Source organism: Halofilum ochraceum (genome assembly GCF_001614315.2).
Taxonomy (GTDB): Bacteria; Pseudomonadota; Gammaproteobacteria; order XJ16; family Halofilaceae; genus Halofilum; species Halofilum ochraceum.
Map to the genome: position 1 here is coordinate 1 of NZ_LVEG02000009.1, position 54,876 is coordinate 54,876.

The 54,876-nt window shown below is 65.9% G+C and carries 57 protein-coding genes and 2 tRNA genes (1 of these 59 only partly in view); 20 read left to right on the top strand and 39 right to left on the bottom strand.

The annotated features are described in order from the left end of the window. Positions 1–155: 155 nt before the first annotated feature. The 4 genes from A0W70_RS10685 to A0W70_RS10700 all read right to left on the bottom strand — a co-directional run bounded on the left by A0W70_RS10685 (position 156) and on the right by A0W70_RS10700 (position 4,336). Positions 156–1,163 (bottom strand): porin, encoded by a 1,008-nt coding sequence (locus tag A0W70_RS10685; RefSeq protein ID WP_070989140.1) that lies wholly within the window; start codon positions 1,161–1,163, stop codon positions 156–158. Positions 1,164–1,566: 403 nt separating this feature from the next. Further along, on the bottom strand, positions 1,567–2,670 hold the full coding sequence (locus A0W70_RS10690) for a porin (RefSeq protein ID WP_083330948.1): 1,104 nt from the start codon (positions 2,668–2,670) through the stop codon (positions 1,567–1,569). 45 nt (positions 2,671–2,715) lie between these two features. Continuing rightward, positions 2,716–3,537 carry a molybdate ABC transporter substrate-binding protein gene (locus A0W70_RS10695; RefSeq protein WP_070989142.1) on the bottom strand — a complete coding sequence of 274 codons (822 nt, stop codon included), beginning with the start codon at positions 3,535–3,537 and terminating at the stop codon, positions 2,716–2,718. A 1-nt stretch (position 3,538) separates the two neighbouring features. After that, entirely contained in the window at positions 3,539–4,336 is a 798-nt protein-coding gene (locus A0W70_RS10700; RefSeq protein WP_245675865.1) for an ABC transporter substrate-binding protein, read from the bottom strand. A 366-nt stretch (positions 4,337–4,702) separates the two neighbouring features. Between A0W70_RS10700 and A0W70_RS10705 the strand changes: the two genes are divergently transcribed. The 4 genes from A0W70_RS10705 to A0W70_RS10720 all read left to right on the top strand — a co-directional run bounded on the left by A0W70_RS10705 (position 4,703) and on the right by A0W70_RS10720 (position 7,181). Then, entirely contained in the window at positions 4,703–5,293 is a 591-nt protein-coding gene (locus A0W70_RS10705) for an HNH endonuclease (protein ID WP_070989209.1), read from the top strand. A gap of 16 nt (positions 5,294–5,309) precedes the next feature. Next, the gene (locus tag A0W70_RS10710) at positions 5,310–6,041 is read left to right on the top strand and encodes a Crp/Fnr family transcriptional regulator (RefSeq protein WP_070989144.1); all 732 of its coding nucleotides are present in this window, start codon (positions 5,310–5,312) and stop codon (positions 6,039–6,041) included. Between the two features lie 194 nt (positions 6,042–6,235). After that, positions 6,236–6,691, top strand: coding sequence for an azurin (gene azu, locus A0W70_RS10715; protein WP_070989145.1), 456 nt, complete (start codon positions 6,236–6,238; stop codon positions 6,689–6,691). A 142-nt stretch (positions 6,692–6,833) separates the two neighbouring features. Next, positions 6,834–7,181: a DUF2237 family protein gene (locus tag A0W70_RS10720; RefSeq protein WP_070989210.1), complete on the top strand. Its 348-nt coding sequence runs from the start codon at positions 6,834–6,836 to the stop codon at positions 7,179–7,181. 19 nt (positions 7,182–7,200) lie between these two features. Here the strand turns inward: A0W70_RS10720 and A0W70_RS16780 are convergent, their stop codons facing one another. Beyond that, the gene (locus tag A0W70_RS16780) at positions 7,201–7,413 is read right to left on the bottom strand and encodes a hypothetical protein (protein WP_139150831.1); all 213 of its coding nucleotides are present in this window, start codon (positions 7,411–7,413) and stop codon (positions 7,201–7,203) included. A gap of 3 nt (positions 7,414–7,416) precedes the next feature. Further along, positions 7,417–7,493 (bottom strand) — tRNA-Arg (locus tag A0W70_RS10725). Between the two features lie 209 nt (positions 7,494–7,702). On the opposite strand from A0W70_RS10725, the gene A0W70_RS10730 reads away from it, so the two are divergent. After that, entirely contained in the window at positions 7,703–8,191 is a 489-nt protein-coding gene (locus tag A0W70_RS10730) for a c-type cytochrome (RefSeq protein ID WP_083330949.1), read from the top strand. A 98-nt stretch (positions 8,192–8,289) separates the two neighbouring features. Here the strand turns inward: A0W70_RS10730 and A0W70_RS10735 are convergent, their stop codons facing one another. The 3 genes from A0W70_RS10735 to speE form a co-directional block, all read right to left on the bottom strand. Then, entirely contained in the window at positions 8,290–9,804 is a 1,515-nt protein-coding gene (locus tag A0W70_RS10735) for a YifB family Mg chelatase-like AAA ATPase (protein ID WP_070989146.1), read from the bottom strand. 38 nt (positions 9,805–9,842) lie between these two features. After that, positions 9,843–10,133, bottom strand: coding sequence for an accessory factor UbiK family protein (locus A0W70_RS10740; RefSeq protein WP_070989147.1), 291 nt, complete (start codon positions 10,131–10,133; stop codon positions 9,843–9,845). A gap of 129 nt (positions 10,134–10,262) precedes the next feature. Further along, positions 10,263–11,135 carry a polyamine aminopropyltransferase gene (gene speE, locus A0W70_RS10745; protein WP_070989148.1) on the bottom strand — a complete coding sequence of 291 codons (873 nt, stop codon included), beginning with the start codon at positions 11,133–11,135 and terminating at the stop codon, positions 10,263–10,265. 143 nt (positions 11,136–11,278) lie between these two features. On the opposite strand from speE, the gene speA reads away from it, so the two are divergent. From speA to A0W70_RS10765, 4 genes are all read left to right on the top strand, one after another. After that, complete coding sequence (speA, locus tag A0W70_RS10750) at positions 11,279–13,171, top strand: biosynthetic arginine decarboxylase (protein ID WP_070989149.1); 1,893 nt, start codon at positions 11,279–11,281, stop codon at positions 13,169–13,171. 394 nt (positions 13,172–13,565) lie between these two features. Next, positions 13,566–14,801 carry a bifunctional alpha/beta hydrolase/OsmC family protein gene (locus A0W70_RS10755; RefSeq protein ID WP_070989150.1) on the top strand — a complete coding sequence of 412 codons (1,236 nt, stop codon included), beginning with the start codon at positions 13,566–13,568 and terminating at the stop codon, positions 14,799–14,801. A 4-nt stretch (positions 14,802–14,805) separates the two neighbouring features. After that, positions 14,806–15,930, top strand: coding sequence for a 4-phosphoerythronate dehydrogenase (locus A0W70_RS10760; protein WP_070989151.1), 1,125 nt, complete (start codon positions 14,806–14,808; stop codon positions 15,928–15,930). 133 nt (positions 15,931–16,063) lie between these two features. Beyond that, positions 16,064–17,056, top strand: a complete 993-nt coding sequence (locus A0W70_RS10765; protein ID WP_070989152.1) for a glutathione S-transferase family protein — start codon at positions 16,064–16,066, stop codon at positions 17,054–17,056. Positions 17,057–17,302: 246 nt separating this feature from the next. Here A0W70_RS10765 and A0W70_RS10770 read toward each other — a convergent pair whose 3' ends face one another. From A0W70_RS10770 to A0W70_RS10785, 4 genes are all read right to left on the bottom strand, one after another. Then, entirely contained in the window at positions 17,303–17,512 is a 210-nt protein-coding gene (locus A0W70_RS10770) for a dodecin (protein ID WP_070989153.1), read from the bottom strand. 61 nt (positions 17,513–17,573) lie between these two features. Continuing rightward, positions 17,574–18,404: an SDR family oxidoreductase gene (locus tag A0W70_RS10775; protein WP_070989154.1), complete on the bottom strand. Its 831-nt coding sequence runs from the start codon at positions 18,402–18,404 to the stop codon at positions 17,574–17,576. Between the two features lies 1 nt (position 18,405). Continuing rightward, positions 18,406–19,086, bottom strand: coding sequence for a rhomboid family intramembrane serine protease (locus A0W70_RS10780; RefSeq protein ID WP_070989155.1), 681 nt, complete (start codon positions 19,084–19,086; stop codon positions 18,406–18,408). A gap of 34 nt (positions 19,087–19,120) precedes the next feature. Continuing rightward, positions 19,121–19,639, bottom strand: a complete 519-nt coding sequence (locus A0W70_RS10785; RefSeq protein ID WP_245675866.1) for a phosphatase domain-containing putative toxin — start codon at positions 19,637–19,639, stop codon at positions 19,121–19,123. An 86-nt stretch (positions 19,640–19,725) separates the two neighbouring features. Here A0W70_RS10785 and A0W70_RS10790 point away from each other — a divergent pair, with 86 nt between their 5' ends. Next, positions 19,726–20,181, top strand: a complete 456-nt coding sequence (locus A0W70_RS10790; protein WP_070989157.1) for a GNAT family N-acetyltransferase — start codon at positions 19,726–19,728, stop codon at positions 20,179–20,181. 60 nt (positions 20,182–20,241) lie between these two features. Here A0W70_RS10790 and A0W70_RS10795 read toward each other — a convergent pair whose 3' ends face one another. The 4 genes from A0W70_RS10795 to typA all read right to left on the bottom strand — a co-directional run bounded on the left by A0W70_RS10795 (position 20,242) and on the right by typA (position 23,777). Next, complete coding sequence (locus tag A0W70_RS10795) at positions 20,242–20,532, bottom strand: Rdx family protein (RefSeq protein WP_070989158.1); 291 nt, start codon at positions 20,530–20,532, stop codon at positions 20,242–20,244. A 301-nt stretch (positions 20,533–20,833) separates the two neighbouring features. Then, positions 20,834–21,433: a GNAT family N-acetyltransferase gene (locus tag A0W70_RS10800; protein ID WP_070989159.1), complete on the bottom strand. Its 600-nt coding sequence runs from the start codon at positions 21,431–21,433 to the stop codon at positions 20,834–20,836. Beyond that, positions 21,430–21,915 (bottom strand): RDD family protein, encoded by a 486-nt coding sequence (locus A0W70_RS10805; RefSeq protein ID WP_070989160.1) that lies wholly within the window; start codon positions 21,913–21,915, stop codon positions 21,430–21,432. The genes A0W70_RS10800 and A0W70_RS10805 overlap by 4 nt, the downstream gene beginning before the upstream one ends. Positions 21,916–21,956: 41 nt before the next feature. After that, entirely contained in the window at positions 21,957–23,777 is a 1,821-nt protein-coding gene (typA, locus tag A0W70_RS10810) for a translational GTPase TypA (protein WP_070989161.1), read from the bottom strand. A 279-nt stretch (positions 23,778–24,056) separates the two neighbouring features. Between typA and A0W70_RS10815 the strand changes: the two genes are divergently transcribed. Next, positions 24,057–24,260, top strand: a complete 204-nt coding sequence (locus A0W70_RS10815) for a cold-shock protein (protein ID WP_070989162.1) — start codon at positions 24,057–24,059, stop codon at positions 24,258–24,260. A gap of 397 nt (positions 24,261–24,657) precedes the next feature. Here A0W70_RS10815 and cysB read toward each other — a convergent pair whose 3' ends face one another. After that, on the bottom strand, positions 24,658–25,632 hold the full coding sequence (cysB, locus tag A0W70_RS10820; RefSeq protein WP_070989163.1) for an HTH-type transcriptional regulator CysB: 975 nt from the start codon (positions 25,630–25,632) through the stop codon (positions 24,658–24,660). A 159-nt stretch (positions 25,633–25,791) separates the two neighbouring features. Between cysB and A0W70_RS10825 the strand changes: the two genes are divergently transcribed. Continuing rightward, on the top strand, positions 25,792–26,553 hold the full coding sequence (locus A0W70_RS10825) for a sulfite exporter TauE/SafE family protein (protein ID WP_070989164.1): 762 nt from the start codon (positions 25,792–25,794) through the stop codon (positions 26,551–26,553). Here the strand turns inward: A0W70_RS10825 and A0W70_RS10830 are convergent. After that, on the bottom strand, positions 26,534–28,717 hold the full coding sequence (locus tag A0W70_RS10830; protein WP_070989165.1) for an MltF family protein: 2,184 nt from the start codon (positions 28,715–28,717) through the stop codon (positions 26,534–26,536). The genes A0W70_RS10825 and A0W70_RS10830 overlap by 20 nt on opposite strands. Before the next feature lie 234 nt (positions 28,718–28,951). On the opposite strand from A0W70_RS10830, the gene A0W70_RS10835 reads away from it, so the two are divergent. Beyond that, positions 28,952–29,374, top strand: coding sequence for an Hsp20/alpha crystallin family protein (locus A0W70_RS10835; protein WP_070989166.1), 423 nt, complete (start codon positions 28,952–28,954; stop codon positions 29,372–29,374). A gap of 82 nt (positions 29,375–29,456) precedes the next feature. On the opposite strand, the gene A0W70_RS10840 is transcribed toward A0W70_RS10835, so the two are convergent. Then, positions 29,457–29,891, bottom strand: a complete 435-nt coding sequence (locus A0W70_RS10840; RefSeq protein ID WP_070989167.1) for a molybdenum cofactor biosynthesis protein MoaE — start codon at positions 29,889–29,891, stop codon at positions 29,457–29,459. A gap of 4 nt (positions 29,892–29,895) precedes the next feature. Next, positions 29,896–30,129: a MoaD/ThiS family protein gene (locus A0W70_RS10845; RefSeq protein ID WP_070989168.1), complete on the bottom strand. Its 234-nt coding sequence runs from the start codon at positions 30,127–30,129 to the stop codon at positions 29,896–29,898. 108 nt (positions 30,130–30,237) lie between these two features. On the opposite strand from A0W70_RS10845, the gene moaC reads away from it, so the two are divergent. Then, on the top strand, positions 30,238–30,723 hold the full coding sequence (gene moaC, locus A0W70_RS10850) for a cyclic pyranopterin monophosphate synthase MoaC (RefSeq protein ID WP_070989169.1): 486 nt from the start codon (positions 30,238–30,240) through the stop codon (positions 30,721–30,723). A 315-nt stretch (positions 30,724–31,038) separates the two neighbouring features. Here moaC and A0W70_RS10855 read toward each other — a convergent pair whose 3' ends face one another. After that, positions 31,039–32,103: a DUF2333 family protein gene (locus A0W70_RS10855; RefSeq protein WP_070989170.1), complete on the bottom strand. Its 1,065-nt coding sequence runs from the start codon at positions 32,101–32,103 to the stop codon at positions 31,039–31,041. Between the two features lie 130 nt (positions 32,104–32,233). Between A0W70_RS10855 and mutY the strand changes: the two genes are divergently transcribed. Next, positions 32,234–33,349 carry an A/G-specific adenine glycosylase gene (mutY, locus tag A0W70_RS10860; protein ID WP_070989171.1) on the top strand — a complete coding sequence of 372 codons (1,116 nt, stop codon included), beginning with the start codon at positions 32,234–32,236 and terminating at the stop codon, positions 33,347–33,349. Positions 33,350–33,416: 67 nt separating this feature from the next. Then, a tRNA-Phe gene (locus A0W70_RS10865) sits at positions 33,417–33,492 on the top strand. A gap of 689 nt (positions 33,493–34,181) precedes the next feature. Here the strand turns inward: A0W70_RS10865 and A0W70_RS10875 are convergent. The 3 genes from A0W70_RS10875 to A0W70_RS10885 all read right to left on the bottom strand — a co-directional run bounded on the left by A0W70_RS10875 (position 34,182) and on the right by A0W70_RS10885 (position 37,452). After that, positions 34,182–34,823, bottom strand: a complete 642-nt coding sequence (locus A0W70_RS10875; protein WP_070989173.1) for a GntR family transcriptional regulator — start codon at positions 34,821–34,823, stop codon at positions 34,182–34,184. Positions 34,824–34,931: 108 nt separating this feature from the next. Further along, positions 34,932–36,452 carry an aldehyde dehydrogenase family protein gene (locus A0W70_RS10880; RefSeq protein WP_245675867.1) on the bottom strand — a complete coding sequence of 507 codons (1,521 nt, stop codon included), beginning with the start codon at positions 36,450–36,452 and terminating at the stop codon, positions 34,932–34,934. Positions 36,453–36,504: 52 nt separating this feature from the next. Then, positions 36,505–37,452 carry an NAD(P)-dependent oxidoreductase gene (locus A0W70_RS10885; RefSeq protein ID WP_070989175.1) on the bottom strand — a complete coding sequence of 316 codons (948 nt, stop codon included), beginning with the start codon at positions 37,450–37,452 and terminating at the stop codon, positions 36,505–36,507. A 292-nt stretch (positions 37,453–37,744) separates the two neighbouring features. On the opposite strand from A0W70_RS10885, the gene A0W70_RS10890 reads away from it, so the two are divergent. Beyond that, positions 37,745–38,734, top strand: a complete 990-nt coding sequence (locus tag A0W70_RS10890) for an ABC transporter substrate-binding protein (protein WP_083330953.1) — start codon at positions 37,745–37,747, stop codon at positions 38,732–38,734. Positions 38,735–39,328: 594 nt separating this feature from the next. Here A0W70_RS10890 and thrC read toward each other — a convergent pair. The 4 genes from thrC to A0W70_RS10910 all read right to left on the bottom strand — a co-directional run bounded on the left by thrC (position 39,329) and on the right by A0W70_RS10910 (position 43,025). Beyond that, a complete protein-coding gene (gene thrC, locus A0W70_RS10895; RefSeq protein WP_070989176.1) occupies positions 39,329–40,711 on the bottom strand; it encodes a threonine synthase in 1,383 nt (460 codons plus the stop codon). A gap of 222 nt (positions 40,712–40,933) precedes the next feature. Continuing rightward, on the bottom strand, positions 40,934–41,923 hold the full coding sequence (locus A0W70_RS10900; RefSeq protein WP_070989177.1) for an aldo/keto reductase: 990 nt from the start codon (positions 41,921–41,923) through the stop codon (positions 40,934–40,936). 103 nt (positions 41,924–42,026) lie between these two features. Then, complete coding sequence (locus tag A0W70_RS10905; protein ID WP_139150835.1) at positions 42,027–42,224, bottom strand: hypothetical protein; 198 nt, start codon at positions 42,222–42,224, stop codon at positions 42,027–42,029. 48 nt (positions 42,225–42,272) lie between these two features. Further along, positions 42,273–43,025, bottom strand: coding sequence for an NAD(P)H-dependent oxidoreductase (locus tag A0W70_RS10910; RefSeq protein ID WP_070989179.1), 753 nt, complete (start codon positions 43,023–43,025; stop codon positions 42,273–42,275). A gap of 89 nt (positions 43,026–43,114) precedes the next feature. On the opposite strand from A0W70_RS10910, the gene A0W70_RS10915 reads away from it, so the two are divergent. Further along, positions 43,115–43,993, top strand: coding sequence for a LysR family transcriptional regulator (locus A0W70_RS10915; protein ID WP_070989180.1), 879 nt, complete (start codon positions 43,115–43,117; stop codon positions 43,991–43,993). 73 nt (positions 43,994–44,066) lie between these two features. Here the strand turns inward: A0W70_RS10915 and A0W70_RS10920 are convergent, their stop codons facing one another. From A0W70_RS10920 to gspC, 5 genes are all read right to left on the bottom strand, one after another. Then, positions 44,067–44,381 (bottom strand): hypothetical protein, encoded by a 315-nt coding sequence (locus A0W70_RS10920; protein ID WP_070989181.1) that lies wholly within the window; start codon positions 44,379–44,381, stop codon positions 44,067–44,069. Positions 44,382–44,790: 409 nt separating this feature from the next. Beyond that, on the bottom strand, positions 44,791–46,008 hold the full coding sequence (gspF, locus tag A0W70_RS10925; RefSeq protein WP_070989182.1) for a type II secretion system inner membrane protein GspF: 1,218 nt from the start codon (positions 46,006–46,008) through the stop codon (positions 44,791–44,793). 6 nt (positions 46,009–46,014) lie between these two features. Further along, positions 46,015–47,556, bottom strand: a complete 1,542-nt coding sequence (gene gspE / locus A0W70_RS10930) for a type II secretion system ATPase GspE (protein ID WP_070989183.1) — start codon at positions 47,554–47,556, stop codon at positions 46,015–46,017. Further along, on the bottom strand, positions 47,531–49,504 hold the full coding sequence (gspD, locus tag A0W70_RS10935; protein WP_070989184.1) for a type II secretion system secretin GspD: 1,974 nt from the start codon (positions 49,502–49,504) through the stop codon (positions 47,531–47,533). Before gspD ends, gspE begins: the two co-directional genes overlap by 26 nt. A 152-nt stretch (positions 49,505–49,656) precedes the next feature. Continuing rightward, positions 49,657–50,562, bottom strand: a complete 906-nt coding sequence (gspC, locus tag A0W70_RS10940) for a type II secretion system protein GspC (protein ID WP_139150836.1) — start codon at positions 50,560–50,562, stop codon at positions 49,657–49,659. A gap of 177 nt (positions 50,563–50,739) precedes the next feature. Here gspC and hspQ point away from each other — a divergent pair, with 177 nt between their 5' ends. Continuing rightward, positions 50,740–51,066 carry a heat shock protein HspQ gene (gene hspQ / locus A0W70_RS10945; protein ID WP_070989186.1) on the top strand — a complete coding sequence of 109 codons (327 nt, stop codon included), beginning with the start codon at positions 50,740–50,742 and terminating at the stop codon, positions 51,064–51,066. 12 nt (positions 51,067–51,078) lie between these two features. Next, positions 51,079–51,531 carry a tellurite resistance TerB family protein gene (locus tag A0W70_RS10950; RefSeq protein WP_070989187.1) on the top strand — a complete coding sequence of 151 codons (453 nt, stop codon included), beginning with the start codon at positions 51,079–51,081 and terminating at the stop codon, positions 51,529–51,531. Between the two features lie 295 nt (positions 51,532–51,826). Here the strand turns inward: A0W70_RS10950 and metW are convergent, their stop codons facing one another. The 5 genes from metW to proC form a co-directional block, all read right to left on the bottom strand. Then, positions 51,827–52,456 carry a methionine biosynthesis protein MetW gene (gene metW, locus A0W70_RS10955; RefSeq protein WP_425402599.1) on the bottom strand — a complete coding sequence of 210 codons (630 nt, stop codon included), beginning with the start codon at positions 52,454–52,456 and terminating at the stop codon, positions 51,827–51,829. After that, positions 52,453–53,616: a homoserine O-succinyltransferase MetX gene (gene metX, locus A0W70_RS10960; RefSeq protein ID WP_070989188.1), complete on the bottom strand. Its 1,164-nt coding sequence runs from the start codon at positions 53,614–53,616 to the stop codon at positions 52,453–52,455. The genes metW and metX overlap by 4 nt, the downstream gene beginning before the upstream one ends. Before the next feature lie 102 nt (positions 53,617–53,718). Next, a complete protein-coding gene (locus A0W70_RS10965) occupies positions 53,719–54,039 on the bottom strand; it encodes a DUF167 domain-containing protein (RefSeq protein WP_070989189.1) in 321 nt (106 codons plus the stop codon). A gap of 10 nt (positions 54,040–54,049) precedes the next feature. After that, complete coding sequence (locus tag A0W70_RS10970) at positions 54,050–54,649, bottom strand: YggT family protein (protein ID WP_070989190.1); 600 nt, start codon at positions 54,647–54,649, stop codon at positions 54,050–54,052. Beyond that, positions 54,649–54,876, bottom strand: partial view of a pyrroline-5-carboxylate reductase gene (gene proC, locus A0W70_RS10975; RefSeq protein WP_070989191.1) — the 3' portion only. The gene runs 600 nt beyond the window's last position; the window shows 228 of its 828 coding nt (coding positions 601–828); the start codon falls outside the window, past its right edge — the gene reads right to left on this strand; it ends in the stop codon at positions 54,649–54,651. The genes A0W70_RS10970 and proC overlap by 1 nt, the downstream gene beginning before the upstream one ends.

Here is a 54,876-nt window from a genome sequence, read left to right on the forward strand (position 1 = left end):
ATCGCCCTGCGATACCCTCCCGGGCTGATGGCAGACACAAAAAAAGCCGGATACCTCGCGGTACCCGGCCCAGGCGGTGCTTCTGTCACAAAGGGAACAATAGGTGCGGGATCCCTCCCGCCCGCCCGGCACACGCCGGGGCGGTGGTTGCGCGATCAGAAGCTGTAGATCGCGCCGACTTCGGCCAGGTCACCGGCATCGTTCGGCCGGTCGTACTGGGCGACGTTCACGAACACGTCGAGGTTTTCGTACAGGCCGTGCTTGACGATGGCCGCGACCTCGGTGAACGAGTCGCCCTGATCCGGGGAGACGTCCTGCACGCCGACGTAGACGTCGCCCGCGCCGTAGTCATAACCGCCCATGGCGCCGGTGTATTCGATGTCGTTGTTGTTGCCGCGGTTGCTCTCGGAGGCGAAGCGCGCCGACAGGCTGAAGGCGCCCATGTTGAAGTAGCCGCCGATGCCGGCCGTGGTCTCGTCATCGTACTCGTCGTTGTCGCCATCGCCGTCGACGTCCACCGGGGACGCGCCGCGATTGTCGGCGCCGGCAACGACGCCCCAGTTGTCCGCGTCGTAGCGCGCGACGAATGAGATCCCGGTAGCGCTGTCACCGAAGTCCGCGCCATCGTTCTGGATGTTGCCTTCGCCATCCCCCTCGATCTTTGCCTCGAGGCCGAGGCTGAAGCCGCCGAAGCTCGGGCTGACGTAGCGGATCTGGTTGCCTTCGCCGCCGTCCTCTTCCTCGGTCAGCGTGCCGTTCTCGAACTCGTCGACCAGCTCGGCCACGTTGTCCTCGTACAGGCTGTCGGAGGTGCCGGCGCGGATCATGCCGAGATCGCCCTTCATGCCGATGTAGGCCGAGTCGAGGGAGTTGACGCCGCCGCCCGTCGTTTCATCGGCACCGGACCACTCGTACTCGATGTGGAAAAAGCCGGTGGTGCTGTCGGTCCAGGCGTGTTCGCCGTCGAACTGCAGCGTCGAATCGTTGTCGGTGAACGCGGAGGCGCTGTCGCCGGTGGCGTCCGTGACGGACTGGTACACGGGCTCGATCGTGCCGCCGACGTTGATGGTCGTGTCCTCGCCGATCTGGAACTCGGCCGCCTGGGCGGCGGGGGCTGTCACGGCCGCGGATACGGCCAGGGCAATCAGGGTCTTTTTCGTCATCACTTCCTGCCTCGTTTTCGGATGGTGGTTCGGTCACGCTTCGATCGGCGGGACGCTGCCGTCAGTGACGGTTGCGACGTCCCGGGCCGACTACGGAGCGGAGATTACGGGCAGGTAATGAATCGGGCGTGACGCGGTTGTGACATTCCCGTGAAGGTACATGCCTGGATGCACCGCAGCGCCTCGGGATGGAACAAAAGAACGGAACGTTCAGAGTGGCGATCAATCGGGGGATCGGTGTTCGCGGATGCGAGGCGATCCGGTCTGGACGGGAAGTGGCACATCCGTGTGCCCCGATCGTCCCTGCTGCTCCAGGAGCCTGTCCGAGAAACCATGTGCCTGCTGCTCGCTGTGCCACGCGCTCGCTACGGCACAGATTTCCCGGACAGGCTCCTGGTCGGACTCAGAACGCGTGCTGGAGCTGCACGTAGAGGTCGGTCACGTCAGCGCCATTCACGCCGTTGGCATCGGTCGTCCGCACCAGGCTCACCTGGAGCTTGTTGTTGTGGCCGTTGATGAAACGATTGAAGCCGATTCCGGCCTGCGTTTCGGTCTCGTCCCAGGCGTCCGCCTCCTCGGTCCCGAGTCCGCCGACGACTTCCCACGTGCGGGGTACGATCATGTAGCCGCCCTCGATGGAGGTGGTCAGCACGTCGGCATCGCCATTCTCGACGATTCCGCCGCTGAACGATCCACTGAGCGTCTCGGCGGTGAAGGCGTTCGCCTCTGCATCGACCGACCAGCCGCCGTGACGCCAGGCGCCATCGATGCCGAATCCATTGATGCTGTCATAGTCGGAGATGGCGCTCGCAACGCGGTCGTCGTCGTTGGACCAGACGAAGCCATTGAGCCCGATCTCCCAGCCCGAAGTACCGCCGAGATTGCCCTGGCCGTACCCGATGTTGCCGCCGGGATGGATCTCGACGCGGCCGCCGACGAGTTTGCCCTCGTAGGCCTGCGCGTTGTCGATCTGTGAGCCGAAGGAGATGGTGCCCGTGTTGCTGGCGACGCCGGCTTCCCAGAGACCCGCTTGCCAGTTGTAGGTATCGGTGCCCCCGGAGAGGCTGACGCCGATCTGGCGTGCGGGGCTGCCGGTGCCGGCCACGGGGGTCTTCTCGATCAGCTGCTGGCGCTTACTGGAGGTCAGTTCCTCGCGTGAGAAGGGGACGTAAAAATTGCCGGCCGTCACGGTGGCGAACTCCCAGCCCGTGTACTGGATCTTCGCGTCTTTGGTCGAATAACCGCCGTCGAGCTGGAACTGCAGGCGCGCCTCCCAGTCTTCGGTCACCGACCCGTCGAAGGTCAGCCACGCGCGGCGGATATCGAGGCTGTCGGTTGAGTCTCCGTTGTCCGGGTCCGTGTAGTTGTACTGGACCTGAACGCGTCCGCCCACTTCGAGAAAGCGGGCGCCATCTTCGTACACGGTAATACCGGATTGCGCGACACCCGGCAGCAGTAGACCGGCCGCGAGGACAGGGTGAACACGGAAAAACGGCGCTCGTTGCATGGTTTTTTTCCTTGTCTGATGATTCAGAAGCCGGCCGCCGACGGGCTAGCTGCCCGCCGGCATGAGTGGTGTGTCAAAGCCGTAGTCGGCGAGGATGGACTGGCCGGCCGGCGACAGGATGAAAGTGGCCAGCCGCACGGCCCGTGGATCCTCCGGGCGGAGGATGCTCAGGCCGTAATCCGCCCCGACGGCCAGCGCCCCGGGCAGCTGCACGACCTGCAGCGAATCGACCTCGCGTCGTGCGGCGACCGCATTGGTGCAGTACGTGAGAAAGACGTCCGCTTTGTCCGAATCCATCACCCAGGCGTACTTGTGCCGGCCAGCTGGCGGCGCGGGCGAATCCGGACCGCCAGTGAGCTGCAGTGATTTGTCCTTGAGGCGTTCGCTCGCGCCTTTGCGGACATCCCCGGCGCGCTCGAACATGGCCCACGCGTAATCGCCGGAGGGATCGGCCTTCGGTGTGGAGGTGCCGACCCGGATATCGTCGCGCAACAGGACATCGAGCATGTTGTCCGTGGTGAGCGCGACGTCCTCCTGCGCGAGCGCGCAGAGGCGGTTGCGCGTGAACAGCACGACCGGTCCGCCCTGGCCCTGATTCGCCAGCTTCTCCGGATGCGCCATGTTCGCGGACGCGAACACGTCGGTCTTTTCCCCATCTTCGATGCGTTGGCGCAGGAGACCGGAGGGGGCGAACGTGGGTTCCACGGGCGTACCCGTGCGCTCCGAGAACGCCTGAACCACTTCACCCATCGCCTGTTTCAGGCTGCCCGCCGCGTGAATTCGCACCGGGTCGCCGGCCACCGCGGGGCCGGCGACCGCGAGCGCGGCGGCCAGGGTGGAGATTACGCCGAGCCTGCTCCCGGGCATCTCAGTTGTCCCCGCCGGCATTCGGCATGAACAGCTGCTGCCCGCGCAGCCGATAGCTGGCGATCGCGTCCTGACCGTCTTCGGAAGTCAGCCAGTCGATGAACTGCTGGCCCATCTCCGCCTTGACGTGGCCATGCTTCTCCGGGTTCACGAGAATCACGCCGTAGGGATTGAACAGATCCGGATCGCCCTCGACTAGCAGTTCCAGATCCTGGCGGTTATCGAAACTGATCCAGGTGCCACGGTCCGCGAGCGCGTAGGCGTTCATGCCCGCCGCCGTGTTCAGCGTGCGGCCCATTCCGGCGCCGGTCTCCCGGTACCAGGAGCCGCCGTCCTCGGCGACGTCGACCCCGGCCTTGTCCCAGAGGCCAAGTTCCTTCTTGTGCGTCCCGGAATCATCGCCGCGCGATGCGAACGGGGCCTCGGCCTCGGCGATCTCCGCGAGCGCCCCGGGCGCGTTCTCCATACCCTCGACACCGGCGGGGTCGTCGCCCGGCCCGACGATGATGAAGTCGTTGTACATCACCGGGTGGCGCTTCACGCCGAAGCCGTTTTCGACGAACGCCTCTTCCGAGGGTTTGTGGTGCACGAACAGCACATCCGCATCGCCGCGCTTGGCGACCTCGATCGCCTGGCCGGTGCCGACGGCGACCACGCGGACTTCGATGCCCGTCTCTTCCTCGAACTCGGGGAGTATGTGGCCGAACAGCCCCGAGGCCTCCGTGGACGTTGTGGAGGCCACCGTGATGTATTGGTCCTCGGCATGGGCCGGCATCGACAGTGCGACGACTGCCGCCATGCATACCGCACCGAGAACCCCTGCCATTGTTCGTCTTACTGCCTGCATGACCGTCTCCTGATCGTTTGTGCGTGGTTATCCTGCGTGCAATCGTTTTCTGTTTCAATAGGCGGTCGTAATAGTATTTATGTGCCTAAAAAAACCGGTTTTTGCGCGTACTGAAACCGGCTGCCTGACGGGCCAAAGGGGCATGGGGGCGTGGCACCCGACCGTAATTCGCGTGGCGGCTCGACCTCCGTGTCGCAGTGGTCGATCGCGCGTTGCACACGTCCTGGCCCGATTTGTGCCATGATTGGCGCAGCGCGCTCGTGGCGCCGTTCATCCGGATCCCTGACGGCCGACTGGCCAGGAGTGGACACCGTGTTGATGGACCGGACACCGATGATCCTCAAGACCGACCCGGGCGGTCGCCCGATCCGCTGGATCGACGTCCGCAATGCGGCCGGTTATCTGCTGCGCGACGAGGTCGCCTGGGCCTCGCCGGAGACTGCGATCGTGCTGCATGGTGGCACCTGCGCCCGCACCGGCCAGCGCAGCCGGATCGATATACCTTCGATCGTCGCCGTCTCGGGGGCCCGGGCCGCGTTCTACGATGCCACCGTGCCGCGCCTGACCAACGCCGCCCTGTTCCTGCGCGACCGTCGGCTTTGCTGTTATTGCGGCGAGGTGTTCGATGGCCGCACGGCATTGCTGACGCGCGACCACGTCCAGCCGATCTCGCGTGGCGGCAGCGATATCTGGGACAACGTCGTCACGAGCTGCCGGGCGTGCAATCAGAAAAAGGATGACCGGCTGATCGAGGAATGCGCGTTGGAGATGCTCTACATCCCCTACACCCCGTCACGGGCCGAGGCGATGATCCTGGAGAATCGGCGGATCCTCGCGGACCAGATGGATTATCTACTTGCCCAGGTCCCGCGCCGGGATCGCGCACGGCGACAGGCCGTTCTGGCCTGAGCTCGCGAGGTCCCCGATGACGGATTCACATGCGCCCCGGGCGAGCGGGCGACTCGAATCACCGGACTGGCAACTCGTCCGACGGCTCCCGCTCTTCGAGGGCCTCGAGTCAGGCATGCTTGAGCGCCTGCTGGAGCCGGGCCGGGTCGTGTGTCCCGGTCGCGGCGACCAGCTGTTCGCGCGTGGGCAGCGCGCCGCCTGGTTCTATGTCGTGCTCGTGGGCTGGGTGAAGATCTTCCGCACCACGGCCGAAGGGCGTGAGAGCGTTGTCCATGTGTTCACGCGCGGCGAATCGTTTGCCGAGGCCGCGATCTTCGCCGGCGGTGACTACCCGGTCTCCGCCAGTGCAGCGACGCCGGCGCGTCTGCTCGCGGTCCCAGCTGACCCCTTTCTGGCAATCCTGGAAGAGGAACCCAGGGTTGCCTGCAATATGCTCGCCGCGATGTCGCGCCATCTGCGCGAACTCGTCACGGCGCTCGAACAGTTGCAGGCCCACTCGGCATCCCAGCGTCTTGCGACCTTCCTGCTCGGCCTGGTGTCGTCCGACCATGAGGCGGCCGACCTGCACCTGCCGATCGACAAGGGCTTGATCGCCGCACGTCTGGGAATGAAACCCGAGACGCTGTCGCGCGCCCTGGCCGCGCTGCGCGAAGAAGGCCTGGAGATCAGCGGCGAACGTGTCCACGTGCCCGATGTCGGACACCTGCGGTGGATCGCCGGTCATACGGGGGACTCGGCTGCTCCGTAAGCGCGGTCAGCCGACGAATAGTCACCCGCCCGCGACCTTCGATTGATCCGTATCAATGCGCCCCATCTCCGCGGCGTCCATGCTGGGTAGTGAGCGCATCCGCCGTGGCCGGCACCGCGAAGTGCGTGCTGACATCCGGCACTTTACCGGGTTGCGCAGCAAAGATTCCCCATCCAACGAAGGAGTTCGCATCCATGAAAAAGATGCTCTGCATGCTGGGCCTGTTGGGTCTGGCGCTGGGATTCGCCGCGCCCGCGGCGGCCAAGACCTGTGAACTGACCCTCACCGGCAACGACCAGATTCAGTACAACAAGTCCGAACTGGTAGTCGGTGCCGACTGCGATCAGGTGAAGATCACGCTGGAACACGTTGGCCAGATGGCGGTCGAGCAGATGGGTCACAACGTGGTCGTAACCGAAACAGCGGCGTTCAAGGCCGTCGCCCAGGCCGGGATGCAGGCCGGCATGGAACAGGAATACGTGCCTTCCGGCGATGACCGCGTGATCGCCCACACGTCGATGATCGGCGGTGGCGAGACGACCAGCGTCACTTTCGACGTGTCGAAGCTCGAGTCCGGTGGCGATTACACGTTCTTCTGCTCGTTTCCCGGGCACTACGGGATGATGAACGGGAAGCTCGTAGTCAAATAATCGCAGCCCCAGGGTCGTCCGTCCGGTGCGCAGGGAGTGCCGGACGGACGCTGCTCTTCGGTCGGGCGCATGAACACGGTAGCATCGCGCCTCACATGCCGATGCCGGGGGCCCTGTGAAGATCGAAAACGCGAAGAACGTCATGGGCGAGCCACTCGCGGCCTGCGGGCTCGATCCCCTGACCGGTTTTTATCGCGACGGTTGCTGCAATACCGGCCCGGAAGACCTGGGCGCGCATACGATCTGCGTCGAGCTCACGGAGGATTTCCTGGCGTACACGGCCAGTCAGGGCAATGACCTGACGACCGCGCACCCGGAGTTCGGTTTTCCGGGGCTGCGGCCAGGCGACCGCTGGTGTGTCTGTGCCGTGCGCTGGCAGGAAGCTCGACGGGCGGGACATGCGGCGCCGGTGTTCCTGGAAGCGACCCACGAGGGCACGCTGGAGATCGTGCCATTGGCGGATCTGCGTGAGTATGCGCGGGATCTGTAGGGGTGTTGTGGAGGGGTATTCATAGAAAAGCCGCCTGGTCGGCGGCTTCTTTCATATATGGCGCGCCCGACAGATAGACGGCCGCCATCCATGGCGGCCACCCTTCGGGCGCCTCCCGTTGGTCGGCGTCCGGATCGGCAGTCCTGCCGATCCGTCGAACGGCAGGTTCAAAACGGAGCCATCGGGCACCCCATACATAAAAAAAGCCGCCCTTCGGGACGGCTTTCTTCATGTATGGCGCGCCCGACAGGATTCGAACCTGTGACCTTCGGCTCCGGAGGCCGACGCTCTATCCAGCTGAGCTACGGGCGCTTGGCGACTGATGATGATACGTGGCGGTTGCCGGCGCGTCTATTCGCGGAGGCGGTGGATTGACCGGGGCCGCCTACCGGGTCGCAGGATGATACGCTTGGCCACCCGGTGGCGTCCATCCGCTGGCGTTTTACCGCGGGCGGCCGGGCTGTATAATCCGGCGCTGGACTGCGCCCGGCGCTGCGCGCGCCCCCTCTCCTGGAGCAGGTATGGATTCCGAAGAACTGAAGTTTCGCGAGATGTTCCCGCTGGTCCTCGTGATCCTGGGGGCGCTCGCGGTCCTGTTTCTCGTGGCCGCGCTGATGATCGGCGATAGCGACGACACGTACGTCCCCTCCGGTATGACCGAGGCGGAAGTGATCGCCGAGCGCGTTGCGCCGATCGGTAAGGTCAACATGGGTGGCCCGGTCGTGGCCGAGGCCACCGGGGGTGGCAGCGACGAGCCGGCGGAACCGCGTGACGCCCAGGCGGTGTACGAAGGCGTCTGCGCCGCGTGTCACGCGAACGGGACGCTGGGTGCACCCGAATTCGGTGATACGGCGGCCTGGGAAGAACGTGCCCAGAAGGGCATGGAGACGCTCGTCGATCACTCCGTGAACGGTTTCAATCAGATGCCGGCACAGGGGGCTTCCGCCTCCGAGGATGAGATCCAGCGGGCGATCCAATACATGCTCGAAGAAGCGGGTGTTTCGCCCTGATCGGCTGAACGCTGAATCGCTCCATCCTGCAACGCCGGCCCCGCGCCGGCGTTGCTCGTTTCGGGCCCGTTGCAATGACGCCTCGGCAGTGCCTGCCATCAGGCGCCGGCCGCTGGCCGGTCCAGCGCGCGGTAGGACATCGCCTCCACCACCGGCGTCTCATCCACTCCTTCGCTTCCGGCCAGGTCCGCGATCGTGCGCGCGAGTCGCAGGACGCGGTGGTAGGCACGCGCCGACAGGCCGAGGGCGTCGATCATGCCGTCGAGCCGGTGCAGTGCGTCGCGGTCGAAGCGGCCGGTGCGCTCCATCTCCGGTCCATCGACCGTGCCGTTCGCCTGGCCATGGCGGGCGAGCGCGCGTTCCCGTGCCGCTTCGACGCGGGCCCGTACACAGGCGCTGGTCTCGGCGGCGGCCTCGGCGCGCATGCGCTCGCGCGGCACCCGGGGGACTTCCAGATGCATGTCGATGCGATCGAGAAACGGCCCGGAAATCCGACCCCGATAGCGTTCCACCTGCTCGGGTGAACAGCTGCAGATCGCGGCGGGATCGCCGCGCTGGCCGCAGGGGCAGGGGTTCATGGCCGCGAGCAGCTGGAAGCGGGCGGGGAACTCGGCGCGCCGGGCCGCACGCGAGATCGTGATCGCGCCGGTCTCGAGCGGCTCGCGCAGGACTTCCAGTACGCGGCGATCGAATTCCGCCACTTCGTCGAGGAACAGAACGCCGCGGTGGGCCAGCGATATCTCCCCCGGGCGCGGGTGTCCGCCACCGCCCACCAGTGCCACGCCGGAGGCCGTGTGGTGCGGTGCCCGGAACGGCCGCACACCCCAATGGCTGGCGGGATCACGCTCGCCGGCGATGGAGGCGATGGTCGCCGCTTCGAGCGCCTCCGCCGGCGTCATTGCCGGCAGAATCCCGGGCAGCCTTGAGGCCAGCATCGATTTCCCGGTCCCCGGTGGACCGATGAACAGGAGGTTGTGTTGCCCGGCCGCGGCGATCTCCAGGGCACGACGGGCCTGTTGCTGGCCCTGGACGTCGGCGAGATCCGCTGCGGTCGCCCGCTGGTCATGCGCCGGCGCGGGCACGCCGTGGCGCGGACGCTCGCTCTCACCGCGCAATCCCGTGCACACGTCGAGCAGGTGGTCCGCGGGATGGATCGGTGTGGTGGCCGCCAGGGCGGCCTCGTCGGCGTTGGCGCGCGGCAGGGTCAGCGCATGCCCGGCGTCCGCCGCGCCGACGGCCGCCGGCAGGGCCCCGCGGATGGGGCGCAGGGTGCCGCCCAGCGCCAGTTCCCCGAGAAACTCCTGCCCGTCTAGGGCCGCCAGCGGAATCTGGCCCGAGGCCGCGAGGATGCCGAGCGCGATCGGCAGGTCATAGCGCCCGCCTTCCTTGGGCAGATCCGCGGGCGAGAGGTTGATCGTGATGCGGCGTTGCGGGAATTCGAAGCCGGCGGTCTGCAGGGCGGCGCGCACGCGATCCTTGCTTTCCTTCACCGCCGCTTCGGGTAGACCGACGATCGACAGCGACGGCAATCCGCCCGCGAGGTGTACTTCGGCATCGACTGGTGGGGCTTCGATACCCACCAGGGCACGGCTGTGGACGACGGCGAGCGTCATAGGCGAGTTCCCTCTCGCGGGCGGATTGTCAGCGGCGGCTATTCGGGGTCGGCGGGGCTGTCGTCGCCGGACGGAGCCGCCGGCTGGATGCCGGCCTGGCGTTCGAGTTCCGCCACGCGCGCTTCCATCGCCTCGAGCTGCTCGCGCGTATGGGCCAGAACCTCGGCCTGGACGTCGAACTCCTCGCGCGTCACCAGTTCCATACGCGAGAGCGTCTGCTGCATGACGGTCTTGGCATTGCGCTCGAAGTCGGCGCGCAGTTCGTGCGCGCTCTCGGGCAGCAGGCGGCTCAGGCGCTCGCTCATTTCTTCAAACGGATTACGCTGCATTGATTCGATCTCCGGGTAGTGATGTCACCATAGCCGACCGGCCGGGGTCTCACAAACCCGGTCGCGGCGCGGGGCGCTGGGCCCGCCCATGAACTCGGCGAACGCCGCGCCCGGGTTCAGCGCGACCCGTCAGCGTGCGCCGTCGAGTCGGCGCTGCATGAACGCGGGTTGGGCGAACGCGGCGCGATGGATGTCGGCGGTGTAGTAGTCCGTGGCGAACGGCAGCGCCTCGGCGGTGGCCGAGCGCTCGAACGCGATCGCCGCGCCTTTGCGCGCAAGGGTGGCGGTCCACCAGCCCGTTGGATAGATCGGCTGGGGGAAATACAGTGTGTGCGTATCCTCGAAACCGGCGCCGCGCATCGCGACGTGCATGGGTTCGATGATGCTGTCCAGGTGCGCCAGCGGGGATTCGCTCTGCTGTACCAGCATTCCATCCGCGGCCAGCGCGGTCTGACAATCGCGATAGAACGCCTCGGTGAAAAGACCCTCGCCGGGGCCGACCGGATCCGTGCTGTCGACGATGATCAGATCGAGCGAGCCGGCGGGCGTATCCTTGACCCACTGGATGCCATCGGCGAAAGCCAGCCGGGCGCGCGGATCGCCGTTGCCCGAGCACAGTTCCGGGAACCATTCCTCGCACACCCGGGTCACACGCTCGTCGATGTCGACCTGGGCGGCCTGCTCAACCGCGTCGTGTTTGAGCACCTCGCGCAGCGTCCCGCAGTCACCACCGCCAATGATCAGGACATTGCGCGGATTCGGGTGGGAGAACAGCGCCGGGTGCGACAGCATTTCGTGGTAGAGGAAATTGTCGCGTTCGGACAGCATCAGGAAGCCGTCGATCACGAGGGTGCGACCGAACCAGACCGTGTCGTACACATCGATCGTCTGGAAGTCGGACACCTCGTGGTGGAGCCGCCCCCGCGGGCCGAGTTCGAGCGAGAACGCCGAGCCCGATTCGCGACAGACTTCGGTAAACCACTTGTCGTGATCGAGCGTCATGCCATCATTCCCCAGGATTGCGGCGGTATCCCCTCTGGCGGAGTATGTGCGGAACCGGAACTTCGGACTCCGGTCGCGCTCTTGGCCAGAGGTGTCGGATAATGCCGCGGCCCCCGCAGGCACGCAACCGGACATAACCGCCGATGACTGATTGGACTCTCGACGAGGCTCGCCACGTCTACAACGTCGCCCACTGGGGGGCGGGTTATTTCGATGTCGACGCCGCCGGCCGCTCGGTCGTGTATCCGCGCCGCGACGGTCGCCCGGTCGTGCTCGCCGAACTGGCCGACGAAGCGCGGGCGGCGGCGCTTCCGTTGCCTGTGCTCGTGCGCTTCGTCGATATCCTGCATGACCGGGTCGACACGCTCTGCGATGCATTCGAGGGCGCGCGTCAACGCCACGGTTACGGCGGCGCGTATACCGCCGTCTATCCGATCAAGGTCAACCAGCAGCGCAGCGTGGTCGAGCACATCAAGCGCCCCGATGACCCGCGCGTCGGTCTCGAGGCCGGTAGCAAGCCCGAGCTGATGGCCGTGCTGGCACTGATGGAGGCACGCAATGGCGCCGTCATCTGCAACGGCTACAAGGATCGGGAGTATATCCGGCTCGCGTTGATCGGTGTGCGCCTTGGCCTGCGTGTACGGATCGTGGTCGAGCAGCCGTCGGAAGTGGGGCTGGTCGCTGAGGAGGCGGCCCGGCTCGGGGTTGAACCGAGCCTCGGCGTGCGTGTGCGCCTCGCGTCGATCGGGCATGGGCGCTGGCAGAACACCGGCGGTGAAAAAGCCAAGTTCGGGCTGTCTGCCCAGCAGGTGATCGATATCGTTGAGCACCTGCGCGAGCGCGGAGCACTGCACTGGCTGCAACTGCTGCACTTCCATATGGGTTCGCAGGTCGCGAATCTGCGCGACATCGCCGCCGGCATGACCGAGGCGGCCCGCTACTATGCCGAACTGATCAGCCTGGGTGCGCCGCTGGAGGCCGTCGATGTCGGAGGGGGCCTGGCGGTCGATTATGATGGCTCGAACTCACGCGCCGATTTCTCAATGAACTACGCGATCGAACGTTATGCCGATTGCGTCGTTGGTGAACTCGCGCGCGTCTGCAACGAGCGAGGTCTGGTCCACCCCGCGATTTATACTGAGGCGGGACGTGCCATGAGCGCTCATCACGCGGTGTTGATTACGGACGTCATCGATACCGAACCGGTGCCGGCGGCAACGCCGGCCGCGCCTGATCCGGAAGCGGTCGTGCCGATGCATGACCTGTGGTCGCTCTATAGCGATCCGCCGGGTTCGATGGCCGAGCGCTATCAGGACGCCGGCCGCGCGCTCGCGGAAGTGCATGCGCTGTATACGGAAGGCCGGCTCCGACTCGCGGAACGGGCTGCCGCCGATCGGTTGTTTCTCGCAATATGCCACGATACCCGCGACCGTCTCGTACGCCGCCCGTACCGTGATGCTGAACTGCGGAGCACGCTGCAGGAGCGGCTGGCGACGAAATACTTCTGCAATTTCTCCGTGTTCCAGTCGATCCCCGATGTATGGGGCATCGGCCAGTTGTTCCCGATCATGCCGCTGACGCGCCTCGACGAGCCGCCGGATACCGACGCGATCCTCGAGGATCTGACCTGCGATTCGGACGGTCATGTCGAGGAGTACGTCCACGGCGACGGCATCTTCAAGACGCTGCCGCTGCACGCGATCCGGCCCGGCGAGGATTACCTGCTCGGCGTCTTCCTGGTCGGCGCGTACCAGGAAATCCTCGGCGACCTGCATAACCTGTTCGGCGATACGCACTCGGTCAACGTCGAACTCACCGAAGACGGTGGCTGGCGTCTGGTCGATCCGGAGCGCGGCGACCGCGTCGACGAACTCCTTCGCTACGTCCACTTCGACCCGGATACGCTGCTGGCCCGGTTCCGCGAAAAAATGAGCCGCACCGACCTCGACAAGGAGCAGCGCGCCAGTCTACTGAGGGAACTGGAAGACGGACTCTCGGCCTATACGTATCTGCAGGGACGAGAGAACCACGAATGAACACGAATGGACACGAATGGACACGAATGGACACGAATGGCGCCCTGCAGAGTGAACGCACGGTGGAGCTTCGCTGTCAGTATGGCGGTATGAAGCAGGTCATTCAGGAACCACAGATGGACACAGATGAACACAGCCGGGCTCAGTGGGAGGTCTTGTCTCTTATGGAGCTTCGCTGAAAGCGTTTTTGGCCAATACAGGTCCGAAGCTGTGCGGAAGCCACGAGGCGATGGATTCCGGGCTATCTGTGTTTATCTGTGTCCATCTGTGGTTATTCTCTCCTCGGGTTCAGCGAAGCTCCCCGGAGCCCAAACCAACCCAAAACACCATTTGTGTGCATTCGTGTTCATTCGTGGTTCGCATTCATCGGCGACTCCCCAGGAGGGCCTGAGCAATGACTGAAGTCGTGACCGAGGAGGTCGAGTTCACCGGCAGCGAGGGGCATACGCTGTCGGCGCGTATTGATCGGCCGCGTGAGGGGGCCATCACCGGTTGGGCGCTGTTTGCGCACTGTTTTACCTGCGGCAAGGACTTTGTCGCCGCGCGGCGGATCAGCCGAGCGCTGGCCGATCGCGGGCTCGCCGTGCTGCGGTTCGATTTCACCGGGCTCGGCGCCTCCGAGGGTGAGTTCGCGGCGACGACCTTCTCATCGAACGTCGCCGACCTCGTGGCCGGCGCGGACTGGCTGCGGAAAAACCACGCCGGTCCGCGCGTGCTGATCGGGCACAGCCTCGGGGGTGCGGCGGTGCTGGCCGCGGCCGGTGAGATTCCGGAGGTTACGGCGGTGGCGACCATCGGCGCGCCCGCGGACCCCGCCCATGTACAGCGGCAGTTCGGCGACGCGGTCGATGAGATCGAGGCAACGGGGTCGGCGGAGATCGAGTTCGGCGGGCGCTCCCTGCGGATCGGCCGGGATTTCCTCGATGACATCGCGCGCTGGGATCTGGTGCGCCGCGTACAGCGGCTCGGCCGCGCCTTGCTGGTGCTGCATTCACCGCTGGATCGCGTCGTCGCGATCGAGCATGCGCGGCGCCTGTTCGAAGCGGCGAAGCACCCCAAGAGTTTCATTTCGCTCGACGACGCGGACCACCTGCTGACGGAGGCGGCCGATGCCGAATACGTCGCGACGGTTCTGGACGCGTGGGTATCGCGTTATCTTGAACGCGCGGGCAGGGAGAGCCGTCAGGGGCCCTTGCTGCAGCCCGGCGAGGTACGGGTGGCGGAGAACGGTCTCGGGCATCTCGCCCAGGACGTGCACGCGGGCACTCATCGCATCCCGGCCGACGAGCCGCGCGAACAGGGTGGTGGCGATACCGGCCCGGCGCCGTACGATTATCTCCTCGCTGCCCTTGGTGCGTGCACTTCGATGACGCTGCGGATGTACGCTGATTACAAGGGTCTGCCATTGCGCCATGTGTCCGTGCAGTTGCGCCACGAACGGGTGCATGCCGAGGATTGCGAGAACTGCGAACATAAGTCGGGGCGGCTCGCCCTGATCCACCGGCGGATATCCCTGCAGGGCGACCTGAGCGAGGCACAGCGGCAGCGGATGCTGGAGATCGCGGACCGCTGTCCGGTGCATCGTACGCTCAAAGGCCAGCTCGAAATCCACACACGCGAATCGGACTGAATCCATGCGTCTGGTTGTTGACGAGAATATGGCGGCGGGCCGCCGGGCCTTCGCCGCGTTCGGCGACGTGGTCACCGTGCCCGGTCGCGAAATCGATACGGAAGACGTGTCTCGCGCTGATGCGCTGATGGTGCGCTCGGTGACGCGGGTCGATCGGGCGCTGCTTGGCGGTTCGCACGTGCGTTTCGTGGGGACCGCGACCAGCGGCTTCGATCACATCGATCATGAATGGCTCGCCGACCGCGGCATCGGGTTCGCGTACGCGCCCGGTTGCAACGCGAGCGCGGTGGCGGACTGGGTCATCGCCGCGCTCGCGGCGTTGCATGCCGCGGGCCGCCGGCGCTTCGGCAGCGGCAGTGTCGGGGTCGTCGGCGCCGGCCATGTCGGCGCCCGTGTCGCCCGCCGGCTCGGCGCACTCGGCTACAGCGTGCGGCTGTGCGATCCGCCGCGCGCGGAGGCTGAGGGAGGCGAAGGCTTCGTGGACCTCGCGACCGCGCTCGAGTCCGACGTGGTTACGCTGCACGTGCCGCTGGTGGATGAGGGTCCGTACCGGACCCGCGGGCTGATCGATGGCGCGGCGCTGGAACGGATGCCGGCCGGCAGCGTGCTGATGAACGCCGCGCGGGGTGGCGTCGTGGATGAGGATGCGCTGGCGACGCGCCTCGACGACGGGCCGGACCTCGTCACGGCCATCGATACCTGGGCGGGTGAGCCCGCGATCGATGCCGGGCTGCTGCCCCGGATCGATCTCGCGACGCCGCATATCGCCGGCCATACGGTGGAGGGGCGGCTGCGCGGTACCGCGATCGTCGCCAAGGCCGCCGCCCGCCATTTCGGGATCGCGAACGGATGGGACTGGTGCAGCGAATTGCCACCAGCGCCGGGCGCGGCGTCCGGAACCGATCCGGTCGAGGCCGTGCTGTCGGCATGGGATCCGCGGGCGGACGATGGCCGTCTTCGGGGGCTCCTGCGCCAGCCACCGGGTGAACGTGGGCGTGGCTTCGACCGGATCCGCGCGTCCTGCCCGCAGCGGCGTGAATTCGGGTCAGTCCGCGTGGGCGGGGATGCGCCGGCGGAGATCGAGGCGACCGGTCTGGGCGTGTCGGATCCCAACGACCGCATCGATTGAGCCGAACGGGGCCAGTCAGCGGCACAGGCAACCGTTCGACTTTCCTGAACGATCCGATCGGGAGTTTCCACCCATCCGCGCCGTCCGTCGCGTCATCATGGGGGCCATACAGTCAACCGACGGAGCGATAGTCATGGGCCTGCTGATCGATGGTGTCTGGCACGACCAGTGGTACGACACGAAAAGCACGGGTGGGCGTTTCAAACGCGAAAGCCCGCAATACCGAAACTGGATCACACCCGATGGCGCACCCGGGCCGACCGGCGAAGGTGGGTTCCCGGCGGCGAGTGGGCGTTATCACCTCTATGTCTCGCTGGCCTGCCCCTGGGCGCATCGCGCGCTGATCTTCCGCCGCCTCAAGGGGCTGGAAGAAGCCATCGGCGTGTCCGTGGTCCATCCGCATATGCTGGAAAACGGCTGGGAATACGCCGCCGATACCAGCGACGACATGCACCGCTTCGAGGGCACCGGCGACCCGGTCAACGGCGCACGCTACCACCATCAGCTCTACACGATGGTCGATCCGCACTACACGGGGCGCGTGACCGTACCGCTGTTATGGGACCGCGAGCGGGCCACGATCGTCTCCAACGAATCGGCGGACATCATCCGCATGTTCAATTCGGGGTTCGTCGGCGTCGCCGGCAACGATGCGGATTTTTATCCCGAGGACCTGCGGGAGACCATCGAGGCGATCAACGAACCGATCTACCACCGCATCAACAACGGCGTGTACAAGACTGGCTTCGCGACCACGCAGGATGCCTATGAAGAGGCGTTCGACGACCTGTTCGCCGAACTCGATCACGTCGACGCGCGACTCGCCGACAACCGTTATCTGTGCGGGGAGCGCATCACCGAGGCCGACTGGCGGCTGTTCACCACCCTGATCCGCTTCGACGCGGTCTATGTCGGTCACTTCAAGTGCAACCGGCAGCGGATCGCGGATTATCCGAATCTTTCAGGGTATCTGCGCGAGCTGTACCAGTGGCCGGGTGTGCGCGAGACGGTCAACTTCGAGCACATCAAACAGCACTACTACTACAGCCACGGGAACATCAATCCGACCCGCGTGGTGCCGAAGGGGCCGACACTCGACCTCGAAAGCCCGCACGGGCGAGGCTAAGTGCGCGATTGCGACGCACAGGCATTACGATCGCGAGCAAGCTCGCTCCTACAATCCCGGAATATTCCGAGCGATTATGGGTGTAGGAGCGAGCTTGCTCGCGATAGCCGGAGTTCAGGGCCTGCGCGAATATCCGGCGCCTGGCCGCGGCGGTCTGCTCTGCTTCCGGTGGCTGAGGTCCCCGATTGCCGGCTGGCTCCCTGAGGTCGCAAGCCGGCCTACGCGTGTTCCCCGTTGCGCCGAGCCTCAGCCGTCGAGCGTGAACCCGACCACCACGGTTACCTGCCAGTGGTCGATGCGCCCGTCGATGATATGCCCGCGTGTATCCCGGACCTCGAACCAGCGCATGTTGTGGACCGATTTGCTGGCGCGTTCGATCGCATTCTGCACCGCGGCCTCGATACCGTCGGGCGAGGAACCGGTCAATTCGATATGTTTATAGACGTGATCGCTCATCTGTCCTCTCCAGTCCATCAGCCGGCCGGAACCGCGCGCTCAACCGGCCCTTCGTCCGAGCCTAGCTTCCCTTGTCGGCGCCGGCCAGCAGCGCGTTCCACGGCCCTGAGCCGACCAGGCCACCGCCGCCGTCGACCGCGATCGATGTGCCGCTGACGTAACCGGCTGCGCCGGACGCGAGATAGACCGCGGCCGCCCCGATATCCGTGGTCTGGCCGAGCCGCCCGAGGGGTACGATGCGGGCCGCCCGGTCCGCGGCCTCGCCCGGCAGCAGCCGGCGCACGCCCTCGGTGTCGGATACCGGCCCGGGCACGATCGAGTTGGCCCGGATGCCGTATCGACCCCATTCGAGCGCGAGCGTGCGCATCAACTGCTCCACGCCTGCCTTCGCGGCACCGACGTGCGCCTGTCCGGCATAGGGGGCGGCCGCCTGGGGTGCCGAGATCATGATGATCGAGCCGTCGGTCGTGCGCAGCTGATCGAAGGCGGCGCGGCAGGCGTGGAAGCTGCCGTTGAGGTCGATATCGACCACCGAGCGGAAACCGTTCGGCGTCAGTTCCTCGGCGGCGGCCGCGAAATTGCCGGCGGCGCCACAGACCAGCGTATCGAGATCGCCGAGGGCGTCCCGCGCCGCGGCCAGTGCCGCCTCGACCGCCTCCGGTTCACGCACATCCGCCGGCGTCGTCGACACGGCCCTGGCGCCGGCCTGTTTCAGTCGCTGTGCCGCGTCTGCGAGACGCTGTTCATTGCGCCCGCAGAGACCGACGGCCGCGCCCAGGCGCGCGAACGCCACCGCGACGCCCAGATTGATGCCGCTGCCGCCGCCGGTGACGAATACGGTGTGATTGGCGAGCAGATCGGGACGGAACACGTCGAGTGGATCGTCAGTCATGTCAGCGCATCCGGTCGCGCGGTTGCATCGGCAGCTTGCCGCGCCAGTAGAGGATCATGATCAGCCCGGCCGCCATGCCGCCGAGGTGAGCAAAGTGTGCCACGCCGGCCTGGGTGCCGGTAATGCCCAGATAGAGTTCAAGCGCGCCGTAGAGGATCACGAACCATTTCGCCTTGATCGGGATCGGGGGGATCAGCAGCAGGATGTACTGGTTCGGGAAGCGCAGACCGAACGCGAGCAGGATGCCGAACACCCCACCGGATGCCCCCACCGTGGGGTAGATGTCGCCCCCGCCGCTGGAGGCGACAATCAGCTGTACGAGTGCCGCGCCGATCACGCAGCCGAAATAATAGGTCAGGAAGCGGCGCGAGCCCCAGTCGAGTTCGATCAGGGTGCCGAACATCCACAGCGCGAACATGTTGAAAAACAGATGCAGCAGATTGCCGTGCAGGAAGGCGTAGGTGACCAGCTGCCAGATCTCGAACTGGGGGACCTGTTGCAACCCGATGGGGGCGTCGACGTACCGCGGGGTGTTGAGCGGCCACAGCGCAAACGTCTCGATCAACGTCTGAGCGCCACCCAGTCCCTGGAGCAGGAAGACCACGCAGTTGCCGATCAGCAGCGCCTGTATGACCGGAGGGAATGTGCCGGCGCGATTGGGGTGCTGGAAATAATCGGACATGATCCTCGCAGCATGCAGCCCCGTCGGTGCGGTTTCAACGCGGATTGCACGCCAGTACCCACCGCACCTGTTCGTCGTTCTCGATCGCACCGGGGCGGGCGCGGCGGACCGTGATGATCGCCTGTTCCGGCGGCATACCGCGTTCCACCAGTAACCGGGCGGCGACCGCGCCCGAGCGGCCCATGCCCGCATGACAGTGGATCACCACCCGTTCGTCGACATCGAGGCAGCGATGCAGCGCAGGCCCGGCCTCGGCCCAGCGGGGCTCGAATGCCGAGCCGGGGGCCGTACCGTCGATCACGGGCAGATGCCACCACGCGAGCCCCCGGGCCATGGCGCGCTCGCCCAGCCCATCGACGCCCAGCAGGGTCAGCTCGAACGGCTCGACCAGCGTGACAAGCGCCCGGGCGCGCCAGCCGACGATCCCGGCGAGATCGGCAGCGAGCGCCCCCTCATGGCTCCCGCCGCCCAGCGCCGCCCCGATCCCGGGACAGGCGCTCAGGCCGATCCGCCCGCCACCCGGTGCCCGCACATTATCGATTGCAGCTTCCACGTCGCGGCTCGAACTCGGACAATCCTTGCGCCATAATGATGGCATCGGCCCCGGATGGGCCAGTCCTGCCGCAAGGGAGTTGCATCATGACCCGCGTGATCCACGTAGAAACCGACCGCTCGTTCAGCCCCGATGAGTACGCCGAATTGATGGCGGCCGTCCACTGGGGCGAGCCCAGCGATTATGCCGCCGTAAGCGTTACCGCCGCCCTGCAGGCTTACCATTTCGTCGGTCACGTCCGTGATGAAGCCGGAATGCTGGTGGGCTATCTGTGCGCGTTCAGCGATGGCGTTTTCGCCACCTTCATCGGTGAACTGGTCGTGCATCCGTGTGCCCGTGGCAACGGTGTCGGCGCCGCGCTGCTGGAGGCCATCGAATCCGAGTGGCCCGGCGTGCCGGTCTTCGCGCTCGGCTTCCGGGATGCCCGGGCGTTCTTTCAGCGTCAGGGCTACAGCCATCCGCCCCGCCCGATGGAGGTGCTGACCAAGCTGGATACCTGGCCGGTGGAGGCGGGCATTACGCTCGAGGCGAGCGAGGGCTGAGGGCCACGGGCCAAGGGCCAAGGGCCAAGGGCCAAGGGCCAAGGGCTGGTGACGGCGTGCCTAGTTGCGAGGGCGGTCGCTGTGGCCGAGATCTCGGTTCGGCCAGAAGGCGTCGCGGAGGCGTTGCTTGAGTTCCTTGGCCTCGGGGAAGCGGCCCTCGGCTGCGCGGGACCAGAGTACGGTGCCGTTGTCGGCGGTGATCTCGAATACGCCCTTGCCCGCCGGCGCGAGTGCGACCTCCGCGAGGTCGTCCTCGAAACTCGACAACAGTTCCTGCGCCAGCCATGCCGAGCGCAGCAGCCAGCGGCAACGCGGACAGTAGGCGATCGCGATGCGGGGTTTGTCGGTCATATCGGTCGGGTGCGGTCAGTAGTCGGTAAGAGTTGTCGCCGGGGCGTCGGGCGCACCGTAGGAGCGGCCTTGGCCGCGAACCGCTTTCTGGGGCGGCCTTCCGGTCCTCGCCGTTACGGCCGCGACACGGCTCGTGTTTCACCGGTTCCAGGGATCGTCGGCGCATCGAGTGATTCAGTCATGGGTGGACGGGATGCCGGTTCGCGGGCAAGCCCGCTCCTGCAGGTTCTATCCTTCCTTTGCGTCCCCTGGCGCGCTTCGCGCCTTGGCGATAACCTGTTCGGTATCCGGTTGGGCGGCCTCAAAGGGCTTTCAGCCAGAAGAGCAACGGCTTATCCGTCTCCTCGGTGTCGCCGATGTCGCGCCACGGGAAGCTGGCCATGAGGTCCGGGCGGCGTTCGTAGCCGAAGTGCCGCCAGACATCGTCCAGCGGGCGCGCGTCCTGCGGGCGCATCGGGTGGTCATCCGGGCGCTGCACCGCGCAGTGGGTGATCCAGTCGTAGTCGCCATAGCTGCGCGCCAGGGTCTCGCGCTCGCGGAAAAACGTCCGGTAGAGACCGCGCCCGCGGTACGCGGGCAGCAGTACCGATTCGGCGTTGTAGTAGATCCGGTTGATATCGAAGCCGGCGGTGCGGAACGGTTCCTTCATCGCCTCGGCCTCATCGGCCAGCGGCATCGCCGTGGTCGCGCCGATCGGGCGCTCACCGTCGAATACCAGCAGGGCGAACGCGCGCGGACTGTCGACGTAGTACTGCAGGTAACGCCGCTCGTAGTCGATGTCGCCGTCGTAGAGATACGGCCACTCGCGGAAGACGGTCATGCGCAGATCCGCGAGTTCGTCCATGCGCTCGGCGATGCCACTGCCGTGCCAGCGCTCGAGCCGCAGTTCCGTTTCCGTCATGGCGTCGTCGCTTCCTCCTCCCGTCTTCCGGCCAGGATGACCCGGGTGCCGGCCATGCGGTCATGCAGGCCGCGCCGGTCGTTACTGAAGACGATGGGGACGAGGGCGGCCAGCGACAACAGTGCGCCGGCCGGTACGAGTTGCGGATCGATGCCCGCGAGCGCGCCGGTGAGCCACCATGGCCAGCCGCGCAGCGCGGCCACGGTGAAATCGAGGCGTCCGCCCTCGGGCGGACGCAGCCGCAGACCGAGCAGCCGCTTGCCCGGCGTGGCCATGCGGGCGGTGCCCTCGGTGAAGATCCGGTAGAACATCGCGATCGCGGCGGTCAGGACCAGGGTGCCCGGCGTCGCTGCCGCCGCCAGTGCCTGGCCGGAGGCCAGCAGGACCAGCAGCGCAATGACGGCGATCGCCGCCGCGTCGATCAGGCCCGCAGCGATTCTTCGCCCGAGCGGGGCGCTGCGGTCTTCAACCGGTGAACTCACGTCCTCGTGCTCCCTGTCCTGGCCCGCCGGGCCACACGCGGTCAGGCGGTCGCCGCGCGGCTCGCCTTTTTGCGCTCGTGTTCCTTCAGCCAGCGCTTGCGCACGCGCACGGCCTTCGGGGTGATCTCGACCAGTTCGTCATTGTTGATGAACTCGAGCGCCTGTTCCAGATCCAGCTTCAGCGGCGTGGTCAGGACCACGTTCTCGTCGGAGCCGGCCGCGCGCACGTTGGTCAGTTCCTTGGCCTTGAGCGGATTCACGGTCAGGTCGTTGTCGCGCGAATGAATGCCGATGACCATGCCCTCGTAGACCTCGTCGTTGTGGCCGACGAACATGCTGCCGCGGTTCTGCAGGTTGAAGATGGCATAGGCCACGGCCTTGCCGTTCTCCTGCGAGATCATGACCCCGTTGCGCCGCTGGCCGATGTCCTGCGCGCCCATCGGGCCGTAGTGGTCGAACACGTGCGTGAGGATGCCCGTGCCCGAGGTGATGCTCATGAACTCGCTGCGGAACCCGATCAGTCCGCGCGCCGGGATCTCGTATTCGAGGCGCACGCGGCCGGTCTCGTCCGGCTGCATGTCCTTCAGCGTGCCGCGACGCTCGTTCAGGCGCTCGATCACACTGCCCTGGTGCTCGGCGTCGATATCGGCGACCAGGTGTTCGTACGGCTCATGCTTCTCGCCATCGACTTCGCGCAGGATCACCGACGGGCGCGAGACCGCGATCTCGTAGCCCTCGCGGCGCATGGTCTCGAGCAGCACCGACAGGTGCAGCAGGCCACGGCCCGAGACCTTGAACTTGTCCGGGTCGTCGGTGTCCTCGACCCGCAGGGCGACGTTCGATTTCAGCTCGCGGTCGAGGCGCTCGCGGATCTGGCGGCTGGTGAGGTATTTCCCCTCGCGCCCGGCCAGCGGCGATTTGTTGACCTCGAAGGTCATGTTCACGGTCGGCTCGTCCACCGTCAGCAGCGGCAGCGCCTCGGGGTGGTTCGGGTCGCAGATCGTGTCCGAGATATCGAGCCCGTCCATGCCGGTCAGGGCGACGATGTCGCCGGCCTCGGCGCTGTCGACCTCGATGCGGTCCAGGCCCTGGAAGCCGAGGATCTTGAGCACGCGCGCGTTGCGCTGCCTGCCGGTGCGGCCGACGATCTTCACCGGGCTGCTGGGCTTGAGGGTGCCGCGGCGCACGCGGCCGATGCCGATCTGGCCGAGGAAGCTGGAGTAATCCAGCGTCGTGACCTGGATCTGGAAAGGCCCGTCCGGGTCGACATTCGGCGCCGGCACGCGCTCGACGATGGTCTCGAACAGCGGCTGCATGTCGCCCTCGCGCACGTCGTCCGTAAGGCCGGCATAGCCGTGCAGCGCCGAGGCATAGACGACGGGGAAATCGAGCTGCTCGTCGGTCGCGCCGAGGCTGTCGAAGAGGTCGAAGGTCTTCTCGATCACCCAGTCCGGGCGCGCGCCGGGGCGGTCGATCTTGTTCACGACCACGATCGGCTTGAGCCCGAGGTCGAAGGCCTTCTGGGTGACGAAGCGGGTCTGGGGCATGGGGCCATCGACCGCGTCGACCAGCAGCAGGCAGCAATCCGCCATCGACAGCACCCGCTCCACCTCGCCGCCGAAATCGGCGTGGCCCGGGGTGTCGAGGATGTTGATCCGGTAGCCGTTCCAGTCGATCGCGGTGTTCTTCGACAGGATCGTGATGCCGCGCTCGCGCTCGAGATCATTGGAATCCATGACCCGCTCGGCGCCGGCGTCGCGCGCGGAAAGGGTGCCGGATTCCTGCAGGAGGCGGTCGACCAGGGTGGTCTTGCCGTGGTCGACGTGGGCGATAATGGCGATGTTGCGCAGTTTCTCGATCATGGGCTTCTGGACCGTTGGGACCGGGACGACGATACGGTCGGCCCGCAAAACCGGACATTGTAACGCGAATTGGCTTCCGGCGTCTCCCGTAGCAGTCCGGCGAAGCCCGGAATCGGGGCACAATTCGCAAAAAAGGGTGGACTACGGCCCGCAGAGTGTGCATCATCGACCTCGCAGTGAGGTTCGAAGGTCCCCGGCAGTACCGCATGGCAGTCTCCGGTTGGTTCTCAGAACGACCTGCAACAACAGTCCCGACCCAACCATCGAGGAGATGACCCCATGTCGACTGGTACAGTGAAGTGGTTTGATGACGCGAAAGGCTTTGGTTTCATTCAGCCCGAAGACGGCAGCAAGGACGTATTCGTCCATTTCAGCGCCATCGCGGGCGACGGCTTCCGTAGCCTGACCGAAGGCCAGCAGGTCGAGTTCGAAACCACCACGACGCAGAAGGGCCTCGCGGCGGCGAACGTTCGCCCCGTCTGAATCCCTTTCCGAGCGGCCTGAAGAGGCCACCCGGAAGTGAAAAAAGCCCCGCCAATCGGCGGGGCTTTTTTTATGCCTGTTACTTGTACCGGGTGAAGTCAAAGGCGGCCTCACGCGGAGGCGCGGAGGGCGCAAAGAAAAAACCGGTGTCTCGCCAAGACGCCAAGCGCGCCAAGTAAAGAGAAAGGAAGGGATAGAACCTTTAGGAGCGAGCTTGCTCGCGAACCGGTCTGCCGAGTCCTCCCCCGATCGCGATTGACTCAGGCGCGGCAGGACCGGGCGGGGCGCCGTGTCAACGGCAAGGCGGTTCGCGGCCAAGGCCGCTCCTACAGCACCGTTGACTCGATTTTCGATTTTCTCTGCGTGCTCCGCGGCTCCGCGTGAGGCGAATTCGACCTCAATATCGCGGCAGCGTGATGTCTTCGAACAGCTCGTCGCGTTCCGCCTGGGTTTCGGCCTCGAGGGCGGCGTCGACCACTTCGCGGGTGAGGTGGGGCGCGAAGGTCTCGATGAAGGCGTACATGTAGCCGCGCAGACGGGTGTTGCGGCGGAAGCCGATGCGGGTGGTGCTGGATTCGACGAGGTGGCTGGCATCAAGTTTCACCAGATCGCTGTCGACCTCCGGTTCGTAGGCCATGTTCGCCATAATCCCGATGCCGAGGCCCAGCCGGACGTAGGTCTTGATGACATCCGCATCCGTGGCCGTCAGGACCACGTTCGGCGTCAGCCCGGCGGCGTTGAAGGCGCGATCGAGGCGTGAGCGACCGGTAAAGCCGAATACATAGGTGATCAATGGTTCGGCCGCCACGTCCGCGAGCGTCAGGGTCTCCTTCTGCGCCAGCGGGTGATCATGGCGGACGATGATCGCGCGATCCCAGTGGTAGCACGGCATCATCACCAGGTCCTCGAAATGCTCCATCGCCTCGGTCGCGATGGCGAAGTCGACGACGCCGGCGGCCGCCATCTCGGCGATCTGGGTCGGTGTCCCCTGGTTCATGTGCAGGGCCACGCGCGGGTACGCCTCGGTGAAGCGCGCGATGACGGGCGGCAGGGCGTAGCGCGCCTGGGTATGCGTGGTGGCGATCGATAGGCTGCCGGCCTGCGGATCGCGGAACTCCTGGGCCACCTGCTCGATATTCTCCGTGTCGTGCAGGATCTGGTTGGCGAGTTCGATGATCGCCTCGCCGGCCGGGGTGACCCGGGTCAGCTGGCGGCCGGTGCGTTCGAAGATCTCGACGCCCAGTTCGTCCTCCAGCAGGCGGATCTGTTTCGATACGCCCGGCTGCGAGGTGAACAGGTGCTCCGCGGTGGCCGATACGTTGAGGCCGTAGCGCGCGACGGCGGCGATGTAGCGCAGTTGGCGCAGGGTCATGGCTCGCTCCGCAGGATCTATTGTCGCGTGAAGCCGACGGGTAATAACGAAAAGTTATAGTACGCCGCGAGTTCGCCGGTTTTCAATCTACCGCTGCTCCCCTATCCTGACGCGCCCGTCGTTGGACCGGTGCGTGGCGCCAACCCGAAGAGGGAAGAAATGGACTGGATACTCGCCATGGCGGGTCTGGGCGTCGGCGCGCTGGTCGGTCTGACCGGTGTGGGCGGCGGTTCCCTGATGACGCCGTTCCTGCTGTTCTACGGCATCCCGCCCGCCGTGGCGGTGGGCACGGATCTCGCCTACGCCGCCATTGCCAAGAGCCTCGGTGTCTGGCTTCGCCACAAGGCCCGCTCGATCGATTGGCGCACGGCGGTCCTGCTCATGTGCGGAAGCCTCCCGGCGGCGGCCATCGTGATCCTGTCGATGAAGGCATTCGCGCTCGAAACGGAGCTGTTCGGGACGATCATCACCCGGTTGCTGGCCGTCAGCCTGGTGCTCACTTCCCTGACCGTGCTGGGGCAGCACTGGCTTCAGGGGGTGCGAACCGATCTGCCGGAAATCCGGGGTCGCACGGGACTCACCGTGCTCGCCGGGGTCGTGCTGGGCACGCTGGTTACGCTTTCATCGGTCGGATCCGGAGCGATCGGTACCGCGCTCCTGCTGCTGCTGTATCCGCGCTGGTCGTCGGCGCGCGTGGTCGGGACCGATCTCGCCTACGCCGTGCCGCTCACCGCGACCGCGGCGTTCGGGCACCTGTGGCTCGGTAACGTCAATCCCGGTTATGTATTCAGCCTCGTCATTGGGGCGATCCCGGGTATGTATATCGGCACGCGCATGGGATTGCGGTTGCCGGAAGCCCTCGTGCGAACGGTGCTGGGCGTTCTGCTGTTCGGGGTGGGGGTCAGTTTGCTCTGGAAGTGACAGCTCCATGACCCGGTCCCGGGCCGAACGGTACCGCCGCTTTGCGGAAATCGGCGATGGTCGGGTGCGGACTGGGCTGACAACTGGGCCAGCAGTCGTTGGTCCACAGGATGTAGGCCTGATAGCGCTCGCGGATGGCCCGGACGTACTGGACCGGTTCATGGCCGCGGACATACCCGAAGCGGGCGTTCCGATAGTACTTCGGCTGTGACAGCTTCTGCATCGCGCGCTCGACGTTGTCGAACCAGCGGTCGCGATCAAGGCCGAGGCGATCCGCCAGGCGCCGGGCGTCGCGGACGTGGCCGACCCCGGCGTTGAAGGCTGCGAGCATGAACCACATGCGGTCCTGCACCCGCAGGTCATCCTCGAACCGGTCGCGCAGCCAGTCGAGATACTTGATCCCGGCACGGATGTTGACCTCCGGATCATGGATGGATCCGGTTACGCCGACCTGGCGGGCGGTGGCCGGCATGATCTGCATGAGCCCCTGGGCACCGACCCACGAGCGGGCGTTCGGATTGAACCCGCTCTCCTGGAAGATCTGCGCCGCCACCAGCCGCCAGTCGAGACCCTTGCGGTTCGCGTATCGCTGAATGATGTCGTCCCACGGTGAGAGTTGCTGGCCGCTGCCGAGGTCGATCCGCTGCGCCTGGAATTCGCGGATCCGATCGTGGTCGCGGAAGTACTTCGAATACACGACGTTGTAGAACTCGCTGCGGTAGGTCTGGCCGAGAAAACGGTCGGCCGCCGCCTGCAGTTGACCGTTATCCTCCCGGAACGCCCAGCGATGTGGGATCGGCTCGCCGATCTCGAGGTACGACTGGACATTCTCTCGCCACGCGGCGGCATTGCGGGCGACATGGTCGTCGACCAGGATCAGGTCGTAATCGCCGTTCGCGACGCCCCGGATGGCGGCCTCCGGTGTCGTCCCGGCGGGCAGTACCTCCACCTGCAGATCGATGCCCTCTTGGTCACGCAGGCGTTCGGCCGTCTCCCGGGCATCGCTGTCCCGCGGCACGTGGATGCGGCGGCCGGACAGATCCCCGATCGCCTTGATCGGGGAATCCGCGACATCCGTGACCACGCGCTTCACCGCGAAATGGTAGGGCCGTGACCAGGCGATGTCCCCGTTGCGGCCACTACGGGGGGTAAGGAAGGCGGCGGCCATGTCGGCCCGGCCAGAGCGCACGAGTTCGAGCAGCGATTCCTCGGGGTCCGCGACGACGATCTCCAGCCGTACCCCGAGCTCATCGGCGAACCGCTTCGCCAACTCGTATTCGAAGCCCAGCAGCTGGCCGCGCCAGACGAAGTAGTTCGCCGCGCTGTTGCGCGTGGCGACGCGCAGCGTGCGCTCCTGCTTGATCACCGGCAGGTCACCGGTGCGCAGCCGCTGGTCGAATTCAGCCAGTTTGCGCTGGGTGATGAAGCGATCCAGGACCGCCTTGAGTTCTTCAGCGTCCTGCCGCACGCCCCAGGCGATGCCGGTTTCCGCCGAGACCGGGAAGACGCCACGGATGCTCTCGCGGTAGCGGAGCGCGACCTTGAGCGAATTGCCGTCGACAATGGTCAGATCGATGTCGCCGGCGGCCAGGCGATCCAGCTTACGCTGCGCGGAGAGGGCGGGCAGGCTGTGGAGTTCCAGTCCCGGATGCTGATCCTGCAGCCGCCGTGCGGCATGCCAGAACCGGGAATCGAAACCCACGGTAATGGCGCGCCCGTCGAGGTCCGTCGGCGTCTCGATCGGATCGTCTTCACGCGCGACCAGCATCTGGCGGCTGCGGTCAAGCGCGACCGTAAAGCCGATGTCCTCGCGGTGGCGTTCGTTGATCGGCAGATTCGCCACGATCAGATCCCCGCGGCCTTCGTTCAGCGCGGGGATCAACTGGTCGAAGTGGTCGACGAGGACCACGACCGGCTCAAGTCCGACCGAGCGCGCGAAGCGGGCGGCGGCGCGCAGCTGTGTGTTCACCGGTGAGCCCGCCCGGGGGAGGTGCGTGACCGCGTCCGGGCGCCGGACCATGAGCAGGCGCAACAGGCCGTGCTCCTGGATTCCGGCGAAATCCCCGGTCTCCACGTACGGCGACCCCTCGAGCACGCGCGGCGGCTCGAACCGGGTCGGTTCCGGCTGCTGGCAGGCCGTGAGCAGCGCGGCCGCAAGCGGCAACCAGCAAGTCAGCCATCTCTGCCGTCTTCCCATGGCGAAGACCGGTCGGGAGGTGTCCCGCATTCTACCAGTGGCTGCGCAGGCCGGCCGAAAGGAGGCGTCCGGTCGGTTCCAGCCCGGTCATGATATGTCGCAAGTGGGCTGCAGTTCTTTCGGCGCCAGACCGTTGAAAGCGTCAGCGGGATACCCCAGATATCGGATACGGAACCACCGTATCAACAGGAGGAAACGAAAATGGCTCTGACCCGCTACGAAAACCGTAACCCATGGAGTCAGTTCCATCAGGAAATGAACCGTCTGCTCGGGGAGAACTCCAGTGTCGTAACCAGCGACTGGGTACCCGTCGTCGATATCAAGGAAGAGAAAGACCGGTTCGTGCTCCACGCCGATCTTCCCGGTGTCAACCGCGACGACATCGACATCACGATGGAAGGTGGTGTGCTGAGTATCCGCGGGGAGCGCAAGCTGGAGGACGTCAGCGAGGGCGGCGAGTACAAGCGCGTCGAACGCATCCATGGCAGCTTCTACCGTCGTTTCGCGCTGCCCGACGAGGCCGACCCGGAAGGGATCAACGCACGTTGCAATCAGGGCGTGCTCGAGGTCGTCATCCCGAAGAAGCAGTCGGTACAGCCGCGTCGGATCGAAGTCGGCAGTTGATGCCGCGGAGGGAAAGGGCAGGCCGCATGGCCTGCCCGGCATCCCGGAGAAGGAATATCCGGAGACGGGGCGGAGTGGCGTCTCAGCCCTTCGTGTTGTGCTCCACCCAGCGCCCGCCGGACTTGGTCTGTTCGTGTTTCCAGAAAGGGGCACGCGACTTCAGCGCTTCCATGATCGCGCGCCCGCCCTCGAACGCCTCCCGCCTATGGGCCGACCACACTGCGACCAGCACGATCGGCTCACCCGGTTCGATCGGCCCAACCCGATGGATCACGCGCGCGGCAAGCAGGTCATGGGCAGTGCGCTCCGCGTCGATGATCGCTTCGAGCTGCCGCTCGGTCATGCCCGGGTAATATTCCAGCACCATCCGGCTGACGGCGTCGCCCTCGTTGAAATCGCGCATCGTCCCGGCGAATGCGCAGGTCGCGCCGTACGCGCCGGCCTCGAGTCCGCCATCCGGCGCATCGGCGAGTTCCCGCCAGGGCTCGAATGCCTCCGTACGCAGTTCCACCGTCACGGCGTCAGCCTCCGGTCACGGGCGGAAAGAACGCGACCTCGTCGCCGTCGTGCACGCGCGTATCGGCCGCCGCGTAGTCGAGATTGACGGCCGCGAGCACATTGCGCGGCATCTCGCTGCCATCAGTGACCGTCTGCCAGACGTCGAGTACGCGCGCATCGTCCGGGACCTCGGCCGCCTGCTCCGCGAAGCCGAGGCGGTCACGCAGATGGGCGAATGTCTTCACGGTAACCTGCATCGCTATACCGCCCCTGTAGGCTCGACAGATACAATCAGCCTACTGTCGCAGGCGGCCATGGTGCGCGCAAGATGCCGCCATCGGATACGCCCCTCCGGAGCCCCATGCATGAGCGAATTCACCCATTTCAATCGCCGCGGCGAGGCCCACGTCGTCGACGTCGGTGGCAAGGACGCGACCCGGCGGGTCGCGGTCGCCGCCGGGCGGATCCACATGGAGGCGGCGACACTCGAACGGATCGAGTCGGGCGAGCAGGCCAAGGGCGATGTCCTCGGCGTCGCGCGGATCGCAGGCATCATGGGAGCCAAGCGCACGTCCGAACTGATCCCGCTGTGCCACCCGATCGCGCTGACGAGCGTCGAGGTCGAGTTCGAGCTGGAGTCCGAGGATTCGGCGATCACCTGCCGGGCGACCGCGCAGACCACCGACCGCACCGGCGTCGAGATGGAAGCGATGACCGCCGTCCAGATCGCCCTGCTGACGATCTACGACATGTGCAAATCCGCCGATCGCGGCATGATGATCGACGCCATCCGGCTGCTCGAGAAAAGCGGCGGCAAGTCCGGCGACTGGCGGCGTGAGGATCCCGCCTGATCGGCTGCAGGGAGGTGTGGTACTGGCTTAGAGCGCGTCAGGGTTCTCGCCAAGGCGCCCGAACAAGACGACAACACTGTAGGAGCGAGCTTGCTCGCGATCGTGCGCCCACCGCCGATCGAGGCTAACGAGGTATAGCCGAAACCGATTGGCCGAGTCGTTGGCCTTTATGGCAATCCGGTTACCGTGCGGGCGCCATCGCGAGCAAGCTCGCTCCTACAGAGCAGGGCCAACACTCAGTTTCGGTCTTCGCGTCCCTTGGCGCCCTCCGCGCCTTGGCGAGAACCCCACTTGCACGGCGGTTGTCGAGCCCACTCAGCCCTGTTCCAGCAACCGCCGCAGGTCGATCAGTGCCGCGTTCGCCCGCGAGACATACGACGCCATCACGAGCGAGTGGTTGGCGAAGAAACCGAAACCGTTCCCGTTGAGCACGATCGGGCTCATGATCGGTCGCTGGGCCGCTTCCAGCGAACGGATGAGCTGGTCCATCGTCGCCTCGGCGTTCTTGTCCGCCAGCACGCTGCTGAAGTCCTGCCGGACCGCCTTCAGGAAGTGGTAGTGCGCCCAGGTCGCGCCGCGGGCGTAATAAAACTCGTTGTCGATCTGGAGCCAGGGCGTCTCGTCGCGGATTTCGCGGGCCGGCGTCTGCGCGGACGTCGCCGCCCGGTCATTGGCAAGATCGGTATTCACCCGCCATTCGCCGACGCTGGCCGAGAGCCGCTGCACGATGCCGCCAAGCCGCTGGCCCACCGTCTCGAGGTAGCCGCGGAGGTTGTCTGCCCTGGCGTAGAAGTTGGCATCGCCGGATGCGAGTCGGCTGCGATACGTGCGCAGGTACCCCAGCGCGTCCTCGTACTCGCTCTCCGTCGAGGGGAATATCCACGAATTGGCGTTGAAGTTGAGCCGCGGCTCGGCCTGTGAGAGTTCCTCGTTCTCCCGCGACTGCGACTGCGAACGGCTCATGTCGTTGCGCAGCGAGCGCGCGAGGTCGCGCATCTGGATCACGGCGCCGTACTCCCAACTCGGTACGTTGTCGAGCAGCACGCCGGGCGGCATGACGTCGTTGAAGAGGTAACCGCCCGGTTTATGCAGCATGACATCGACCGCGTGGATCAGCGTCACGGTGGTCGTGTAACCGGTAACGATCTCCTCGCCATGGCGTTCTGCGGTCATCTCGGTCTGGCGGGACGGATCGAAGGTGTCCGGTGGATCGCTCCACCACCAACCGACGACCAGGGTTACGATCACCAGCGCGAGCAGCGCGGTGCCACCGCCGGCAATCAGGCCGCGTCGGCGCCAGACCATCGGGTTGAAAGCATTGGCAAGGCCACGGCCGATCGTGACCGGTAGCCGGCGCAGGCGGGAAAACTTCGTGGGCATGAGGTTGCTCCGTGCGTGCAGCGCATCACTCTAAACCTGCTTGCGCGAAAGGCAAGGGCCGCAGTGCCTGTGGCGCATGCGGGGCGTTACACTGCCGACGCCGCGACCAGGCGATCAAACGGGGACCAGCATGACCGACGACGCCATAACGGCCGCAGCAGACCCCGGCGCGGATTTCGCCCGGCGCGTGCTGGAGTGGTACGACCGTCACGGACGCCATGACCTGCCGTGGCAGTGCCCGGCGACGCCGTATCGCGTCTGGATCTCCGAGATCATGCTCCAGCAGACCCGCGTCGAGACGGTGCGCGGTTATTTCGACCGCTTCATGCAGCGCTTCCCGGACGTCGCGAGCCTCGCCGCGGCGGATATCGACGAGGTGCTGGGTCTGTGGTCCGGGCTCGGCTACTACGCCCGCGCCCGCAATCTCCACCGCGCCGCGCGCGCCATGGTCGCGGAACACGGTGGCGAGGTGCCGGAGGACCCGGAGGCCCTGAACGCGCTCCCGGGCATCGGCCGGTCCACCGCCGGCGCCATCCTCAGCCTGGGCCACGGCCGCCATCACGCCATCCTCGATGGCAACGTCAAACGCGTCCTCGCGCGTCACGCAGGCATCGAGGGCTGGCCCGGGCGGGCCCCGGTGCAGCGTGCGCTCTGGGCGGTCGCCGAGGACCGGACACCCGGGGAGCGCACGGCGGCCTACAACCAGGCGATGATGGACCTGGGGGCCATGGTGTGTCTGCGCCGACCGGTGTGCGACGCCTGTCCGGTCGCGGCCGACTGCAGCGCCCGGAACGAGGGTCGCACCGCCGAAATCCCGGCCGCGAAACCGAAACGCGAAATTCCGCAGCGCGAGACCGTCGCGCTCGTGATCCAGCGGGGCGATGACGGCGCGATCCTGCTCGAGCGGCGCCCGCCCAGCGGCATCTGGGGCGGGCTCTGGTCACTGCCGGAGTTCAACGCCGAAGCGGAACTGGAGGCCTGGGTCGCCGCCCGACTCGGCGACGTCGAGATCGAGCCGCTCGCGCCCGTCGAGCACACGTTCACGCATTTCCGCCTGCGCATCCATCCGCGGCGGGTCCATCTCCACGGGGGCGTGGATCCGGTCCGCGAGGGTGCGGATTACGGCTGGTACCTGCCCGATGACGCGCCCGGCGGCCTGCCCGCGCCCATCCGCCGCCTCGCGGATCGCCTCGGTGGAGCGCCGCACACGGCCGATTTACCCGGAATCAACTCGCATGCGGGTTGACGCCGCCGCGCGCGGCCGGTGTAATACGCGCCTTCGGACCGGGCCGTTACCCGGAACCCGCCTCAATGGCCAGGTAGCTCAGTCGGTAGAGCACGCGACTGAAAATCGCGGTGTCGGCAGTTCGATTCTGTCCCTGGCCACCATTTTCCTTGTCTGTCATCCGTTGTGGGGTTCGGAGCGCTTCTCCCCCAACGTCCGAGCCATCGGCGGATGCGCCACAAGGCGAATGGTGCCAAGTCCGGTCTCCTGCCACTTCGAATCGCGAGATCCATTCCCGGAGTAGCCTACAGCTAACGGCCTCGACCGCCTGGCTGCCGATTACGAAGCCATTGCACGTCTCCTCTGTAATGGTCACGCGGGGGCGCCCCGTTCTCCAATAAATCACAGGGCACCAGCAGGTCCTTTTCCCGTCGACCGCTACCTATTCCTGGCCGCCGGTTTTCTGGGCCGCAAATTGGACGTCATGCAGGTAGGAGAGCACATCAGCGCCTGGAATCCGCCTTGATGTCCATTGGCCGGTGCAACTCTTGGATTTCCGAGAGTAACCAGCACATTCCCGAATCCTTGACCTCAGTGGTTTTTGGGTCGATTAACGCTCTTGCGCAGCTTGGGCATATCGAGCGGCGCGCGGACGAGCCGGCGGAATACTCCCTTGTAGTGGACGGCCAGTCCGTCCGATTTATGCGATACGTAGATTTAGAGCGGAATGTCGAGGATTGCGCAGCGCAAGCCCTGAAACGGCTTCGAGACGAAGGCCACGTGTGAATATCGGTGGGGGCGTCGAAACTGCCCGCGGGGACTGGGACTACCAATGAATCGGCGTAATCCATCATCACTTTGGTTCATGAAAGCGAATATTCTCCCGCACCAGCGATTCAGCCAGCGTCCCGTTGCCATCGCGAATCGCTTTGATGAGGGCTCTATGCGATTCAGCGATTACCTGCGCGGATACACGCTGATTAGACATCGAGATATACATCCGAAACTGGTTTGCAACACGGTTATAGTGTTCGATCAGTCGAGAATTCCCGGATCCGTTCATTATTAACGCATGAAGCTCAAAATCCAGACGACTCGCTGTACCGTGTTCGTCGCGCGCCGCCGCCTCAAGGATCCGGTCGAAAGCCTCGCCCAACCTTATTACGCCGTCCTCGGTAAGATTCTCGGCCGCCAGTCTGGCCCCCAAACCTTCAAGCGTGCTTCTTAGGGTCCCTATCTCCCAGATGTCATGCGCACTGAATTCGTAGACCCGATACCCGGAGTAGGGTACGTGGCAAACGAGGCCTTCATCGATTAACCGTCGGAGTGCTACACGGACCGTGCCTCGCGAGATGCCAAACTCGGCGGCCGCCTCGCTCTCAAGCAGTCGCTCACCGACCTTGATGTTTCCTTCAACAATCCGCCGCCGGAGGATTGATGTTGCCTGTTCTTCCAGGCTTTCTCGGCTGGGCTTTTCTCGCTCGTAAATTGTCATCGGTTGCCTTTAGGGCTTCGCCGTCAAGTCACGCGGCCCACCAGTCCTTTCGAGCGGAAATTTGGCCACGCTGGCAGCAATTATAACCACTGCCAGCGCTGTGGCTCATCACAACTGAATCCAGGCCGATTTGCCCTGGGTGTACTCCAACAGGCTCTCGAAGCACTTGTCGCGTGAGTTGCCGGACTGTTTCCAGCCGCCGAACGGCTGCGTCATGTCGCCGTCATCGAACGTGTTGACCCAGATCGTTCCGGCCTCGAGATCCCGGACGCAGCGATGGCCCCGGCTTAAATCCGAGGTCCATACGCCGGCGGCCAGCCCGTAGATCGTGTCGTTCGCGATACGGATGGCCTCCTCTTCGGAATCGAAGGGCATGATCGCGGCAACGGGCGCGAACAGTTCTTCGCGCGCGATGGTCATGTCCGGGCGCACGTCCGCATACGCCGTCGGCTCCACATACGCGCCCCCGGTGAGCGATTCGCTCGCCGTCTCACCGAAGATCTTCTTCGCCCCTTCGTGTTCCGCGCCCTCCATCATGCCGACGACGCGATCGCGCGCGCTGCGGTCGACGAGAGGGCCACAGCGGACCCCGGGGTCGAGCGGATCGCCCGGTACATAGCGACCGGCGGCCCGCTCGCGGAATTTCTCGATGAACCGATCGTAGATCGAGCGCTCGACGAGCAGGCGCGAACCCGCGTTGCAGACCTCGCCCATGTTGACGAAGATCCCGTCGATCGCCGCATCGACCGCGGTATCGAGATCCGGCAGATCCGCGAAGAACAGCTGCGGGCTTTTGCCCCCGCATTCCAGGGCGAGCTTCTTCATGTTGGAGTCGCCCGCCGCGCGCAGCAGTTCCTTGCCCACGGCCGCGGAGCCCGTGAAACTGACCTTGTCGACATCCGCGTGTTCGCCGAGCGCCTTGCCGGCCTCCTCGCCAACCCCCGAAATCACGTTCAGCGCCCCGGCGGGGCCGCCCGCCTCGCGCAACAGGTCCGCGGCGCGAAGCACGCTCAGCGAGGCCTCTTCGGCGGGCTTGAGCACGACACAGTTGCCGGCCGCCAGCGCCGGCGCGATCTTCCACATCGCCATCATCAACGGGTAGTTCCAGGGCGAAATCGCCCCGACCACGCCGATGGGCTGACGCAGCGTGTAGTGGAGCACGCTGTCATCGGTCGCGGTCGTCGTGCCGGTCACCTTGTCGATGGACTCGGCGAAGAACCGGATCGTCGTCAGGACCTCGGGCATGTCGTACTCGACCATGTCCGCGATGGGGCGTCCCATCTCAATGGTATCGAGCGCGCTGAACTCGGAGGCGGCCGCTTCGATGCGGTCCGCCCAGTCGAACATGATCCGCGCGCGCTCGCGCGGTGATTTGCGACCCCAGACACCATTGGCGTGGGCCCTCCGGGCGGCCCGGACGGCATGGTCGATGTCGGCTCGGCCGCCGCGGGCGATCGACGCGACCTTTTTTCCGTCAGCGGGATTGACCGAGTCGATCGTGTCGCCGGATTCGGCGGCCCGCCGTTCGCCGTCAACGAACATGCGGCCATCGATCTCCAGCCGCCCCACGAAGCCGGTCCAGTCCTCGCGGGTCCATGTGCCCGCCTCGCTCAGATTCATTCCACTCATATATCTGCCTACTCCGATTGCCTGTGCACTGCCCGCGCGGATCGCCGCGGCTTTACGGCGTCACCTCGCGCCCCGGCTCCTCGGGCTCGTCATCCACCAGATCGGCGGGGAATCCCGGGGCCCGCAGGCTCACGCCGCAGTCGTCCTCGAGTTTGCGGACCACCATCGGCGACCACGCCCGGTCGCCGTAGCGCTCCTGCGCGTCGATGAACTGCTTCTGGACGGTCTGCGCGACCTCGGTCGACACCCCGTTGCGTTCGGCCAGTCCACCGAAGATGCCGATGTCTTTGAGCACGAGATCGAGCGTGAAATTGATGTCGTAGCTGCCGTTGAGGATGATCTGGCTCTCCGTCTCGTGGACGAACGAGTTGCCCGACGACGCCTTGATCGCCTCATAGGTCGTGGCCATGTCCATGCCCGCCTTCTTCGCGACCACCCACGCCTCGCCGAGCGCGGCCAGGTGCACCGAGGCCAGATAGTTGGTGATCACCTTCAGTACCGATGCGCTGCCGACCGGCCCCGTGTGCAGGATGCGCCGCCCCATGCACTGCAGCACGGGGAAGGCGCGGTCGAAGGCCTCGCGTTCGCCGCCGACGAAGATCGAGATGTTGCCCGTGGCGGCGCGGTGACAGCCGCCCGAAACCGGCGAGTCGAGCGCCAGCGCCCCGGTCGCGGCGACCCGCTCCGAGAGGCGCACGATCTCCGCCTCCTCGGTGGTACTCATCTCCATCCAGATTTTGCCGGCCGACAGGCCCTCGAGCACGCCATTCTCGCCCTCCATGACCGACGCGCTCGCGGCGGGAGACGGCAGGCAGGTGATCACGATGTCGGATCCCCGGGCCAGCTCCACGGGCGTATCGGCCCATTTCGCGCCGCCCTCGAGCAGCTCCGCGGCCGCTCCCCGATCCAGTTCGTGGACGGTCAGGTCGAACCCGTTACGCAGGACACTGCCCGCGAGCTTGCCACCGACATTGCCCAGCCCGATCACGCCGATTTTCATGAACTCCCCTTTTTATGTGCGCCAAAAGTGACGAACTCGACCGCAAACGAGTCCGAGAAGCCTGAAGTCTCCTGCGCGGGCTCCAAAGCTGGATGTATCCGCAGCAGACAGGACAGCCAGGCTGGATACGCTATTGCTCGTGCTTGGGAGGTGTCAACCGTTGACAGTTGACACCTGATTACCGCCTGTTTAGCGTAGATACGGACACCTTGGCCGGCGTCGACAACGCACTGCGCTTACGCCGAGAGGTGTATGAAAACGACGAACACATCCGAATAAATAGGGGCGCAAGATGAAGAACCTCGTGCACGCTGCGACAGCGGCCGTTCTCACCCTGTCTATCTCTCCAATCGCTTACTCTGCTGACGCTGAAGAACTCGCGGCGGATTACGACTGCTCCACAGTACGCTTTGGACAACCGTCCTGGACTGGGGTGAAAGTCAAGACCGCTGCGGCGACGTGGATACTCGAAAACCTCGATTACGAAACAGAGACGACCACGGCGTCCCTGGCGATCAGCTATAAGGCGATGGAAGGCGGCGACATCGACACCATGCTCTCCCAGTGGTTCCCATCTGCGCGACAGATGTTCCGCCCGTTTGGAATCAAGGGATCTCTCGACATGGTCTCGCCGAACCTTACCGGCGGGACATACACGGTCGCTGTTCCTTCCTACGTCTATGAGGCCGGCGTAACCAGCATCGAAGACCTTGATCAACACCGTGATAAATTTGGCGGAGAAATTTACGGCATCGATCCGGGAAGCACCGGCAATGATACCGTCAAGGCAATGATTGAAGACGACTATGCCGGCCTCGGCGACTGGGAGCTTGTCCCATCAAGCGAACCCGGAATGCTGGCCGAGGTTGGAAAACGGACTGGCGACAAGGAATGGATCGCGTTCCTCGCATGGTCCCCCCATCCAATGAACATCAATTACGACATCAAATATCTGTCCGACGGCGCAAAATACTGGGGTCCTAACAAGGGCGAAGTCATTGTGCAGACCGTCACGCAGGAAGGTTTCGCATGGGCCTGTACCAACGTAGGCCAGTTCCTCGATAATTATGAATGGACCGTTGAAGAACAAAGTCTCGGTATGAACTACGTGCGGAATGAGGGCATGGAGCCGCTCGCTGCCGCCAAGAAAGTGATTCGTCAGAATCCGGATATGGTCAGCCGGTGGCTCGATCGTAGTGGGATTTACCAAACCGGCGGGATCACCCGGATGGATGGCTCGGGTGACAGTGAAGCGATTATCAGGGACGCCCTGAATCTTTAACTGTCACCTTGTTGTCTCGTGATCCGCACGGCCCCGGCATGATTGTCGGGGCCGTTTTCTTTGAATGCAGGCGGAAATGGGATCAGCTCCGCCATCTGCATGCCGGCGAACCTGGAGCTATTTCTTAATTCATTGATGGTGACCATTCCCGAGATTCTTTGGCGAAGAGTAATCCCCCCGTTTCCAGGTGGTGCGAGAAGCGGAACTCGTGCAATCGGCCGAAGGTTAGGCGGAGACGCTCTACATTCTTGATCGCTGGACAATTAGACGCCCATGGCGAACGTGATTACCGATTGCACCCGTGTGTCGAGCCGGAGAATCCTGAATCGGCCTCGCTCCACTGGGCTGACCGTCTCGGACGAGCGTTCGATCCAACGTCCGATGCCGGGGCGCCTTCGGTATTGGAAGCTCAGCGACGCATGCATGCCGGATCGATGGGTCCGGAAGGCCCGGGAAAACGCGCTGGTCCTGGGCGTAACCGCGTTGTCCGCTCTTTTATTCTCCCCGCGGACTCCGCGACTCTGCGAGAAACGCCTTTCTTATCAAGCCTTCCCACGCCCAACAACGACTCGCCCAGGGGGAACGGGGTAGCGCTCAGGCTTGGGTTTCTTCCAACAGCAGATCCCGCAATGCGCCCGCGTCCGCCGCATGGTGGCGGTAGCGTTCCGGGGCCTCCATGACCGCTTCCAGCAGTTCCGGTCGCGGCGGCTCGTGTCCGGTCGCCTTTCGAGAGGCGTCCGGGAACTTGGCCGGATGCGCGGTCGCGGCGACCACGACCGGGCCTTCGAGGTCGAGCGTGCGCGCTGCGTGTGCGGCCGTGGCGGTGTGCGGGCAGAGCATCTCGCCGGTTTCCCGCCAGGTACGGGCCATTTCTTCCAGCGCCTCGGCCTCGGTGCAACGCACCGCGGAGAAGCGCTCGCGCAGGCGGCCAAGCGTTTCGGTGTCGACGTCGAACGCGCGGTCCTCGGTGAGCGCGCGCTGCCATTCGGTGACGGCCGTCGTGTCGCCTTCCGCGGCGAACCAGAGGGCGCGCTCGAAGTTGCTGGAGACCTGGATGTCCATGCTCGGCGAGATCGTCTGCCGGGTCTCGCGCCGCTCCATGCGGCCGGTCTCGAAAAAGCGCGGCAGAACATCGTTGTCGTTCGAGGACAGGACCAGGCGGCCGACCGGGAAACCGAGCCGGCGGGCGACATCGGCGGCCAGGATGTTGCCGAAGTTGCCGGTCGGGACGATGTAATTGACCGGCCCGCCGCCGCCCAGGCGCAGGGACGACCAGATGTAATACGCCACCTGGCAGGTGATGCGTGCCCAGTTGATCGAGTTGACCGCCGTCAGGTTCAGCGCTGCCGCCTCCGGGTCGACGAACAGCGCCTTGACCATGGCCTGACAGTCGTCGAAATCGCCGTCGATCGCGAAGTTGGCGACGTTGGCGTGGGGCAGGGTGGTCATCTGGCGGCGCTGCACCTCGGATACCCGGCCTGCCGGGTGCAGTACGACGACCGAGATGTTCTCGCGCCCGGCGAAGGCGGCCGCGGCGGCGGCGCCCGTGTCGCCTGAGGTGGCGCAGATGACGGTCGCGTGCCGGCCCTCGCGCTTCAACTGCTGCTCGATCAGCTCGCCGACGAACTGCAGGGCGTAGTCCTTGAAGGCCAGCGTCGGCCCGTGGAACAGCTCCAGGAGCCAACGGTCCTGATCCAGCTGTTTGTGTGGCGCGATTGCGGGATGGGTGAATGCACTGAGTGCCCGGTCGACGCTCGCGGCGACCGCGGCGGGTTCAATGTCCGGCGCGGCAAATCGGGCGATGATGTCACGCGCGACGGTGGCGTAATCGGCACCGACGAAGTCCGACCGCGTGGACGCCGCGAGCGGCTCGATCCGCTCGGGCACGAACAGACCGCCGTCGGGGGCAAGGCCGGCGAGCAGGGTGGCGGCGAAGCCATGACTCGTGCCGTCACCGCGCGTGCTGTGATATTTCATGTCCTGCGCTCCGGTCAGTGCCGAATCGGTGGGACCCGGCGAACGGGAACCATAAGCGTGGTGCGTGCGCGATCGGCTCGCGTTTTGCCGGTTGCGGGGGGTGCCCGGTTCCCGTCGGTGATGCCGCCCGGGCGCCGCCCCTCGGGGAGAATCCGTGGGTGGCTGCAGCGGCCCGCATTATAAGGCAGCAACCCCGGTTTGTGACCGCGCCGCCGGTCGGCTTCAGTTCCGCACCAGCCGCATCATCGCCTCGGTGTAGCGCTCGCCCGCGACCGCCTCCGGGCCGAAGATCGCATCAAGGCGCTGGAGATCTTCACTGCCCAGCTCGACGTCGAGCGCGGCGATGTTCTCGTCGAGACGTTCGGCGCGCGTTGTGCCCGGGATGGGAACGATGTCGTTGCCCTGTTGAAGCACCCAGGCGAGGGCGATCTGCGCCGGCGTAGCGTTGCGCTCATGCGCGAGTGCGGTGACCTGGTTGACCAACTCCAGGTTGCGCTCGAAATTCTCGCCCTGGAAGCGTGGGTTGTCGCGGCGCCAGTCGTTCTCGCCAAGGTCGTCCGGCGACGTGATCTGTCCCGACAGGAAACCTCGCCCGAGTGGGCTGTAGGGCACGATGCCGATACCGAGCTCGCGCGCGAGCGGCAGGATGTCGGTCTCGATACCACGCGTCCAGAGCGAATACTCCATCTGGACCGCGGTCAGCGGGTGCACGGCGTGGGCGCGACGGATCGTCGCCGCGGCCGCCTCGGACAGGCCGATGTGGCGGACCTTGCCGGCGGCGATCAGTTCGGTCATGGCGCCGACGGTCTCCTCGATCGGTACTTCCGGATCCACCCGGTGCAGGTAGAACAGGTCGATGCGGTCGGTCGCCAGGCGTGAGAGCGAGGCGTCGCAGGCCCGATGGATGTACGCCGGACGCCCGTCGACTGCCCGATCGGGATCGGCGTATGCAATCCCGCATTTCGTCGCCAGTACCACTTCCTCCCGGCGCTCGCGCAGCACCCCCGCAAGCAGGCGTTCGTTGGTCTCCGGGCCGTAGACGTCCGCCGTGTCCAGCAGGTTGATGCCGCGATCCAGTGCGTGGTGCAGCGTAGCGATGGACCGCTCTTCATCGGCCGGCCCGTACGCGAACGACATGCCCATGCAGCCCAGCCCGAGCGCGGACACACGCAGACTGTGCGGGCCGAGTGTGCGAACGGGGATGGCAGTCATACGCGCTCCGGTTGCTGGATCGGCGGGTCGCCCCGATTCGGGGCGCACAGGATAGGCCGATCGCAGGGCCGCTGTCAGGTGCAGGTCCGCGCATACGCTGGCCTCAATGTTCCCGCTGCCTTGCCCGCAGGGCCGCGATTCCGCGCCGAACGGTGCGGACCGTCAGCAGGAATGCGGCTGCCCGGGCACTGGCCTGCAGCGCGTCGCGCCGTACGGTGATGTCACCGAGGCCCTCGGCCGCGGGCTGCCCCGCGTTGGCGGTACGGGTCGTTGCGGGGATGTGCGTGTCGATGGTTGCCATGAGGTTTTCCTCCACTGTTTCGTCAGGTGGTCTTGTCGGCTGGCCCGTTTACTGAAGATTCCACCGCTCGGGTCGGTCGTGACGTATCACGCCGTCTTCATCCCAGTCGGCCCAGCCTGTGAACGGGATCGGCTCATCGGTTTCGATGTGTTCCAGTCGTTGCGCCCAGTTCTGGAGGTACGCATCCAGTTGTTTCCGGAAACGCTGTTCCTCCTGGTAGACGAGTCCGCCGCCCTGGATGCCGTAGGCCACGAACGGCGCCAGCACGTCGTAGCCGACGTAATAGAGCGAGTAGTGCATGCCCAGCATCAGATGCTCCATATGGCCGTTGCGCCCATAGCGGGAGAAGGCCGCGCCCGGGGCACCGGTCGTGACGGAGCAGATGGCGCGGCGCCCCCGGAAGTACCCGTGGTCGTAGCGCATGCCGCCGGTATAGAGGCCGCCATAGACGAACACCCGGTCGATCCACCCCTTCAACAGGGCGGGTTGCGCGTGCCACCAGAGCGGATACTGGAAGATCACCAGATCGGCCCGTTCGAGGCGTTCGATCTCGGCCCGGATTCCGGGCGGGAGCGTGCCGGATTCCCAGGCGTGGCGCTGCTCCGTGAGCGCGGCGAAGACCGCCGGGTCGGCGCGATCCGTGTAATGGGCCGGTCCCTCGGTCGGATCGAATCCCTCCGCGTAGAGGTCGGCGACTTCCACGTCGTGACCGGCGCCCGTCAGGGTCTCGACGGCGACCTCCGTGAGCGCGCCATTGAAGGAGCGGCGCTCCGGATGGCTGTGAACGATGAGTACATGCATGGGACACCCACGGGATTTACCTTGATATGCGCAGCCTATATCGTTGCGTTGGTGCACAGGAATTCCCTGTAGATGCAATTTAAGTTTGCATGAACGAACAGGAACTCCCATGGGATGATCTGCGGACGATCCTGGCGATCGCGCGCGCGGGATCGCTGTCCGGGGCGGCGCGCAGACTGGCGGTCAGTCATGCCACGGTCTTCCGGCGTCTCGGTGCGATCGAGAAACGGCTGGGCGTCAGGCTGTTCGAGCGCGGGTCTGGCGGGTATGCCCCCACGCCCGCCGGCGAGGAGGTCGCCGCGGCGGCGGCGCGCATCGAGAGCGAGGTGGTCGGTGTCGAACGGCGCGTGGTCGGGCGCGACCTCAGACCGGCCGGCACGGTCCGGGTGACGACCACGGACACCTTGCTGATCGGCCTGCTGTCACCGGTATTCGCCGCTTTCCGCGAGGCCTATCCGGATATCGCGCTCGAGGTATCGGTCTCGAATGCGCTGGTGAACCTGTCCCGGCGCGAAGCGGACGTCGCGATTCGACCGACCCGGGAGCCGCCCGAGCATCTGATCGGGCGCCGCCTGCGGACCATCGAACAGGCCGTGTACGGCCCGGCGGGCGTCTTCCGTCAGGGGGATCCGGTGCCGGCCGCGGCGGAGACCGCATGGGTCGGCCCGGACGAGGCCATGATCTACCGCCAGCTCGACGCCTGGATGGCCGGCCACGGCGCGGATGACCACTGCCGCTATCGGGCGGATACGCTGTTCGGGATGTATGCGGCGGTCCGCGAGGGTGCCGGCGCCGCGGTGCTGCCCCGCTATCTGTGCGATGGCGACCCGCGCCTCGTCCGGCTGGGGGGAACGATCCCGGAGATGGCAAGCGAATTATGGCTGTTAAGCCATCCGGACCTGCGCGGTGTCGGCCGGATCCGCGCATTGACCGGATACGTGGCCGATGCCCTTGCCGCAGGGTCATAGAGAGCCATGGGTTTGGCGGGTGGCACACCCCGCCAGTTTACGGCGTCCGGCGTCCCTGCCGGACACGCGCGGGTCAGTGGAAGCGCGCGGGCGCCTCGACGATAAAGGCGCGCGCGACCTCGATCGCGTGATCCGCATCGGTGGTGCGGATGGGATAGAAGTTCTGGAACTGCCCCTCGTCGTCCACGGACACGCCGTCGTAGACGCCCTCCGTGTCGCAGAACAGCACCACGCGGGGGGCATCCGGGTTCTGCTCGTAGATCGATGCGAGCACCGAATCGATCGCGCGGCTGACGGACGGACCGCCGTCATCCTGGTCGAAGATCAGGACCACGTCGTCCCGCACCTGCACGCCCACGGTCACGGTGCCGCCTTCGATATCGTTCATCACGCATCACTCCATCGGCGTTTTACGCCATGTGTCCTGAGTATCATATTAGGGCGGCAACCCGTCGGTGCAACCCCTCAATCCCGTTGAATTACGGCGCTCCCTGTGCCCCGGGGCCGCCAGGTTACTGTTTTCCGGGCGAATTACGCGCGCCCTGCATAAGTTCGATTCATAAGGATCCGATGTGTTGTGTAAATCGGTTCTCGCCAAGGCGCAAAGAGCGCCAAGAGACGCGAAGAAGGGAAAATCCCGAAAAAGAACCGGGGCACGCTACAAGAGGCTCGGTGAAACACTTCCAGTCGCCCGGCTTCCCCTTGTCTGCATTCCTTGGCGTTCTTTGCGCCTTGGCGAGAACCCTTCGCACAGACTTTCTGGTGAAACGCGATATCCGCCAGCCCAAAACGGCGGGTCATCCCACCAGCTGGTTGAGTTCGAAGATTGGGAGAAGGATCGCGAGGACGATCAGCAGGACGACCACGCCCATGACGAGGATCAATGCCGGCTCGAAGATGTTGACCAGCAGCGAGATCGTCGTCTTCGTCGTGCGTTCCTGGTAGTCGGCGGCGCGGTGGAGCATCGAGTCGAGCTGGCCGGATTCTTCGCCGATGGCAATCAGATGCAGGAACATCGGCGGGAAGCGGCCGCTGGTCTCCAGCGAGCGGCTCAGGGCGGCGCCTTCGCGTACCTGCACGGCCGCGCGCTCGACGGCATGGCGCAGCGGGCGGATGCCGATGACCGTCGACGCGATCGACAGGGCCTCGAGCACCGGCACGCCGCTGCTCGCGAGGATCGAGAGCGTTCGGGCGAAGCGGCCCGTATCGGCGTCGCGCAACAAGCGGCCGATGACCGGTACGCGCAGCAGCAGGGCGTGAAATCGGTACCGGAACCCAGGGCTGCGCAGCGCCAGGCGGAAGCCGATCACGGCGCCGATCAGGATCAGCAGCGTGAGCGGACCCCAGTCACGCAGGAAACCGCTCAGGGCGAGCAGGCCCTGCGTGAGCAGCGGCAGTTCCGCGTCCAGGGTGTCGAATACGCCTACGACCTGGGGCACGACATACGTCAGCAGCGCGATGACGATGGCCAGCGCGGCGACCGTCAGGATGACGGGGTAGGCCAGTGCCGCGGTCACCGAACCCCGGGTGTCCTGGCGCTCCTCGGTGTAGTCGGCCAGCCGCTCGAGCACGCCGCCGAGATGGCCGGACTGCTCTCCCGCCCGCACGGTGGCAACGTAGATATCCGGGAACGTGCGCGGGAATTCCGCGAATCCGGCCGCGAGACTATAGCCTTCGACGACCCGCGCACGGACCGCGAGGACCAGTTTCTGCAGGCGCGCCTTCTCCGAGTAGCGTGCGATCGCGCGCAGCGCCTCCTCGACCGGCATGCCCGACTGCACGAGGGTGGCAAGCTGGCGGCTGAAGAGCGCCAGATCGGCGCCGCTGATGCCGCGCCGTGGGCCGATCGCCGTGCCGCCGCCGCGCTGCTCGCGCTCCGCGGACTCCGCGACCGACAGCGGTGACAGCCCCTGGTCGCGCAGCTGCTGGCGCACCTGGCGCGCGGTATCGCCCTCCAGGATGCCGCGCAACTCGCGGCCGTCGGGGTCGAGTGCCGTGTATTCGAAGGCGCTCAGGGCGGGTTACTCCAGGATTTCCGGTTCTTCGCCGCGGTCGCCGGATGGCGTGACCCGCAGGACCTCCTCGACCGAGGTCTGACCGGCGCGGATCCGCCGCAGGCCATCCGCACGCATGCCCGGCGAATGGCGGCGCGCATGGTGCTCGAGCTCGAACTCGCCGGCACCGTCATGGATCAGGCTGCGCATCGGGTCGTCGACGGCCACGAGTTCGTAAATCCCGCTGCGGCCGGCGTAACCGGTGCGATTGCAGTGATCGCAGCCCGTCTCTGAAGGTCCCCAGACGTTCGGCGGATCGTCCGGGTCGAGGTCGAACAGGTGGCATTCGCCGCGCGTCATGACGTGTTCGACGCGGCAGTGCGGGCAGAGCAGCCGTACCAGCCGCTGGGCGAGGATGCCGACGACCGACGACGACAACAGGAACGGCTCCACACCCATGTCGCGCAGGCGGGTGATGGCGCCGATCGCGGTGTTCGTGTGCAGCGTCGACAGCACCACATGGCCCGTCAGGCTCGCCTGCACGGCGATCTGCGCCGTTTCCAGGTCGCGGATCTCGCCGACCATGACTACATCCGGGTCCTGGCGCAGGATGGCGCGCAGCCCCCGGGCGAAGGTCAGGTCGACTTTCGTGTTCACCTGGGTCTGGCCGATGCCGTCGAGGTAATACTCGATCGGGTCCTCGACCGTGAGGATCGTCCGGCTGGCGTCATTGAGCCGGGTGATGGACGCGTACAGCGTGGTGGTCTTGCCCGAGCCGGTGGGGCCGGTGACGAGCAGAATGCCGTGCGGGCGGTGGATCAGGTCATTCAGCAGGCGCGTATCGCGTGAGGACATGCCGAGGTGTTCGACATCCAGGCGCCCGGCCTGTTTGTCCAGCAATCGCATCACGACACGCTCGCCGTGGCCCGAGGGCAGGGTGGACACGCGCACGTCCACCGGGCGGCCGGCGATCTTGAGCGAGATGCGGCCGTCCTGCGGGAGGCGTTTCTCCGAGATGTCGAGCCGCGCCATGACCTTGATGCGCGAGATGATCAGGGGCGCGATCGAGCGCGGTGGCTCCAGGGTTTCCTGCATCACGCCGTCGACCCGCATGCGGACCGAGAGCCGCTGCTCGAATGGCTCGATATGCACGTCGGAGGCGTTGTGGCGGACGGCCTCGGTGAGGATCGCGTTGATCAGGCGGATGATGGGGGCATCATCCTGCGACTCCATCAGATCTTCCGGTTCGGGGAGTGCCTCGGCCGCGCTCGCCAGATCGGCCTCGTCGCCGAGGTCGTCGACCGCATCCAGCGCGCCGCCGGCGCCGTGCTCGTAGCGTTGCGTCAGCCGGCGTGCGAAGTCCTCGGCCGAGACGTTCTCGAGCGCGACCGGCGTGCCGATGGCCCGCCGCAGTTCGAGCACGGCATCCGGTGAGGCGTCCGGGCGCAGCACGGCGGTCGCCTGGCCATCGGCCCGCTCCTCCAGCAGCACGCCGTTGCGCCGGGCAAACGAGTAGCTGACCCGCAGGGGCCGCGTGGCCGCCTCAGTCGCCGTCGCCGTTTCGTTCATCGTTGCCTCCGCCGCCGAGGGTCGGATTGCGATGGCGCAGTTCCAGCTCCGGCAGCTCCGGCAGCTCGTCGATCATGAGCGTCTGTTTCTTGCGCTGCCGGTCGACCTGTTCCGCCCGCATGTAGTTGTACTTCTCGCCCGTGTAGTAATCCGCGAGCTGCTTTTCGCGCAGGATGCGCGGGTGGAGGAATACCATCAGGTTCTGCTTGATCTTGTTCGTGCGCTGATACCGGAACAGCCGCCCCAATACCGGGATGTCGCCGAGCAGCGGCACCCGTTCGTCGGTCGTGCGCACGGTGTCGTCGATCAGGCCGCCGAGGACCAGCGTCTGGTCGTCCTGCACCAGCACCGTCGTTTTCAGCGAGCGCTTGTTCGTAACGACGTCGGAGGTGGTCTGGGCGGACGAGGAGAGGCTGGAGACCTCCTGCTCGATGTTCATCTTGACGGTATTGCCCTCGTTGATCTGCGGCTTGACCTTGAGCGTGATACCGACGTCGCGGCGCTCGATCGTCTGGAAGGGGTTGGTCGCACTGCCGCCGGTCTGCTGACTCGAAAAGGACCCGGTCACGAACGGCACGTTCTGTCCGACGACGATCTCGGCCTCCTCGTTGTCCAGCGTCACGAGACTCGGCGTCGAGAGGATGTTGTTGTTGGCATCCGAGGCCAGCGCCCGTATCAGGACGCCGAAATCCGTGCCCCCCGAGCCCTCGCTCAGGCCGCCGAGCGTCAGACCGCTGTCGGGCAGCGCGCTTTCGGTCGCAATCTCGAGGATGTTGCTCCCGCCTGACCCGAAACTCGTCAGTGCGGCCGGGGTGTCACCGTCGCCGCTGGTGTCGGCCGCGACGAACTGGACGCCGAGCTCCCGGGCCTTGTCCTGGGAAATCTCCGCGATGATGGCCTCGACCAGGACCTGGGCACGCCGGATATCGAGCTGCCGGATGATGCTCTCCAGGCCATCGAGCCGCCCCGGCGGGCCGGTCAGGATCAACGCGTTCGTATTCTCGTCGGCCTGGATCACGACCTCCTCGTCGTTGCCGTTGCCGCCCCCCTGGCCCGTTTGTTCGCCATTCGAGACCTCCGCGTCGCTGACCCCCTGGAGGATCTCCGTCATGTCGGCGGCATTGGCGTACTTCAGGTACACCACGCGGGTATTGCCCTCGCGTTCCAGCGGCGTATCCAGATTCGCGATCAGGCCGCGCATGCGCAGCCGCTCTTCGCGGCTGCCGCTGATGAGCACGCTGTTCGTGCGCGTGTCCGCGGCCAGCCGTGCCTGCCCGCCGGTCTGGTCCTGTCCCTGCTGCCCCTGGCTGGCCAGCTGGCCGAGTATGCGCACGACCTCCGAGGCCGATGCGTGCTCCAGGCGGACGACGTCGACGTCGCTTTCCACCGGCCGGTCGACCCGGTCGATGATCCGCATGATCCGCTGGATATTCGATGCGCTGTCGGTGACGATCAGTCGGTTGGTCGGCTGGTACGCCGCGAGGTGCCCTTCCTGGGGGAGCAGCGGGCGCAGAATCGGCACCAGCTGCGCGGAGTTGACGTGCTGGATCGTTACGACCCGGGTCACGAGCTGGCTGCCGCTCTGCGATTCACCGGATGGGATTGCGTCCTGTTTCGCCGCCACTGCCGGTACGATCTTCGTGACATCGCCCTGCGGGACGGCCGCGTAACCGTGTACCGAGAGCACGGACAGGAACACGTCGTACAGTTCGCGGTCGTTCACGGGCGTGGATGAAACGACCGTGATCTTGGCGTTCACGCGCGGGTCGACGATGAAATTGCGCCCGGTGCGTTTCGATACCGTCTGAATCAGTGAGCGCAGCTCGGCGTTCTGCAGATTCAGGGTGAATGGTTCGGCCCAGGCACTCGCGGACACCACGATGGCAAGCAGCAGACCGAGGATGAGAGCGCCAGGTGGGCCCGTGCGCGGGCGGCGGGTCAGGGGCATGGTGTCGTTTGTTCGTTCCTGGTTTCGGGGATGTGTACGCCTCCCTCGCGCAGCGGCGCGGGCAGGATTCTCATATGCCCGGTTGCGACCGTCAAACACGGTATGCGCCACGCGGTGACTGCCTGGTGCCGGTGAGCCAGGGGTGGTCATGATCAGCCGGGGTTACCGAGCGGTATCGAGAGCTGTTCGCTGCGACCATCGCGGAGAATGGTCACGTTGATCATGCTCGCGTCCCGCAACTCCCGCAGGGCCCGGTTGCCCTGCGCCCGGTCGTTGAGGGGGATACCGTTGACGCGGGTGACGACATCACTCGGGCGGATCCCCGCTTCCTCCAGCAGCTGCGCCTCATCGGAGCGCGGTTGGATACGAAAACCCACCAGTTCGCCGTCCTCGACGTAGGGCTGGAAACGGACCATGCGCGCCAGTTCCAGCGGATTCTGCCGAATGCGCTCGCGCAGCGCCCGGGCGCGCTCGATAATGCCCTGGCCCTGGTCGTCGCCGCCGGTCTGTACCTGCCGGTCGGACTGGCCGGAGGGGACTTTGGCGAGTTCCATGCGCAGCGTCTCGGCCCGCCCGTCGCGCCGCAGCACGACACGATCCTCGAAGATGCCGGTGATCCGTGCGCTGCCGGCAATCGTGTCACCGACGGCGTAGACTTTCTCCGGGCCGCCGCCGGTGGCGATGATGGCCAGACCACCGCTCTGGCCGGGCGCATACACGCCCAGCAGGGTCAGATTCAGCTGGGTTTCGGGGGCGTCGGTCTCGGTCTCCGGCGAACGTTGCCCGTCATCGTCGGCAGGCGGTTCGCCGAACAGATGCAGGCGCGCGAGGCGTGCCGTCGGTGCTTCGCCCGTGCTGCTGCCATCGCGGGGCGTTTCGGCAGCGCTCGCGGCGGGAATCCGGGCGCTTGCCGGCGCCGGCAGCGCCGCCCAGGTCAGACCAGCCAGCTGCCAACCCAGCGCCACGACCAGTACCAGGCCGACCGCATCCGGCAGGCGCGGGTGGGCCAGGGCCGCGCGCACGCGCTCGGTCCAGTGATGCATATTCGGTGCGCGCACTGCGCTTTCCTCCGGTCACGGTCCATCAAGTCTAACAGCACGGTCGCGCGGCGGCGCGCCGCGTGGGCGCGTACGCCCGGTGCGGGTCCTCATTTGCCGCACAGGCAGTCAAGGGCTCATCAGTCCGGCGTCCGGTCTGATAAACTATAGACCGAGTACCCACCGCGGAGGTCCGCGATGCACGCAGTCTCCCACACCGCCAGTTTCCGTCTCGGGCAGATCGTCCGCCATAAAGAGCACGGTTACCGTGGCGTGGTCTACGACGTCGACCCGGCCTACCAGGGCAGTGAGGACTGGTACGACCGCAATTCCGGAACCGCCTCCGCGAGCCGCGAGGCGCCATGGTATTACGTGATCGTCGACGAAGAAGATGCGGAAACCTACGTGCCTGAGCAGAATCTCGAGGCCGACGAGACCGGGGAGCCCGTGTGGCATCCGGAACTCGACGAACTGTTTCTCGATTTCCGGGACGGCGTGTACGTCCCGCGCCAGCTAGCCAACTGACGGTGCCCGTCGGTGCTGTCGAAAATCCAGTCGTTCTTTCAGGAGCACCTCGCGCCGGAAGCGGCGGCTGAGGATGCCGGGCATCGCCGCAACCTGGCGGCGGCCGCCCTGCTGATCGAGGTCGCGCGGGCGGATTTCGACTTCGACGAGGCCGAACAGGCGACCATCGAGGCCGCCCTGCGCGCGAGCCTCGACGTGACCGACGACGAGGTCGGTGAACTCGTGCGCCTCGCGCAGGAGGAAAGCCGCGATGCGACCTCCCTGCACCAGTTCACCCGCCTCGTCCACGAAACGCATTCACTGGAAGAAAAGAAAGCGCTGATGCAGCAGCTTTGGCGCGTGGCCTGGGCCGATGGGCGCATCGACCGCTACGAAGAACAGATCCTGCGCCGGGTCGCGGATCTGATCCACCTGCGCCACGGCGAGTTCATGCAGGCCAAGCACGCCGCCGCGCCCGAGGGCTGATCAGAATCTGCCCAGTTTAGGGTCCTGGAAAAGGCGGTTCTCGCCAAGGCGCCAAGCCCGCCAAGGGACGCGAAGAAAAAGCCAGAGAAAATTGGCATCTCGCAGAGCGGCGGAGGGTCGGGGGAGCGGTCGCTGTCCCGCTTATTCGGATGGATTGCACCCCGTTAGCGCGCGGCCCTGTCCAACGCGCGGGCTCGGTGGTCCGCGCACACCGCTACTCCGCGCGAACTTGATCTTCGTTATTTTGTGCTTTGCGTCCCTTGGCGGGCTTGGCGCCTTGGCGAGAACCGCTTTTTCAGGCCGCCGGGGTTCCAGGCTGGCGTCCCCCGTCGCGTTCGAAGCGAAAGACCGCACTCTCACCGAACAGGTTGGGCAGGATGCGCGTGGCCGGCGTCTCGCGGTGATGGCGATCCACGGCTGCCCGTTCCAGGACCCGATAGCCGTGCGCGTCGCACAGGCGCTCGAAGTCGTGGACCGTGCACATGTGGATATTGGGCGTGTCGTACCAGTGGTGCGGCAGCGCCCGCGTCACCGGCATGTGGCCGGCGACCGCGAGCTGCAGCCGACATTTCCAGTGACCCATGTTCGGGAACGAGGTGACGGCTTCGCGCCCGATGCGCAGCATCTCCCCGAGGATCCGATCGGGAAAATGCAGCGCCTGCAGCGACTGCGTCATGATCACGTAATCGAAACCGCCGCTGTCGAACTCCGACAGTCCGCGGTCGAGGTCGATCTGCAGCACGTCCACGCCACGGGCGATGCAGCGCGCGATGTTGTCGGGGTCGATCTCCAGGCCGTAGCCGGTGATCGATTTCGTCTCCGCCAGATGCGCGAGCAGGGCGCCGTCGCCGCAGCCGAGGTCGAGGACGTGGCTGCCCGGGCGGATCCAGTCGGCGATCAGTTCCAGGTCCCGACGCAGATTCATGCCGCCGCCTCCGCGGTCGTGCATTCCGCGGCCACGCGCTCCATGTACGCCCCGAATACCGCCAGATACTGATCGATCGGCATCAGGAATGCGTCGTGACCGTGCTCGGCCGCGATCTCCACATAGCTCACACGCTTGTGGTTATCGAGAAGCGCCTTGACGATCTCGCGCGAGCGCGCCGGGGAGAAGCGCCAATCCGAGGTGAACGCCATGACGAGGAACCGGGCCTTCGCCGGTTCCAGGGCCGCGGCCAGGTCGTCGTCGGTTTTCGACGCCGGGTCGAAATAGTCCAGCGACTTGGTCATCAGCAGGTACGAGTTCGCATCGAAACGGTCCACGAACTGCCGGCCCTGATAACGCAGGTAGCTCTCCACCGAGAACTCCGAGTCGAAGCTGAAAGAGAGTTTCCCGGCCTGCAGCTCGCGCCCGAACTTGGCCCGCATCGCATCGTCCGAGAGGTAAGTGATGTGCCCGAGCATGCGCGCCAGCATCAACCCGCGCCGCGGCACCGTCCCGTGTTCGTAGTAGCGACCCGCATGGAATTCGGTGTCCGAGGTGATCGCCTGGCGGGCGACCTCGTTGAAGGCGATGTTCTGCGCGGTCAGTTTGGGCGCCGCGGCAATGACGATCGCGTTGCGCAGGGAATCGGGGTAATCGATCGCCCACTGCATCACCTGCATGCCTCCGAGGCTGGGGCCGACGACCGCGGCCCACTGGTCGATGCCAAGCGCGCGCATCAGGCGCTCCTGGGAGCGCGCCCAGTCGCCGCAGGTCACGATGGGGAAATCGGGGCCGTGGTACTCGCCGGTCGCGGGATTGATCGTGTTCGGCCCGGTCGAGCCCTTGCAGCTGCCGATATTGTTCGGGCTGACGACGAAGAACCGGCGTGTGTCGATTGGCTTGCCGGGGCCGATGCAGGCCTCCCACCAGCCTGGTTTGCGGTCGTCCATCGAGTGGTAACCGGCCGCGTGATGATCGCCGGACAGCGCATGGCAGATCAGCACGGCATTGCTCGCGTCCGCGTTCAATTCGCCATAGGTCTCGTAGACCAGTTCGTACTGGTCGAGCGTACGGCCGCAGTCGAGCGGCAACGGCTCGTCAAAGGCGAGACGCCGCGGTTCGACCAGACCGACGGAATCGGCGGGAATCGTCTCGGGCATGGGCCGGCACAGCGGTTAAGGCGAAACGCGGCAGTATAGCAACCTCGCGCGGTTTTGCGGCTTGCAGAACCGCGGCGAGTGCCGTGTCGGTACCAGGGCGGCTCAGGTATTGTTGTCGTTCGCCAGGCCGATCAGCTCGGCGGGCATTTTCTGGGGCCGTTCGATCCGCACGCGCTTGTCACGACCGCGCGAACCCGCCTCGATCGTTACCGCCCCGCGCCCCACGCCGAACGCATCCGCACACCATTGCTCGATGGCGGCATTCGCCTTGCCATCGACCGGCGGCGCCTGCAGCCGCAGCAGCAGGCGTCCCTGGCGGATACCACCGATCGCGGTCGCTTTGGCCCGCGGGATGACGCGCAGTTCGAGCAGCAGATCCGCCCCGTCCCAGCGGCACCAGTCACCGGCAACGCTGGCGCTCACCGCGTTCCCGTCATGCGAGCACGAGCAGCGGTCGCAGCAGCAGCATCTTCAGCAGCTGCAGGCCGATCAGCACGACCAGCGGAGAGAGGTCGACGCCGCCGATCAGCGGTATGACCCGCCGCACGGGCTGGATCAGCGGGTCCGTGATCCGCCGCAGCATCTCCATGACCGGATTCGGGCCGGCCGGCGCGATCCAGGACAGAATCGCCATGATCAGGACCGCGAAGAAACCGATATCGATGACCAGCGCGATGAGGTCGACCACGCCGATCCACAGCAGACCGCCGAGCCACACATGCTGGATCGGCTGCACGTACCCGCCGATGTAGACCGTCTCGATGGAAAGCAGCCCGTACAGCCCCAGTTTGATCCACATCAGCGCCAGTGCGAGCAGGAGCGCGGCGTAGTCGTAGCGGCCGGCCGGCGGCAGCACGCGCCGCATCGGCGCGAGGACGGGGCGAGTGGCCTGGACGACGAACTGGGCGACCGGATTGAAATAATCGGCGCGCACGGCCTGCAGCGCGAAGCGGAGCAGGACCACCACCGCATACAGATCGATCAGCGTGCGGATCAGGAACTGCAGCGCGTCCGTGCCGTAACCTGCGCCCATTACTTGCCTCCCAGTTGATCGCCCAGCTCCGCGGCGCGCTCGGCGGCCGCACCCACGGCGCGATCGACCAGGTCCGCCAGGCCGCCGGCCTCGAACGTATCGAGCGCGGCGGCCGTGGTGCCGCCCTTCGAGGTGACGTTCTGGCGCAGCGTGCCCGGGTCATCCTCCGATTCCAGCGCCATCCGGGCCGCGCCGAATGCCGTCTCGATCACCAGCAGCCGCGCCTG

What these genes read in the sequence shown, in the direction of transcription:
- metW (WP_425402599.1), bottom strand. Translation starts at nt 52,456, where the DNA reads ATGAATCTGCGTCGGGACCTGGAACTGATCGCCGACTGGATCCGCCCG.
- A0W70_RS10800 (WP_070989159.1), bottom strand. Translation starts at nt 21,433, where the DNA reads ATGACGGAAACGGAACTGCGGCTCGAGCGCTGGCACGGCAGTGGCATC.
- A0W70_RS10790 (WP_070989157.1), top strand. Translation starts at nt 19,726, where the DNA reads ATGACCCGCGTGATCCACGTAGAAACCGACCGCTCGTTCAGCCCCGAT.
- A0W70_RS10735 (WP_070989146.1), bottom strand. Translation starts at nt 9,804, where the DNA reads ATGACGCTCGCCGTCGTCCACAGCCGTGCCCTGGTGGGTATCGAAGCC.
- A0W70_RS10720 (WP_070989210.1), top strand. Translation starts at nt 6,834, where the DNA reads ATGGGCGAGCCACTCGCGGCCTGCGGGCTCGATCCCCTGACCGGTTTT.
- A0W70_RS10920 (WP_070989181.1), bottom strand. Translation starts at nt 44,381, where the DNA reads ATGAACGATATCGAAGGCGGCACCGTGACCGTGGGCGTGCAGGTGCGG.
- cysB (WP_070989163.1), bottom strand. Translation starts at nt 25,632, where the DNA reads ATGACCCTGCGCCAACTGCGCTACATCGCCGCCGTCGCGCGCTACGGC.
- thrC (WP_070989176.1), bottom strand. Translation starts at nt 40,711, where the DNA reads ATGAAATATCACAGCACGCGCGGTGACGGCACGAGTCATGGCTTCGCC.
- A0W70_RS10855 (WP_070989170.1), bottom strand. Translation starts at nt 32,103, where the DNA reads ATGCCCACGAAGTTTTCCCGCCTGCGCCGGCTACCGGTCACGATCGGC.
- A0W70_RS10815 (WP_070989162.1), top strand. Translation starts at nt 24,057, where the DNA reads ATGTCGACTGGTACAGTGAAGTGGTTTGATGACGCGAAAGGCTTTGGT.
- A0W70_RS10780 (WP_070989155.1), bottom strand. Translation starts at nt 19,086, where the DNA reads ATGTCCGATTATTTCCAGCACCCCAATCGCGCCGGCACATTCCCTCCG.
- speA (WP_070989149.1), top strand. Translation starts at nt 11,279, where the DNA reads ATGACTGATTGGACTCTCGACGAGGCTCGCCACGTCTACAACGTCGCC.
- A0W70_RS10835 (WP_070989166.1), top strand. Translation starts at nt 28,952, where the DNA reads ATGGCTCTGACCCGCTACGAAAACCGTAACCCATGGAGTCAGTTCCAT.
- A0W70_RS10760 (WP_070989151.1), top strand. Translation starts at nt 14,806, where the DNA reads ATGCGTCTGGTTGTTGACGAGAATATGGCGGCGGGCCGCCGGGCCTTC.
- A0W70_RS10970 (WP_070989190.1), bottom strand. Translation starts at nt 54,649, where the DNA reads ATGGGCGCAGGTTACGGCACGGACGCGCTGCAGTTCCTGATCCGCACG.
- A0W70_RS10700 (WP_245675865.1), bottom strand. Translation starts at nt 4,336, where the DNA reads ATGGCGGCAGTCGTCGCACTGTCGATGCCGGCCCATGCCGAGGACCAA.
- A0W70_RS10875 (WP_070989173.1), bottom strand. Translation starts at nt 34,823, where the DNA reads ATGACAATTTACGAGCGAGAAAAGCCCAGCCGAGAAAGCCTGGAAGAA.
- mutY (WP_070989171.1), top strand. Translation starts at nt 32,234, where the DNA reads ATGACCGACGACGCCATAACGGCCGCAGCAGACCCCGGCGCGGATTTC.
- A0W70_RS16780 (WP_139150831.1), bottom strand. Translation starts at nt 7,413, where the DNA reads ATGAAGAAAGCCGTCCCGAAGGGCGGCTTTTTTTATGTATGGGGTGCC.
- A0W70_RS10775 (WP_070989154.1), bottom strand. Translation starts at nt 18,404, where the DNA reads ATGACTGACGATCCACTCGACGTGTTCCGTCCCGATCTGCTCGCCAAT.
- speE (WP_070989148.1), bottom strand. Translation starts at nt 11,135, where the DNA reads ATGACGCTCGATCACGACAAGTGGTTTACCGAAGTCTGTCGCGAATCG.
- A0W70_RS10885 (WP_070989175.1), bottom strand. Translation starts at nt 37,452, where the DNA reads ATGAAAATCGGCGTGATCGGGCTGGGCAATGTCGGTGGCAAGCTCGCG.
- A0W70_RS10765 (WP_070989152.1), top strand. Translation starts at nt 16,064, where the DNA reads ATGGGCCTGCTGATCGATGGTGTCTGGCACGACCAGTGGTACGACACG.
- A0W70_RS10915 (WP_070989180.1), top strand. Translation starts at nt 43,115, where the DNA reads ATGAACGAACAGGAACTCCCATGGGATGATCTGCGGACGATCCTGGCG.
- A0W70_RS10795 (WP_070989158.1), bottom strand. Translation starts at nt 20,532, where the DNA reads ATGACCGACAAACCCCGCATCGCGATCGCCTACTGTCCGCGTTGCCGC.
- hspQ (WP_070989186.1), top strand. Translation starts at nt 50,740, where the DNA reads ATGCACGCAGTCTCCCACACCGCCAGTTTCCGTCTCGGGCAGATCGTC.
- gspE (WP_070989183.1), bottom strand. Translation starts at nt 47,556, where the DNA reads ATGAACGAAACGGCGACGGCGACTGAGGCGGCCACGCGGCCCCTGCGG.
- A0W70_RS10710 (WP_070989144.1), top strand. Translation starts at nt 5,310, where the DNA reads ATGACGGATTCACATGCGCCCCGGGCGAGCGGGCGACTCGAATCACCG.
- gspD (WP_070989184.1), bottom strand. Translation starts at nt 49,504, where the DNA reads ATGCCCCTGACCCGCCGCCCGCGCACGGGCCCACCTGGCGCTCTCATC.
- A0W70_RS10705 (WP_070989209.1), top strand. Translation starts at nt 4,703, where the DNA reads ATGGACCGGACACCGATGATCCTCAAGACCGACCCGGGCGGTCGCCCG.
- azu (WP_070989145.1), top strand. Translation starts at nt 6,236, where the DNA reads ATGAAAAAGATGCTCTGCATGCTGGGCCTGTTGGGTCTGGCGCTGGGA.
- A0W70_RS10755 (WP_070989150.1), top strand. Translation starts at nt 13,566, where the DNA reads ATGACTGAAGTCGTGACCGAGGAGGTCGAGTTCACCGGCAGCGAGGGG.
- typA (WP_070989161.1), bottom strand. Translation starts at nt 23,777, where the DNA reads ATGATCGAGAAACTGCGCAACATCGCCATTATCGCCCACGTCGACCAC.
- A0W70_RS10730 (WP_083330949.1), top strand. Translation starts at nt 7,703, where the DNA reads ATGGATTCCGAAGAACTGAAGTTTCGCGAGATGTTCCCGCTGGTCCTC.
- A0W70_RS10690 (WP_083330948.1), bottom strand. Translation starts at nt 2,670, where the DNA reads ATGCAACGAGCGCCGTTTTTCCGTGTTCACCCTGTCCTCGCGGCCGGT.
- A0W70_RS10910 (WP_070989179.1), bottom strand. Translation starts at nt 43,025, where the DNA reads ATGCATGTACTCATCGTTCACAGCCATCCGGAGCGCCGCTCCTTCAAT.
- A0W70_RS10695 (WP_070989142.1), bottom strand. Translation starts at nt 3,537, where the DNA reads ATGCCCGGGAGCAGGCTCGGCGTAATCTCCACCCTGGCCGCCGCGCTC.
- A0W70_RS10880 (WP_245675867.1), bottom strand. Translation starts at nt 36,452, where the DNA reads ATGAGTGGAATGAATCTGAGCGAGGCGGGCACATGGACCCGCGAGGAC.
- A0W70_RS10900 (WP_070989177.1), bottom strand. Translation starts at nt 41,923, where the DNA reads ATGACTGCCATCCCCGTTCGCACACTCGGCCCGCACAGTCTGCGTGTG.
- A0W70_RS10845 (WP_070989168.1), bottom strand. Translation starts at nt 30,129, where the DNA reads ATGCAGGTTACCGTGAAGACATTCGCCCATCTGCGTGACCGCCTCGGC.
- A0W70_RS10740 (WP_070989147.1), bottom strand. Translation starts at nt 10,133, where the DNA reads ATGCAGCGTAATCCGTTTGAAGAAATGAGCGAGCGCCTGAGCCGCCTG.
- A0W70_RS10890 (WP_083330953.1), top strand. Translation starts at nt 37,745, where the DNA reads ATGAAGAACCTCGTGCACGCTGCGACAGCGGCCGTTCTCACCCTGTCT.
- A0W70_RS10770 (WP_070989153.1), bottom strand. Translation starts at nt 17,512, where the DNA reads ATGAGCGATCACGTCTATAAACATATCGAATTGACCGGTTCCTCGCCC.
- moaC (WP_070989169.1), top strand. Translation starts at nt 30,238, where the DNA reads ATGAGCGAATTCACCCATTTCAATCGCCGCGGCGAGGCCCACGTCGTC.
- A0W70_RS10905 (WP_139150835.1), bottom strand. Translation starts at nt 42,224, where the DNA reads ATGGCAACCATCGACACGCACATCCCCGCAACGACCCGTACCGCCAAC.
- metX (WP_070989188.1), bottom strand. Translation starts at nt 53,616, where the DNA reads ATGCCCGAGACGATTCCCGCCGATTCCGTCGGTCTGGTCGAACCGCGG.
- A0W70_RS10825 (WP_070989164.1), top strand. Translation starts at nt 25,792, where the DNA reads ATGGACTGGATACTCGCCATGGCGGGTCTGGGCGTCGGCGCGCTGGTC.
- A0W70_RS10685 (WP_070989140.1), bottom strand. Translation starts at nt 1,163, where the DNA reads ATGACGAAAAAGACCCTGATTGCCCTGGCCGTATCCGCGGCCGTGACA.